Raw genomic sequence first — 56,190 nt, forward strand, 5'->3', positions numbered from 1 at the left:
CGTACCGTGGAGCCTGTGGAAGAGAAGTTCACCGGCTTCGTGTTCAAGATCCAGGCGAACATGGACCCGAAACACCGCGACCGTATCGCCTTCATGCGCATCTGCTCGGGCAAGTACGAGAAAGGCATGAAAATGCGCCACGTGCGCTTGAACAAAGACCTGCGTATCGGCGATGCGCTGACGTTCTTCTCCTCCGAGCGTGAGCAGCTGGAAGAAGCCTTTGCCGGTGACATCATCGGCCTGCACAACCACGGCACCATCCAGATCGGCGACACCTTCACCGAAGGCGAGGCGCTGGGCTTCACCGGTATTCCGCACTTCGCGCCGGAGCTGTTCCGCCGCGTACGCCTGAAAGACCCGCTGAAATCCAAGCAACTGCGTCAAGGCCTGCAGCAGCTGGCCGAAGAAGGTGCTACTCAGGTGTTCTTCCCTGAGCGCAGCAACGACATCATCCTGGGTGCGGTCGGCGTGCTGCAGTTCGACGTGGTCGCCAGCCGCCTGAAGGAAGAGTACAAGGTCGAGTGCGCCTACGAGCCTATCACCGTCTGGTCCGCGCGCTGGATCAGCTGCGATGACAAGAAGAAACTCGAGGAATTCCAGACCAAGGCCATGGAAAACCTGGCCATCGACGGCGGCGGTCACCTGACCTACCTGGCGCCGACCCGGGTCAACCTGGCGCTGATGGAAGAGCGCTGGCCGGATATCAAGTTCCGCGCTACCCGCGAGCACCACTGATCGCGAGAGCTTGCCCTTGACCCCTGTGGGAGCGGGTTTACCCGCGAATGCGTCGGTAGAGTCAACACCGCATTCGCGGGTAAACCCGCTCCCACAAGGACGTCGTAACGACTGAAATCAGTTCCCTGCTTTGATACTGGTCCAGATTCGCGTACGAATACGGTCGATCTTCGCCGGCATCGCCTCCAGCGCATACAGCTTGCCCATCACCTCGTCGCTCGGGTAAATCATCGTATTACCCTTCATCGCCGGGTCCACCAGCCCGTCTGCCTTGAGGTTGCCGTTTGCGTATTGCACATGGTTGCTGATGTTGGCCATCACTTCCGGCTGCAGCAGGTAGTTCATGTAGGCATATCTGGCCTTTTCATCCGGCGCATCGACGGGCATGGCGACCATGTCGAACCACATCGGCGCGCCCTCCTTGGGTATCGAATAGCCCACCTTCACGCCATTGTTCGCCTCGTCGGCGCGGTTCTTCGCCTGCAGCACATCCCCTGAGAACCCCACCACCACGCAGATATCGCCGTTGGCCAGGTCGCCCGTGTACTTGGACGAGTGGAAATAGCTGATGTACGGCCGCACCTTCATCAGCAACTCCTTGGCCTTCTCGTAGTCCTTGGGGTCTTGGCTGTGATGGGGCAAGCCCAGGTAGTGCAGGGCGATCGGCAGCAGTTCGGGGCCATTGTCCAGCACCGCGACCCCACAGCTTTTCAGCTTGCTCATGTACTCGGGCTTGAAGATCAGGTCCCAGGAATCCACGGGCGCGTTGTCGCCGAGTACCGCCTTGACCTTGTCGATGTTGTAGCCAATGCCGGTACTGCCCCACAGGTACGGGAAACCGTACTGGTTGCCCGGGTCGTTCACCTCCAGCGCCTTGAGCAGCACCGGGTTGAGGTTGTGCCAGTTGGGTAACTGCGACTTGTCCAGGCGCTTCAAGGCCTTGCCCTGGATCTGCCGGGCCATGAAGTGGTTGGAGGGGAACACCACGTCGTAGCCGGAATTGCCGGTCATCAGCTTGCCATCGAGGGTTTCATTGCTGTCGTACACGTCGTAGGTGGGCACGATGCCGCTGGCTTGCTGGAAGTTCTTCAACGTATCGGGGGCCACGTAGCTGGACCAGTTGTAGATCTTCACCGTTTCAGCGGCGCTGGCCACGCTGGCGGCCAGCATCAGAGGGGCGAGGAGGAAGGTGCGCATGTCGGGTTTACCTTGCTTTGTCTGTTGTTATCGAAGGCAGGCGATCAGCGGATCAGAAAACAAGCACGTAGGTCTTGCGCACGGTCTCCTGGATGTCCCAGGTGCCGGTGCTGTTGGCCGGTAGCATCAATGCGTCTCCGGCTTCTATGACCAGGGGCTCGCCACCGTCGGGGGTGAACGTGCAGCGGCCCTTGATGAAATGGCAGAACTCCTGTTGCACGATCTGCCGCCGCCAGCGCCCTGGGGTGCATTCCCAGATGCCGGTTTCGACGCCATCGCTGCGCTCCACGCAGGTGACTGACGTGACTGCCACGGGTTCGCCGAGCGGTACCGCGACCGGGTTGGAGCTGTCGAGCACAGCAAACTCTGTGTTCTTGAACTGGGTGATGCTCATGACCGGTGGATCCTGTACGAGTGATAAGGGAAGTCAGTGCATGAAGCCTTCCATGAAGTCCGCAAGCGATATGGCCAGGCGCCGCCTCCACGGCGCGCTGGCGGGGTTGGCGAGGGTCCGGTCCTCGTGGACGAAGCTCTGGATGATCGCGTTGTAGCCCAGCCAGCGGCAGGGCTCGGGAGGCCAGCTGGCCAGGCTCGATAGCGGGCGGTTGTCGAGCACCCAGGGTTGTGCTGTCAGTTCGTTTTGCTGGTTGAGGATCAGCGCCGCCAGGGTGCGCCCACCCAGGTTGGTAGCCCCCACGCCTTCGCCGCCGTAGCCGCCGGCAAGGGCGATGCCGCGCTGGCGGTCGCAGAGCATGTGTGGGCGGAAGCGTCGCGCCATGCCGAGGTTGCCGCCCCATGTATGAGTGATGCGTACCTGTTTGAGCTGCGGGAACAGTTCGCCGAACAGGTAGCGGCGCAGTTCGATTTCATGTTCGTCGAGGTTGAAGTTTTCGCGCAGGCGCCCACCGAAGCGGTAGCCACCGCGGGCACCGAAGACCAGGCGATTGTCGGCGGTACGCTGGCCATAGGTGACCTGGCGGCTGCTTTCACTGAAGGCTTGGCCCTGGCTCAGGCCAATCTGCTCCCAGGTAGCCTCCGGCAGCGGCTCGGTGGCCACCAGCAGGCTCTGTACCGGCAATTGGTGTTTGCCCAGTGGCGGCAGGCTGGCGGCGTAACCCTCCACGGCAGGCACCATCCACTGGCAGCGAATCTGTGCCAGCGGGGTGCGCACCTCGCTCGGCTGCCAGTCGATGGCCGGGGTGTTTTCGTAGATCGATACGCCCAGCGCCTCTACTGCCCGGGCAAGGCCGCGCACCAGCTTGGCTGGCTGGATGGTCGCCGTGTGCGGGCTGTAAATGGCTCCAAACGCATTGCTGACCCGCAGTTGGCTCCCCAACTGCTCGGGGCTCAGCCAGCGGTAGTCGTCCTCGGTCATGCCTTGGCGATACAAGTCGGCGAGGTAGGCGCGCAGGCTGCGTTCCTGCTCCGGGTAGCGCGCCGCGCAATACAGCACGCCGCCTTTGCGGTAGTCACAGTCGATGCCTTCGCTTTGCAACACGCGATGCACTTCATCAGGGATGCCGTGCAGCAGGTCGATGCTGGCGCGGCGCTGTTGCGGCGAGAGGGTGCCGAGCAGGCGGTCTTCGCCTAGCAGGTTGCCCATCAGCCAGCCCCCATTTCGGCCGGAGGCGCCGAAGCCGGCGATTTGGGCTTCGATCACCGCAATGTTCAGCTGGGGTGCCTGGCGCTTGAGGTAGTACGCGGTCCAAAGGCCGGTATAGCCGGCACCGATGATGCACACGTCAACGTCGAGGTTATTGCGCAGTGCCGGGCGCGCGCACAGCGGCTCGTCGAGCTGGTCCATCCACAGGCTGAGCGTGCGCAGGGGTTGCATCGGGTTCGGCTCCACATCCGTCAAGGTCTGTGGGCGATCGTAGTGGTGTCAGCGGGCAGCTGTCTTACGTGCGTGCACGCAGGGAAATTTGCTTCAGGTAGGCCTTGGGCGTGAGCCCGGTGTGCTCACGGAAGCACTTGTAGAACGCCGACAGCGAGTTGAAGCCGGCACTGAAGGCCAGCTCGTCGATCGTCGCCTCGACGCTGTCATCGCCGAGGCTGGCCATCAGGTGCTGCAGGCGTGCCTGGTTGACGTAGCGGTAGAAGCTTTGCCCCAGCACCTGGTTGAGCAGGTAGGAAATCTGGTTGCGGCTGTAGCCGCTGGCGTCGGCGACCTGTTGCAGGTCGAGCTCCGGGTCGAGGTAGGGGCGTTGACGCTGGAAGTAGTGCTCCAGGTCCTGGGCCATGGTCGACAACTGCCGAGGCGACAGGCCCAGGCGGCTGGTGGCGGGGCGCGGGCCGCTGTTGGCGTGGCCTGTGCCGTTCTGGCGGACCAATGTGGCGTATTCGTTGACCCGCCAGATCAGCCCGTCCCTGACGGTGATCGCCTCGCTGGACTGGAACGCAACCAGGCCGTCGCCGCCTTGGACCGTGACCTGATACTGGATGAATGCGGTGCAGCCATCGACGCGGATACGGTCGCTGTGGACGATGTCCTCGCCGGCTTCATGGGGCAGGCAGGCGCGTACGTAGTCGCGCAGTTCCTGGTGGCCGAGCACGCGGTTTTGAAAGAAGTCGTGGTACTGGATATCGGGGTGGTAGAGCGCCATGACACCGTCGAGGTCGCGGTGCTTCCAGCAGAGGTGGTAGCGCAGCACGATTTCGGCGGTAAGCGGCGTTTGCTCGGGGCCGTCGGGGAGGGTGGTGGCGATCATGGGAGGATAGTGCATTGCAGAACACCCAGGTGCAAGGGCGTGGATCCTGCATATTGCACGGTTTGCTCAGGCGGCTTGGAGGGTAAGCCTTTGATTTTTATGAATGTAGTTTTTTGATACAACTGGCATGGCGGCTGCACCTTTCTTGTCACCATCGAACAAGGAGAAAGGCCATGCGCTCGATACTGCTTTGGATGATTGGGGTGCCGATTCCGGTGATCATTCTGATCTGGTTCTTTATGCATTGAGTTTTTGGGGGCCGCGCTTTGCGGCCCTTTTGCTACAACTCTTCGCTACAAAAGGCATGTTCAAGGTAGGGAAGCGCGAACATAGTCGAATCCCCATATTTTGTAGGCTTGGAGAAAACCGCACCCACAGGTAACGTCGCGGAATGCCCTGAGCAAAGCCCTCAGTTATCTGGCCAGCAACTGATACTGGGTGAGGGTTTCCACCGCTTTGTTGTTCACCACCCGCTTGATGTCGGTCAGTGTGCCGTTGGGGGGGGGGCGAGTGAAGTGCAGGAAGTGGCCGAGGACGTTCTCGATGCGTTGCAGCGGCACTTCGGTGTTGGTGTCTGGCACTTCGCCGAAGTAGAGCAACAGATTGTCGAGGGTCTGCAGGATGTAGTGGTCGCCCTCGGTGTACGTGAAAGGCTCGCTATTTTTATAATGTTTTATTAAAAACAAAAGTAATTGGCAAGCTGCGTAATTGCTCAGTGCTGCTGCAAAAATTTTTCGACCAAGGCAAAACCAGAAACACTCATCAATATATGATTTTGGTACTCTTCAATGGCTAAAATTCTAACTGGACTTCCCTGCCGGTAAAGAGTGCCCGCCATATTAAACTCAAAATCTTTCAGCGCGGAATCAGAAACCACACTGTGCTGTAAAATAGGCCAGTCACCCGCCTTCAGTTTATCTACAGCCGTAAATATTACCGTAAAGCTTCCTCTGTGATCTTTGAACGCCAAATATCTAGCATCCTCAGGCACCTCCTCGCTACTGCTGATAGACACCACAGCGAAAGCAAATACCTTCTTAAATTTTTGTTCCTTGCTTTCTGCGCCAAGCCAAATTATTTGGCTGGTTGCAAATCTACCGTCTTCCATCGGAATAGAAAAATAGTCACCCGCTTGCATAGGTTTTACTCTTGTCATAAGCCTAGCGCCTTCATCTTGGTCAAAGCGTCAGATAGTACATAACGTCCCCACCTAGGGTTAGGTCCGGCCACGTCATAAATTGAAGCATTAGGATGGGAGGAGCTATACGACCTGATTCTATTCAATAAATTTGTAACCTCATTGGTCGACAGCGCACCTCCATTAAGATACATGATTTTTTGCTCTAAGAATTCGGCCTCAGCTTTGGTTCGATTGTTGTCAAAAATCACGTGCTGCTGCAAGTTAGACTTCCCTGGAGTCGCAGAATGCACACCTAAGCGGGCCGTCGCATCACGTCCCAGGAGTGTTCTGGGTTGCAGGGAGGGGAGGGGCTTTGCGCACGAAGTCTGTATTTTTTGAGTTTCAGAGGCGCCTGTCAGAAAAGTCGTAGTTGTTGGACTCATTGCACTCAGCTCAGTAACGCATCATTCCTTATCAGCGTTTCGATGAAGGGGACCGAAGCCTGGAGCAGTTCACACTACCCCGGCAGCCTCATCGGCTTTCTCGTCCCCTTCGCGTATCACCTCACAAGATTAGAGAAACTGCTCGGCATAGTGACAAGCCACCTGCCGCGTACTCACCTGCCTCAGCGCCGGCACCTCCTTGGCACACCGCTCGGTCGCATGCGGGCAGCGTTTGTGGAATGCACACCCATCCGGCGGGTTCAGCGGGTTGGGCAGCTCCCCGGCGATGCGAATCTTCGGCTTCAACGGGTCTGGATGAATCGCCGGTGTCGCCGACAGCAACGCCTGGGTATACGGGTGCAGCGGCTTCGCGTAGATGTCCTCCTTCGGCCCCATCTCCGCCGGCCGCCCCAGGTACATCACCAGTACCTGATCCGCCACATGCCGTACCACCGCCAGGTTGTGCGAGATGAACACGTAGGCGGTGTTGAACTCCTTCTGCAGATCCATGAACAGGTTCAGCACCTGCGCCTGAATCGACACGTCCAGCGCCGAGGTTGGCTCGTCCGCCACCAGCACCTTGGGTTGCAGCATCATCGCCCGTGCCAGGGCAATGCGCTGGCGCTGGCCGCCGGAAAACATGTGCGGGTAGCGCTGATAGTGCTCGGGGCGCAGGCCGACCTGCTCCATCATCTTCTGCACCTTGTCGCGGCGCTCGGCCTTGCTCAGAGAAGTGTTGATCAACAGCGGTTCGGCCAGTTGGTCGCCGATCTTCTGCCGTGGGTTGAGCGAGGCGTAGGGGCTCTGGAACACCATCTGCACATCGCGGCGCAGTTGTTTGCGCTCTGCCTTGCTGGCGCCCTTCACCTCGGTGCCGGCAATTTGCAGCGAGCCGGACGAAGGCTCTTCGATCAGGGTCAGGGCGCGGGCCAGGGTCGACTTGCCACAGCCGGACTCGCCGACCACGGCCAGGGTCTTGCCGGCCTCCAGTTCGAACGACACGCCATTGAGCGCGCGTACCAGCGCGTGGCCCTTGAACAGCCCGCGGGACACTTCGTAATGCCGGGTCAGCTCCCGTGCGGTAAGTACGACGGCCATCACGCCACCTCCTGATTCAGCGGGTAGAAGCAACGCACCAGGCTGTGGGCCTGTGGGTCGAGGGGCGGGCGCTGGCGCCGGCAATTGTCCTGTACATAGGGGCAGCGTGGTGACAGCAGGCAGCCGACCGGGCGGTCGTAGCGGCCGGGGACGATGCCAGGCAGTGTGGCCAGGCGTTCGGCGCCAATGCTGTGCTCGGGGATCGCGGCGAGCAGGGCTTCGCTGTAAGGGTGGGCGGGCACATCGAACAGTTCTGGCACCTGGCCGACTTCCACGGCTTGGCCGGCGTACATCACGCACACCCGCCTGGCGGTTTCGGCGACCACGGCGAGGTCGTGCGTGATCAGGATGAGCGCCATGTTGCGCTCCTTCTGCAGGTTGACCAGCAGTTCCATGATCTGAGCCTGGATGGTCACGTCGAGGGCCGTGGTCGGTTCGTCGGCGATCAGCAGCTTGGGCTCGCCGGCAATGGCCATGGCAATCGCCACACGTTGGCTCATGCCGCCTGACAGCTGGTGCGGGTAAGCGTCCAGGCGGCTTTCGGCGGCCGGAATCTCGACCTTCTTCAAGAGCTCCAGAGCACGCTGGCGGGCAGCCTTGCCCTTTAGGCCCAAGTGCTGGCGCAGCACTTCCTCGATCTGGAAGCCCACGGTGTAGCTGGGGTTGAGCGCGGTCATCGGGTCCTGGAAGACCATGGCGATGTCCTTGCCCACCACCTTGCGCCGCTGACGGCCGCTGAGCTTGAGCATATCGGTGCCGTCGAAGGTCAGTGAGTCGGCGGTGATGCGCCCGGGAGCGTCGATCAGGCCCATCAGGGCCATCATGGTGACCGACTTGCCCGAGCCGGACTCGCCGACGATGGCCAGGATCTCGCCAGCGTCGACTTTCAGGTCCAGGCCGTCCACCACCGGTACTGCATTGGCGTCGCCGAAGCGCACGTTCAGGTTGTTGATCTGCAACAGTGACATGGCGTTCTCCTCAGGCGGCGTTCTTGAGTTTCGGGTCCAGCGCGTCGCGCAGGCCGTCGCCCATCAGGTTGATTGCCAGCACACTAAGCAGAATGGTCAGGCCAGGCAGGCTCACTACCCACCAGGCGCGCTCGATGTAGTCTCGGGCCGAAGCCAGCATGGTGCCCCACTCGGGGGTTGGCGGCTGTACGCCGAGACCAAGGAAACCCAGTGCGGCGGCGTCGAGGATGGCTGAGGAGAAGCTGAGGGTGGCCTGCACGATCAGCGGGGCCATGCAGTTGGGCAGCACGGTGACGAACATCAGCCGTGGCAGGCCGGCACCGGCCAGGCGTGCGGCGGTGACGTAGTCGCGGTTGAGTTCACCCATCACCGCGGCGCGGGTCAGGCGCACATAAGAGGGCAGCGAGACGATGGCGATGGCGATCACGGTGTTGATCAGGCCAGGGCCGAGAATGGCGACGATGGCCACGGCCAGCAACAGCGACGGCAAGGCCAGCATCACGTCCATCAGGCGCATGATCGACGGGCCGAGCAACTGCGGGAAAAAGCCGGCCAGCAGCCCAAGGAGAATGCCCGGAATCAGTGACATCACGACTGAGGACAGGCCGATCAGCAGCGACAGCCGTGCGCCCTGAATCAGCCGCGAAAGCAGATCACGGCCCAGTTCGTCGGTGCCTAGGATGAACTGCCAGGTACCGCCTTCCAGCCACACCGGCGGGGTCAGCAGGAAGTCGCGGTACTGCTCGCTCGGGTCATGCGGGGCGACCCAAGGCGCGAACAGCGCGCAGAACACAACCAGGCACATGAAGGCCAGGCCCATTACCGCGCCCTTGTTGCGCGCGAAGGCTTGCCAGAATTCTTTGTACGGGGAGGGGTAAAGCAGGCTTTGGTCCACCGGGCTGGCCGGCGACACGGATTTTGGAATCGGGCTAGTCATGGCAAAGGCCTCAGCGCTGATGACGGATGCGTGGGTTGGCCAGGCCGTAGAGGATGTCCACGACGAAGTTGACCAGAATCACCAGGCAGGCGATCAACAGGATGCCGTTCTGGACCACGGGGTAGTCACGGGCACCGATGGCTTCGATCAGCCATTTGCCGATGCCCGGCCAGGAAAAGATGGTTTCGGTCAGCACTGCACCGGCCAGCAGCGTGCCGACCTGCAGGCCGAACACGGTCAGCACCGGGATCAGCGCATTGCGCAGGCCGTGCACGAACACCACGCGGGCCGGCGACAGGCCTTTGGCGCGGGCGGTGCGGATGTAGTCCTCACGCAGCACTTCGAGCATCGACGAGCGGGTCATGCGGGCGATCACTGCCAGCGGGATGGTACCGAGCACGATGGCCGGCAGGATCAGGTGCATCACTGCGTCCTTGAACGCGCCCTCTTCATCGCTGAGCAGGGTATCGATGAGCATGAAGCCGGTTTTCGGCTCGATGTCGTAGAGCAGGTTGATGCGCCCGGATACCGGGGTCCAGCCCAGGCTTACCGAGAAGAACATGATCAGGATCAGGCCCCACCAGAAAATCGGCATCGAGTAGCCGGCCAGTGATATGCCCATGACACCGTGGTCGAACAATGAACCGCGCTTGAGTGCAGCGATTACCCCGGCCAGCAGGCCGACGATGCCGGCGAACAGCAGGGCGGCGAAGGCCAGTTCAAGGGTGGCCGGGAACAGGGTGAGGAACTCGCGCCACACGCTTTCGCGGGTGCGCAGCGATTCGCCAAGGTCACCCTGGGCAAGTTTGCCGACGTAGTCCAGGTACTGGACCGGCAGTGGCTTGTTCAGGCCAAGGCGTTCCATGGCCTGGGCATGCATTTCGGGGTCGACCCTGCGCTCGCCCATCATCACTTCCACCGGGTCGCCGGGGATCAGGCGTATGAGCGCGAAGGTCAGCAAGGTGATGCCGAAAAAGGTCGGTATCAGCAGGCCAAGGCGCCGGGCAATAAAACTCAACATTGTCGGGGTTACCTCATCAGGCCGTGGGGCGATCAGCCCGGTACGGCAGAGCCGCCGGTCCCCGTGTGGGTTGCCGGCGGTCGTTGTTGTTCTACTTCACCTTGGTGGTGGCGAAGTTGTTGTTGGTCAGAGGGTTGATCACGTAGCCCTCCACGTTGTCACGCATGGCGGTGAACATCTTTGGATGAGCCATGCTGATCCAGGGTTGTTCGTCATCGTACACTTTCAATGCCTCGTTATAGAGCCTTGCACGCTCGTCGTTGTCGATCACTTCGCGGGCGCGGCTGATCAGTTCCTGGAACTTGGGGTTGCACCAGCGCGCATAGTTCTCGCCACTTTTCACGGCATCGCAACTGAGCAGCGGGCTGAGGAAGTTGTCCGGGTCGCCGTTGTCGCCGGCCCAGCCGGTGGACACCAGGTCGGCTTCGCCGTTCTTCGCCCGGCGCAACATCTCGGCCCATTCCATGACGCGGATATCCAGCTTGAGGCCGATCTGTTTGAGGTCGGCTTGCAGCATCTCGGCGGACAGGCGCGGGTTGGGGTTGGTCGGGCCGCCGCCGTTGCGGGTGAACAGGGTGATTACCGTGCCCTCGGGTACACCGGCCTGACTGAGCAGTGCGCGGGCTTTATCGAGGTCGCGCGGTGGGTTCTGGTTGTGGGTGTTGTAGCCGATCATGGTGGGGGGGTAAGGGTTTACACCTACCAGCGCGTTGCCTTTGCCAAACAGTTGGTCGACATGGGTCTGGCGGTCGAAGGCCATGTTGATGGCTTTACGCACGCGCACGTCGTTGAGGTATTTGTGCTGGGTATTCATGGCGATGTAGCCGGTGACCAAGGCCTCGATTTCTTCAACCTTGAGTTTCGGGTCTTGCTTGATCGACGGCACGTCATCGGGCTTGGGATAGAGCGCCACCTGGCACTCGTTGGCGCGCAGTTTTTGCAGGCGCACGTTGCTGTCGATGGCGATGGCGAACACCAGCGCATCGGCCGGCGGCTTGCCGCGGAAATAGTCCGGGTTGGGCTTGAAGCGGACCTGGGCGTCCTTGTTGTAACGCTGGAAAATGAAAGGGCCGGTGCCGATCGGCTTGCTGTTCAGCTCGGCGGTCTTGCCAGACTTGAGCAACTGGTCGCCGTATTCGGCGGAGTAGATCGAGGTAAAGCCCATGGCCATGTCGCGCAGGAACGGCGCTTCCGGTCGGCTGAGGGTAATCACCACGGTGTGCTCGTCAGCCTTGCTGACCGACTTGAGCAGTTCCTTGAACCCCATGCTCTCGAAGTACGGGTAGCCGACGCTGGTCTTGTCATGCCAGGGGTGGTTCGGGTCGAGCTGGCGATTGAGGCTCCACAGCACGTCATCGGCGTTGAAGTCACGAGTTGGCTTGAAGTAGTCGGTGGTGTGGAACTTAACCCCCTGACGCAGATGGAAGGTGTAGGTCAGGCCGTCGGCTGAAATGTCCCAGCGCTCGGCCAGGGCTGGCTGGATCTCGGTGGTGCCGGGTTTGAAGTCGACCAGGCGGTTGAACACTGTCTCGGCCGAGGCATCGGCGGTGACTGCGGTGGTGTACTGGACGATGTCGAACCCTTCCGGGCTGGCTTCTGTACACACCACCAGCGGTTTGGCCGCCAGTTGCGTGGCGCCGCCCAGAAGCAGCGCGACCAGGGCTAGGCGCAACGGCCGCGATTTCATGAAAGCTCTGTGCATGTGTTGAAAACTCCCTGCTTGCATTGGTTCCAGCGTAGCCGCCCCGGCCCGCAGCGAAACGGGCCAGGGCGCCGACGGTCAGAGAATGTTGAACGGAATGGTGGTGACCACGCGGAACTCATCCAGGCTGCCATCGCCCTGTGCCTTGCTGGCGCGATGGGTGGTGTAGGTGGCACGGATGCTGGTGTCTTTCAGCGGCCCGCTCTGCAGCGCATAGCTGGTGCCGATACCCCACTCATAGTGGGTTTCGCCATCCAGGCCATTCACGTCGTAGGCAGTGCCACGGTAGTGGGTGCCGTCGATACCCCAGCCGCGGGCGTTGTACAGGTTGAACTTCAGGCCAGGCACGCCATAGGGCGCCATGTTCAGCACGTAGGAAATCTGCAGCGATTTCTCGTTGGGGCCGTTGAAGTCCGACAGCAGCGAGTTGGCCAGGAAGATGCCGTTGGTTTCGTGCAGGTAGTCAAAGTACTCGTTGCCGTTGACCTGCTGCCAGGAGGCGCTGAGGGTGTGGGCCTGATGGGTCAGGCCCAGTGACAGGCTGTAGGTGTCGTTGTCGATCTTGCCCATTTTCTGGCTGCCGGCGTCGACGGTCTTGTAGTAGTTCAGGCCGGTGCTCAGGCTGAGCACTGCGCTGTCGCCGAGCACATGGTTGGCGCCGAAGTAGTACTGGTTCCAGAAGTCGTCGACCTTGGTGGCGTACAGGCTGGTACTCAGGCTCTTGAACGGCTGGTAGTTGATGCCGGCGGTGCTGGCACGGTCGGTTTCCACGCCGGTGGCACTGTACTCGCTGCGGAACTTGCTGAGGCTCTGCTCGGTACGTGGCGAGACGCGGTCGAAAGTACCCAGGTCGATGCTGAGGTTGTCGAATTCGGCGCTGTGCAGGAATGCGCCCTGGAAGCTCGAGGGCAGGGCGCGGTTGCCGATGTAGGCGATCATCGGCGTGTCCACCGACTGGCGGCCGAGGGTAAGGGTGGTGTTGGACACACGCGCCTTGATATTGCCCAGGCCCAGTTTGCTCCACTGGCCGATGGGGTCGCCATCGCTGTGGGTGAGGGTGCGGTTGTTGGGGCCGGCAATGGCTTCGCGGCTCTGCTGCAGGGCGATGGCGTTGTAGCCGGCGGCCTCGACGGCGAAGCCCACGGTGCCCTGGGTGAAGCCGGAACTGTAGTTGAGGATGGTGCCCTGTACCCAGTTTTCACGGCTGTGGGTGTCGTGGCGGGTGCCGTCGTTCTTGTAGTACTTCCACAGCGGCGCGCGTGCGGCGCGTTCGCGGGCATACCAGTTGCGGGTGCTGCCGGACAGGCTTTGGCCGTCGATGAAGCCGCTGGCTTGCGCTTGCTCGCTTGTGCTTTTGAGGGTGAGCGGGAGGTAGTCCTGGCTCTGCGGATCTGCCTGGGCCACAGTGGAAAAGGCACTGATGGATAACGCCAGTGCGGTCAAGGTGAATACTTTCAAGGTTAAAGCTCCCTTTCTTTTCTAGTTATGGCCGGCCTTGTGGGCCGGGTGATTGCTGCTGTGTTGCCAGGGGTGCCGCGGGATCACCGGGCAGAATCGGGGTGTTGTGTTGGCCGTACTGGCCTCTTCGCGGGCAAGCCCGCTCCCACAGGCAGGGCGCAGTGTCCGAACCTGTCGAGATCCTGTGGGAGCGGGCTTGCCCGCGAAGAGGCCGGTACTGGCTAACGCTTAATCAACACTCACACCGGAAAAATCATTGCGCCCAAACGGGCTGACCTTGAACTGGGAAACCTTGACGCTAAGCGGCTGGTTCACTGTGGAATGCGCCACCGGGGTAATCGGTACCTGCTGCTTGAGCCGCTGCTGGGCCTGCTGGTAGAGGGCGGTGCGCTGGGTACGGTCGGTCACCTGCTTGGCCTGCTTGACCAGGCTGTCGTACTGCGGGTCGCACCACTGCGAGTAGTTGTTGCTGCCGATGGCATCGCAGCTGTATAGGGTGCCCAGCCAGTTGTCCGGGTCGCCGTTGTCTCCGGTCCAGCCGATCAGGGCGACGTCGTGCTCACCGTTTTTCATGCGTTTGAGGTATTCGCCCCATTCGTAGCTGACGATGCGCACCTTGAACCCGAGTTTGCTCCAGTCGGCCTGGAGCATTTCGGCCATCAGCTTGGCATTGGGGTTGTACGGGCGCTGCACCGGCATGGCCCACAGGGTGATCTCGGTGCCAGGTTCGACACCCGCCTGCTGGAGTAGCTGTCTGGCCTTTTCTGGCGCGTACGGGGCGTCCTTGATGCTGTCGTCATAGGACCACTGGGTCGGTGGCATGGCATTGACCGCCAGTTGGCCGGCGTCCTGATACACCGCCTGGATGATGGCTTTCTTGTTAACCGCCATGTCCATTGCCTGGCGCACTTCCAGGCGGTCGAACGGCGGGTGCTGGGTGTTGTAGGCGATGTAGCCGAGGTTGAAGCCTGGTTGCTGAAGCACCTGCAGCGTGCTGTCGGCCTTGAGCGCCGGCAGGTCGGCCGGGCGCGGGTGCAGGGTGACCTGGCATTCGTTGCGGCGCAGCTTCTGGATGCGCACCGAGGGGTCGGTATTGATCGAAAACACCAGGTTGTCGATCTTCACTTCGTTCGCTGCCCAATAGTCCTTGTTGCCCTTGTAGCGGATCTGCGAATCCTTCTGATAGCGCTGGAACACGAACGGCCCGGTACCGATAGGCTGCTGATTGATGTCGCTGGGGCGTCCACTGGCCAGTAACTGCTCGGCGTATTCAGCAGAGAGGATGGAGGCGAAGCTCATGGCCAGGTTCTGGATGAACGCGGCATCGACCGTGTTCAGGGTGAACACCACGGTCATCGGGTCGATCTTCTCGACACGGGCGATGTTCTTGTCCAGGCCCATGCCGATGAAATAGGGGAACTCGGTAGGGTAGGCCTGACGGAACCGATGACCCTTGTCGAGCATGCGGTTGAAGGTGAACAGCACATCGTCGGCGTTAAACGCGCGGCTCGGGCTGAAGGCCTTGTTGCTGTGGAACTTGACCCCTTCACGCAGGTGGAAGGTGTAGCGCAGGCCGTCGTCGGACACCTCCCAGCGGGTCGCCAGGGCCGGCTGCACGGCGGTACCGCCACGTTCGAACTCGACCAGGCGGTTGTAGATGGGTTCGGCGGCGTCGTTGTCGGTGGCGCTGGTGTACTGAGCGGTGTCGAAGCCAGCTGGGCTGCCCTCGGAGCAGAACACCAGATTGTTAGCCAAAACGGCCGGGGATTGGCTGATCAGGCCCAGGGCCAGCAGGGTCGGAAGGCGCTTGGCGAAGCACATGGCAGTTCCTTTTTCATCTGTTTGCGCCGCCTTGGGGTGCGAATGGCGGCAACAGTTAGCCGACCCCGCAGCGGATAGCTGCAGGACGACATGAAAGGGTGGCAAGGAGGGGGCACCCGCCGCTCAGCGGGTGCCACGGTCAGCCTATTTGTCCACGCTTACGCCGTAGAAGGAATTCAGCGCAAACGGGCTGATCTTGAAGTCCTTCACCTTGGCGCTCATGGGTTGGTAGACAGTGGAGTGGGCGATCGGGGTGATCGGTACCTGCTCCTTGAGGATGTGCTGCGCCTTTTGGTACAGCTCGGTGCGCTTGGCCTGGTCGGACGTGGCCTTGGCCTGTTTGATCAGGTCGTCGTAGGGCTTGTAGCACCACTTGGAGAAGTTGTTGCCATCGACGGCATCGCAACCGTAGAGGGTACCCAGCCAGTTGTCCGGGTCACCATTGTCACCGCTCCAGCCAATCAGCATGGCACCCTGTTCGCCGCCTTTGGAGCGCTTGATGTACTCGCCCCATTCATAACTGACGATCTTCGCCTTGATACCGATCTTGGCCCAGTCGGACTGGAGCATTTCGGCCATCAGTTTGGCATTGGGGTTGTACGGGCGTTGCACGGGCATGGCCCACAGGGTGATTTCGGTGCCTTCCTTGATGCCGGCTTCCTTGAGCAGTTGCTTGGCTTTCTCGGGGTCGAAGGCGGCGTCCTTGATGCTGTCGTCATAGGACCACTGCGTGGGCGGCATGGCGTTGACCGCCAACTGGCCGGCGCCTTGGTACACCGACTCGATGATCTTTTTCTTGTCCACGGCCATGTCCAGCGCCTGTCGGACTTTCAGCTGGGCCATGGGGTTGGCCTCGTTGCTGCCCTTGATCTTGTCCATCACGTTGTAGGCGATGTAGCCGAGGTTGAAACCGGCCTGCTGCGGCATTTGCAGGTTCTTGTCGGCTTTTAGCGGCTCGATGTCGGCCGGGCGTGGGAACAGGGTGACCTGGCACTCGTTCTTTTTAAGCTTCTGCATGCGCACCGAGGCGTCGGTGGTGATGGCAAAGATCAGGTTGTCGATCTTCACGTCCTCGGGCTTCCAGTAGTCCTTGTTGCCCTTGAAGCGGATCTGCGCGTCCTTCTGGTACTTGCTGAACACGAACGGGCCGGTGCCGATCGGCTTCTGGTTGATGTCGGCGGCCTTGCCGTTCTTGAGCAGCTGGTCGGCGTATTCGGCGGACTGGATCGAGGCAAAGCTCATGGCCAGGTTCTGGATGAACGCGGCGTCAACCTCGTTGAGGGTGAACCTCACCGTGTGCTCGTCAAGTTTCTCCACCTTGGCAATGTTCTTGTCCATGCCCATGTCGGTGAAGTATGGAAACTCGGTGGGATACGCCTTGCGGAACGGGTTGTCCTTGTCGAGCATACGGTTGAAGGTGAACAGCACGTCGTCGGCGTTGAACGGGCGGCTGGGCTTGAAGTAGTCGGTGGTGTGGAACTTCACCCCTTCGCGCAGGTGGAAGGTATAGGTCTTGCCGTCGTCGGACACCTCCCATTTGGTCGCCAGGCCCGGGATGACCGCAGTGCCGCCTCGCTCGAACTGGGTCAGGCGGTTGAACACGGTCTCTGCCGAGGCGTCGAAGTCGGTCCCGGTGGTGTACTGCCCCGGATCGAAGCCGGCCGGGCTGCCTTCGGAGCAGAACACCAGGTTGGATGCGGCAACGGCCGACGGTGCGCCGCTGAGCAAGCCTGCACCCAGCAGGAACGGAATGACTGCGTGTTTGAGCATGGTGGCCTCATTGTTGTCATTTTTTGGATGAGGTGGCCTCGTGAGCCGACCTGCGGATACTTATGCAGGGGCTGTTCCCAATGCAACAGGTAGGAGGATAGTTGGCGCCAGAAAAGTGGAACGTCCGTACATGGATGTCGCATCGATATAACTTTTGGCGAAGTTAAACGTTTGCGTAGGCGCGATGATGGCGTTTTGCGCGATATTTCTGATGGGCAGGAATGTAGGAAGGCACCTATGTGGTGCGTAGGAAACTTCCGAAAATCGTGAAATTGATGCGGTCACCTGTAGGAGCGGGTTTACCCGCGGACACGGGCGAAGCCCGTGCCATCCACCGCAGTGTCTAGTTCGCGAGCCCACCCGCTCCCACAGATGATGCGTGGACGCCTTATGGCATCTGCACTTCGATCAGGCCATCGGCGTTCATGCTCACTTCACTGGTGCCCGCCTCGATATCCGGCGCGGGTGCTGCTTCATCAGCCCCCATGGCCTTCATCGCCATCGGCGCGCTACGCAAGTACGGGCGCGGGTAACCGCTGCTGTTGAGGTTCAGGCTGACCACTTTGTAGCCTTTGCCACCCAGCGCTTCAGTCGCCAGTTGCGCGCGAGCCTTGAAGGCATCGACCGCATCCTTGAGCAGTGCATCCTCGCTGGCCTTGCGCGTGGCCGGGGCGATGGAGAAGTCCATGCCGCCCATTTTCAGCTCTTGCAACAGATCGGCGGTAAGCTGGGACAAGGCCGGGAAGTTGGCGCTTTCCAGGCGCAGCTCGGCGCGTTCGCGCCAGCCGGTGATCTTCTGGCCCTTGCTGTCGTATACCGGGTAGCTGTTGCGGCTGCCCTGGCTGATCTTCACGTCCTTGACCTGGCGCGCCTGCTGCACGGCCTTGTTCATGGTTTCGGTGATCTGCTTGGCGAGCTTGCCCGGGTCGCTGTTCTGCGCTTCGCTGTACAGGGTCACGACCATCAGGTCGCGCGCCACTTCCTTGCTGACTTCGGCCCGCAGCGATACCTGGTTGAAACGCGGTTCATCGGCGGCCAGTGCCGGCAGGCTGGCGAGCAGGCCGCAAGACATGATCAGGGCGGCGCCGCGACGTGGGATTTGCATGTGATACTCCTTGGCATTGAAAGGCGTGGGGGCTGGACATCCATTCCACGCATGGCCCATCGGACCGGCAACAGTGTAGTGGGTTCAAAAGTGCCATCATGAACCTGTGACAAAGTGTGGCGCTTTGCCGCATCGCTGCAGCGAGGCGCCCGGCTTCGGTATACTCCAGCCGATTTTTCTGGAGCACTCATCAGGAGAGCTCATGCTCGCCGCCGTACAACCGTTGTCCGCTACCCGCCAGAACCTCTGGCGCCTCACCCTTATTCGGGTCCTGGTCCTGGCTGCCCAGGCCGGCTCGGTGGGCGTTGCCTACTGGACCGAACTGCTGCCGTTGCCCTGGCTTTCGCTGGCCGGCACCTTGGCCCTTTCTTCGCTGCTGTGTGCCTTCACGGCCCTGCGCCTGCGCCTGTCGCTGCCAGTCACCGAAATGGAATACGCCCTGCAGCTGGCCTGTGACCTGCTGATCCATAGCGCCTTGCTGTATTACTCCGGCGGCTCGACCAACCCTTTCGTGTCGTATTACCTGGTGCCGCTGGCGATCGCTGCGGTGACCTTGCCGTGGCTGTATTCGCTGATCCTGTCGGGTATTGCGCTGACGGCCTACAGTTTGCTGCTGGTGCAGTTCTACCCGCTCGAAGGGCTGCCAATGGCGCGGGACAAGATGCAGGTCTACGGCATGTGGCTGAGCATTGCCTTGGCTGCCGCAGTGATCACCTTCTTTGCCGCGCGCATGGCCGAAGAGCTGCGCCGCCAGGAACAGCTGCGTTCAGAGCGGCGTGAAGAGAGCCTGCGCGACGAGCAACTGCTGGCAGTGGCTACCCAGGCCGCCGGTGCCGCCCATGAGCTGGGTACGCCGCTGGCGACCATGAGCGTGCTGATCAACGAAATGCGCCAGGACCACACCGACCCGCTGTTGCAGGAGGACCTGCAGATCCTCCAGGACCAGGTAAAGCTGTGCAAAGAGACCTTGCAACAGTTGGTGCGCGCAGCCGAAGCCAACCGACGCCTGGCCATCGTGGAGCAGGATGTGACTGCCTGGCTGGACGAGGCGCTCAACCGCTGGCACCTGATGCGCCCGGAAGCCAGCTACCGCTTCCAGCGCCTGCGCGACGGCAAAGTGCCGCGCCTGTCTCCGCCGCCAGACCTGACCCAGGCGCTACTGAACCTGTTGAACAATGCCGCCGATGCCTGCCCTGATGATCTGGAGGTTCGCCTGGACTGGGACGCCCAGGACATCGTCATCAGTATCCACGACCACGGCCCTGGCGTACCGCCGGCCATTGCCGAAGCCATTGGCAAACCTTTTATTACCACCAAGGGCAAAGGCTTTGGCCTTGGCCTGTTCTTGAGCAAGGCCAGCGTGACCCGTGCGGGCGGCTCGGTGAAACTCTATAGTCATGAACAGGGTGGCACCCTGACCGAACTGCGCCTGCCCTATGGCAAGCGAGGAGATGAATGATGAGCGAAGAAAACCAGGTCGAAAGCGAAGAGCTGCCGCACCTGCTGCTGGTGGATGACGATGCCACCTTCACCCGGGTCATGGCCAGGGCCATGAGCCGTCGCGGTTTCCGTGTGAGCACTGCCAGCTCTGCCGAAGAGGGCTTGATTCTGGCCCAGCAGGACCTGCCGGACTACGCCACGCTGGACCTGAAAATGGATGGCGACTCCGGCCTGGTGCTGCTGCCCAAGCTGCTGGAGCTGGACCCGGAAATGCGCGTGGTGATCCTGACCGGTTACTCGAGCATTGCCACCGCAGTGGAGGCGGTCAAGCGCGGTGCCTGCAACTACCTGTGCAAGCCGGCTGACGCCGATGACGTGTTGGCAGCACTGCTGTCGGAGCACACCGACCTGGATACCCTGGTGCCGGAAAACCCGATGTCGGTCGATCGCCTGCAGTGGGAACACATCCAGCGCGTGCTGAACGAGCATGAAGGCAATATCTCGGCCACTGCGCGGGCGCTGGGCATGCACCGGCGGACGTTGCAGCGCAAGCTGCAGAAACGGCCGGTTCGGCGCTGATTCTCCATTGATGATGTTGGCCTGTTCGCGGGTAAATCCACTCCTGCAACTGTGAGAGCGGGCTTGCCCGCGAAGGGCTGCAAGGCAGCCCCAATCAGGGCGAGCACGATGAAGGTACTGTTGGTCATCCTTGCGATGGTTGCAGGTAGCGTCAAGGCTGAGGACTGGCCTGACCCACAGTGGCAGAGCGACCCTGCCGCCCTTGACTGGCAGGCCGTCGACGCTTATGCCTTTCCCGCACGCTCTCCCTCGGAGCGCAACGGCATCCGCACCGACGCTCTGCTGATCATCCGCGACGGTCGTATCCTCCACGAGCGCTACACAGCGCCCACCCGTGCCGACACCGCGCACCTGACCTGGTCGGTAAGCAAGAGTGTACTGGCCACGATAATGGGCGTGGCCCAGGGCGAAGGCCGCTTCCAGATGCAAGACCCGGTCAGCCGCTTCTATCCACCCATGCGCGCCCACCCCGGTGTGCGTATGGCCGACCTGCTGCACTGGGCCAGTGGCCTCGACTGGCAGGAAGACTATGAATATGCACCGCTGAAATCCTCGGTGGTGGCCATGCTGTATACCCGTGGCCGCGCAGACATGGCTGCCTATACGGCAGCGCGGGGTGCCGCTGCCAGCCCCGGTCAGCGATTCCTCTACTCCAGTGGCGACAGCAACCTGCTGGCCGCAGCGCTGCGCGGCATGCTCGATGCCGGACAGTACCCCGACTATCCCTGGGACGCACTGTTCACCCCGTTGGGTATCGGCAGTGCGGTATGGGAGCGTGACCGGGCAGGCACCTACGTAGGCTCTTCTTATCTGTACCTAAGTGCCCGCGATTTGGCCCGTATCGGCCTGTTGATGCAACGCGACGGGCGCTGGCAGGGCCGACAATTGCTGCCCAAAGCCTGGGTAGCCTTCAACCGTACCCCGTTTGCCCAGGCCCAAGCGCTGCCTGGCGAGGCCACCCCCGGTGGCCACTGGTGGCTCAACCAGCCGCTGGCTGGCGCCGAACGGCCTTGGCCCAGCGCACCCGCAGACACCTTCGCCGCCCTTGGCCACTGGGGGCAGGCGTTATATGTGCTGCCTGAACAAAAGCTGGTGATCGTGCGCTACGCCGATGACCGCGACAGCAGCTACCGACACGATGAACTGCTCAAGCGGGTGCTGGCGGCACTGGCCGGGGAGGGGGCATGAAGCGGCTATTGCTGCTGGTCCTGGCAGGGCTCCTGTATTGGGCCTGGCAAGAACGCCAGGCGCTGGCGGACTTCCCCGGCATACTGCCGGCCTACTCGGCCAAGGAATACTGTTCCTGCCGCTTTGTCATGGGCTTTGACGAGGCGTACTGCCGAGGGTATGTGAAGCAGTGGCTGCCATTGAGCCTGCTGGAGGAAAACAGCCAGCAGCGGCAAGTCACCGCTGAAGGCCTGGGGCGGCGCAGCCAGGCGGCCTGGCAAGGCGCGCGTGAGGGCTGCCGCTTGCTGCCATGAATGCAGGCGGGTAAGGTTGGCGGCCTGGTTTCACGAGATCTGTCATGTTCAAGCTGCCCCGCCTGCTGCCTGCCTTGTTGCTGGCTTTGTGCCTGCCCGCTCATGCCAATTGGCACCTGGATGGCGAATCTTCACGGCTGTCGTTTATTACCGGCAAGAATGGCAATACCGCCGAAGTGCATCGTTTTCTGGTGCTGCACGGCACGGTCGACCGCAAGGGTGTGGCCGGGTTGAGGATCGAGATGGACTCGGTAAGCAGCGGTATTCCGCTGCGTGACGAGCAAATGCGCGACAACCTGTTCGAGGTCGAGCGCTTCGCCGAGGCCACAGTGAAGACGCAGATCGACCTGCAGCCGATCAATGACCTGGCCGATGGTGCACAGATCGAGTTGCGCCTGCCGCTGACGGTCACCCTGCATGGCCAGTCGCACCGCTACAATGTTTTGTTGCTGGCCACCCGCCTGGATGCGCGGCGTTTCCAGGTGGTGACCCTTGAGCCCCTGGTGCTGCGCGCCGAAGATTTCGGCTTGATGCCGGGCCTGGAAAGCCTGCGCAAGTTTGCCAGGTTGAAGTCCATCAACCCGTCGGTGCCGGTTAGCGCGGTGCTGATCTTCACTGCGCGCTGACATGGCGGGTCCGGTCTTCCCCTGGCGGGATGGCAACCAGTTCGAACTGCTTATCGATGGCCCCGCATTCTTTCCGCGCATGCTCCTGGCGATCATGCGGGCCGAGTTCCAGGTTGACCTGGAACTGTACCTGGTCGAGGCCGGCGCCTGTGCCGAGGCGGTGGTGGACGCGCTGGAGCAGGCTGCCCGACGTGGCGTACGGGTGCGCTGCCTGTTTGATGACTACGGTGCATTGGCCTTCAACAGTGCGTTGCGTCAGCGCCTGCTGGACGCTGGCGTGTACTTGCGCTGGTATAACCGCCTGCGCTGGAAGCGTGGCCTGCGTAACCTGTACCGTGATCATCGCAAATTGCTACTGGTGGACGAACGTTGGGCCGTGGTGGGGGGGACGGGCGTTACCGACGAGTTCTGGAAGCCGGGTGAGGCGACCAGCGAATGGCACGAAGTGATGGTGCAGATGCAGGGGCCGGTGGTGAGCGACTGGCAGTTGCTGTTCGACCGTCAGTGGCACGCCAACACTCGCCGCACCGCCTGGCGCCCTGCTGAAGGCTTTGGCCTGCCGCGTCTGCCCAAGGTGCCTGCGCAGGGGCAGGGCATGGGCCGGGTCGCTTATGCCGACGCCCGCCAGCACCAGGACATCCTGCACGCGCTGGTACGGGCACTGAACAGCGGCAAGAAACGGGTATGGCTGGCCACGCCGTACTTCTTGCCGACCTGGAGCGTGCGCCGCTCGTTGCGTCGGGCTGCCAGCAAGGGCCTGGACGTGCGGCTGTTGTTGACCGGTCCGCGCACCGATCACCCCTCGGTACGCTACGCCGGGCATCGTTACTACCCGCGGCTGTTACGCGCGGGCGTACGGATTTTCGAGTACCAGCCGTGCTTCCTGCACCTGAAGATGGCTGTGGTGGACGACTGGGTCAGCGTCGGTTCGTGCAACTTCGACCACTGGAACTTGCGCTTCAACCTTGAAGCCAACATCGAGGCGCTGGACCCGCCGTTGACAGCGGCGGTGGTGGCCAGCTTCGAGCGCGACTTCGCCCTGAGCGAAGAAGTCGACCTCGCTCACTGGCATGCGCGCCCTTTGTGGCGCAGGGTCAAGCAACGGATCTGGGGCTGGCTGGATCGTTTGGTGGTCAACTTCCTCGACCGCCGTGACTGACAGCGGCTATCGTGCAGTGACTATTCACGGTTAACCGAAGGAGTGGGCAAGATGACGGCGAAGAAAATTCTCATGCTGGTGGGCGACTACGTCGAGGATTACGAAGCGATGGTGCCGTTCCAGGCCCTGAGCATGGTAGGCCACACGGTGCATGCGGTGTGCCCGGAAAAGCTGGCGGGGCAGACTGTGCGTACCGCGATTCATGACTTCGAGGGTGAACAGACCTACAGCGAAAAGCCCGGGCACAATTTTGCCCTGAATTATGACTTCGTGCGGGTGCGGCCCGAGAGTTATGACGCGCTGCTGATCCCGGGTGGTCGCGCGCCGGAATACCTGCGCCTGGATGAAAAGGTGTTGGAGCTGGTGCGGGCGTTCGACCAGGCCGGCAAGCCGATTGCGGCGGTATGCCATGGTGCCCAGTTGCTGGCGGCAGCTGGGGTGCTGGATGGGCGTGAATGCAGCGCTTACCCGGCATGTGCGCCAGAAGTGCGCCTGGCGGGTGGCACGTTCATCGACATCGCGGTGGACCAGGCGCATGTGGATGGCAACCTGGTGACCGCACCGGCATGGCCAGCGCACCCGGCTTGGCTGGCGGCGTTCCTTCAAGTACTGGGCACGCGTATTGTCTGACAGGCTTGGTTGAGTTCAGAGCGGGTTGCTTCAGGCAACCTGCTCAACCCAGTCATTGAGGTTGTAGTAGTTGGTCACCCTGGCAATCTTGCCACAGTGAATATAGAAGAACGCCCCCGCCGGCAGCACATAGGTCTGCCCGTTTGCCGCCGGCAACCCTTCGTCATCGACCAAGTATTCGCCATGTACGGTGAACTCCGCCGCCGCGCGGCTGCCATCGGCGTTCTGCATCACCACGATGTCGGCCAGGCGCTCGCGGTAGCAGCGGTTCATCTTTTCCATGAACGCGGCGAACCTGGCCTTGCCCATCTGACGCTCGCCCTGGTTGATGTCGTGGATCACGTCTTCGCTGAGCAGCGCCAGAAAGCCTGGCATGTCACCCGCGTTGAAGGCGGCGTAGTAAGCATTTACCAGTTCGGTTGCGGTCATGGAACAATTCCTGTCGTGTAGGGAAAAGGCGGGTCGCTAACTCGGATGATAGGGTTTCCCCTCAAGCCCGGCTTAGCCGAGCGCGTCATCCACATCGACAAAACGACCGCCAAACATGGAAATACGCCTGTTGCACGGTGCCGCTATCGCGCCTTACATCGATGACCTCGCTCGCCTGCGCCTTACTGTGTTCCGCGAGTTCCCCTACCTTTACGACGGCACCCCGGAGTACGAGGCCGACTACCTGGCCAACTATGCCCGCTCCGGGCGCAGCCTGGTTGTGCTGGCGCTGGACGACGGCAAAGTGGTCGGCGCTTCTACCGGCCTGCCGCTGGTGGACGTCGCGCCCGAATTCCAGCAGCCATTCCTGGCCCAGGGGCGCGACCCGGCCAGTGTGTACTACTTCGGTGAGTCGCTGGTGTTGCCGGCATACCGCGGTCAGGGCCTGGGGGTTCGCTTCTTCATCGAGCGCGAGTCCTACGCACACAAACTGGCCGAGTTCGATTATTGCGCGTTCTGCGCGGTCGAACGGCCTGGCGCACACCCGCGACGGCCAGCAGAGTACAAACCCTTGCACGGCTTCTGGCGCAACCGCGGCTTCCTGCACGACCCGTCGCTGCGCACCACCTACGCCTGGCGCGACCTGGACGAGCAGGAAAGCTCTGACAAGCTGATGTCATTCTGGCTCAAGGCACTGCCGATATGATCCGCCTGGCGGCCTGCCAGTACGCCATCGAGCTGCATGAGACGTGGGACGCCTACGCCGACCACCTGCAAGGCCTGTGCGCCGAAGCGGTGGAAGCGGGGGCACGCTTGCTGCTATTGCCGGAGTACGCCGGGCTGGTGCTGAGCGGCCAGCTGAATGCCGGGCAGCGGGAAGACCTGAAGGCTTCGATTGCCGGCATCCAGCCGCTGATCGAACCCTGGAAAGCGTTGTGCGAGAGCCTTGCCCGGCGCTGGGGGATCTACCTGCAACCGGGCAGTGTGCCGGTGCTGGACAACGATGGACGCTACCGCAACCGTGCCTGGCTGTTCGGCCCCCAAGGTGTGCTGGGTTATCAGGACAAACTGATGATGACCCGCTTCGAGCGCGAGCAGTGGGATATTGCTGCAGGCCAGGGGTTGCAGGTATTCGAAACCGAACTGGGGCGGCTTGGCATCCTGATCTGCTACGACAACGAGTTCCCGATGCTGGCCCGCCGCCTGGCCGAGTGCGGTGCCGACCTGATTCTGGCGCCGAGTTGTACCGATACCGAGGCCGGTTACCACCGGGTGCGTATTGGCGCCCAGGCGCGCGCTCTGGAGAACCAGATTGCCGTGTTGCAGAGCCCTACGGTGGGGGTGGCGCCGTGGTCACCGGCATTGGACGAGAATATCGGCCGGGCAGGCCTGTTCGTGCCGCCGGATCACGGGATGCCAGGGGATGGGGTGGTGGCGTTGAGTGAGCAGTTGAACCCGGACTGCAGCCAGTGGCTGGTGTGTGAGGTGGATTTGGAGGGAGTACGGCGGGTGAGGCAGGAAGGGCAGGTGTTTACCTGGCGGGACTGGCCGGAGCAGTTCGAGAGAGTCCTGTGATGACAGTGGCGGCCTCTTCGCGGGCAAGCCCGCTCCCACAGTCAAACGCGTAGCCTTCTGGCTTGCGCTGAACTTGTGGGAGCGGGCTTGCCCGCGAAGCAGCCGCCGCAGTTACATCAGGTTACTTCACTTCAACGGCCAGGCTTTCGGCAATCTTGCTCTGCCACAGGGCAGGGCCAGTGATGTGTACCGACTCGCCGTTGCTGTCCACGGCGACGGTCACCGGCATGTCCTTGACTTCGAACTCGTAGATCGCCTCCATGCCCAGCTCGGCGAAGGCCAGCACCTTCGACTTGCGGATGGCCTGGGCTACCAGGTATGCAGCGCCGCCAACGGCCATCAGGTACACAGCCTTGTTGTCCTTGATCGCTTCGATGGCGGTCGGGCCACGCTCGGACTTGCCGATCATGCCCAGCAGGCCAGTCTGCTCAAGGATCTGGCGGGTGAACTTGTCCATGCGGGTAGCAGTGGTCGGGCCGGCTGGGCCTACCACTTCGTCACCCACCGGATCGACCGGGCCTACGTAGTAGATGAAGCGGCCTTTCAGGTCTACCGGCAACTCTTCGCCACGGTTGAGCATTTCAACCATGCGCTTGTGCGCGGCATCGCGGCCAGTCAGCATCTTGCCGTTGAGCAGGATGGTTTCGCCCGGCTTCCAGCTGGCCACTTCTTCCGGGGTAATGTCGTCGAGGTTGACGCGACGGGCGCTCGGGCCGGCTTCCCAGACGATTTCCGGGTAGGCGTCCAGCGACGGCGCTTCCAGTTCTGCCGGGCCGGTGCCATCGAGCACGAAGTGGGCGTGGCGGGTAGCGGCGCAGTTGGGGATCATGCACACCGGCAAGGACGCCGCGTGGGTCGGGTAGTCCATGATCTTGACGTCGAGCACAGTGGTCAGGCCACCCAGGCCTTGAGCGCCGATGCCCAGCTGGTTGACCTTGTCGAACAGCTCCAGGCGGATTTCTTCCAGGCGGTTCTGTGGGCCACGGGCTTTCAGTTCGTGAATGTCGATGGACTCCATCAACACTTCCTTGGCCATGACCGCGGCCTTCTCGGCGGTACCGCCGATGCCGATGCCGAGCATGCCAGGCGGGCACCAGCCAGCGCCCATGGTCGGCACGGTCTTCAGTACCCAGTCGACGATCGAGTCGGACGGATTGAGCATGGCCATCTTCGACTTGTTTTCCGAGCCGCCGCCCTTGGCTGCAACATCCACTTCGACCTTGTCGCCAGGGACGATGGAGTAGTGGATCACTGCCGGGGTGTTGTCCTTGGTGTTCTTGCGGGCACCGGCTGGGTCGGCCAGGATCGAAGCGCGCAGGACGTTCTCAGGCAGGTTGTAGGCGCGACGCACACCTTCGTTGATCATGTCGTCGACGCTCATGGTGGCGCCGTCCCAGCGCACGTCCATGCCCACGCGGATGAACACGGTGACGATACCGGTGTCCTGGCAGATTGGACGATGGCCGGTGGCGCACATGCGCGAGTTGATCAGGATCTGGGCGATGGAGTCGCGTGCAGCAGGCGACTCCTCACGCAGATAGGCCTCGTGCATGGCCTGGATGAAATCGACGGGGTGGTAGTACGAGATGAATTGCAGGGCGTCGGCGACGCTCTGAATCAGGTCGTCTTGCTTGATCACGGTCATGCAGCGCGCTCCTCTTAAAGACGGGAACATTCAAAAAGACGCTCGACATAGCCGACCAGCACGTCGAAACGCCTTGCAAGGCGCCGGCAGGTCAGGCCGACGGAAAAAGGCGCGGCAGTATAGCGCGCATCCGTGCCCGGCACACCTGCGGCCGGTCTGGACCATGGTCGGCAGCGTGCCGGCATCTATTTTGCTGGTGTGCTCTGCTTGGCTTACAGTGAGCCTTGGATAGCAGGAGATGTACCGAACATGCCCGAAATTTGCGTGGGCGAGCGCCGCTGGGTGGTGCCCATTGGCAGCAACCTGCTCGATGCCCTCAACGAGGCGGGGCTGAATGTGCCCTACAGTTGCCGCGCCGGCAGTTGCCACGCTTGTCTGGTGCACTGCCTGGATGGGCAACCGGCGGACGCTTTGCCCGAGGCATTGGCGTTGGAGAAACACGCTCAGGGCTGGCGCCTGGCATGCCAGTGCCGGGTGGTCGAGGACCTGCGTGTGGCGCTATACGACCCCCGGCAGGGTGGCGTACCGGCGCAGGTCTGCGCTTTGGACTGGTTTGGCGATGTATTGCGCCTGCGGGTGCGGCCCGCGCGGGCGGTGCGTTACCAGGCGGGGCAGCATGTGGTGCTGTGGCTGGAGGCGGTTGCTCGGCCTTATTCCCTGGCCAGCCTGCCGGGTGAGGATGATGTTCTCGAGTTTCATATCGATTGCCAGCGACCTGGTGCCTTTTGCGACAGGGCGCGTGGGCTGCAGGTGGGCGATCAGATGCATTTGGGTGAGTTCAGAGGCGGAGCCCTTCATTACGACCCTGATTGGCAGGAGCGGCCGCTGTGGTTGCTGGCCGCGGGAACCGGGCTGGCGCCGCTCTGGGGTATCTTGCGCGAAGCGTTGCGCCTGGGGCATCGGGGCGAAATCCGCGTGCTGCATGTAGCGCGGGATCCGGCGGGGCACTATCTGGCGGAGCCGCTGCTGAAGCTGCCAGGGGTGAGTGTCGAGTTGGTGCTGGTGGAACAGATGGATGAAGCGTTGGCCGGGATGCGGCTGTTGTCGCGGCAGACGGTGGTGCTGCTGTGTGGGGCGCCTGGGAGTGTCGAGCGGTTTGCCCGGCGGATGTTCATCGCAGGCGTGCCGCGGGGGCAGGTGTTTGCTGATGTGTTCGTCGAGCATGCCTGAGGGCAGCCTTGTGATGCGAAGGGACCGCAAAGCGGCCCCTCCCTCTTTCATGCGGCGCTGTGCTCGGCGACGGGCACCTCGGCCTGCGCCCGCCGATAGAGAACCAGGTAATACGACCCCAGTCCGATCAACCAGCAGAACACTGCTGTCCACACATTGTGCGACAGGAAGTGCGCCCCCTGCATCATCCTGCCCACCGACAGTATCGACCCTGCTACCAGGGCTACTAAAAACGCCACCCGCGCCAGGCGCGGCTTGCGATCACGCAGCATGAAGAACAAGGCGAACAGGCAGAACCCGGTCGCGGCATGCCCGCCCGGCCAGCACAGCCCAGGCTTGTTGGTAGGCGGCCGTGGTTCCAGCAGCTTGCTGTACGTTTCGGTGCCGCCAAACTGGGTCAGGCTCCAAGGGCACTGCACCTGGGTGACTTTTTTCAGCGGCGTGACAAACGCTGTCGACAAGCCCAGCGCCAGCACCAGGCAGCCTAGTTCACGGCGCCAGCCAAACAGGCGCTTCCAGAAAAGGCTCGCGGCAAAGGTCAGCAGCGATATCACCCCCAACAGGATCACCACTTGCTTGACCCGGTCATGCAGGATGTTTTCCAACACGTAACTGTGGCGGCCAATGAACTGCCCGGCAGCGGGGTCGAAGAACAGGTTGGCGACATCCATGTCGACTGAAGTCAGTTCCAGCAGGATCAGGGCCAGCGCAGTCGCCAGGGGAATCCCCAGGTACAGCCAGTAGTTGATCGGGCGAGGGCGGGTGCGTTGCTGCATGACGGCTCCAGGGCGCGAAAAAGATCGGGTATTTTCGGCCGCCCGCTATCCTGTGTCCGTGAAGGATCAGTGAAAAAACTGTCAAGTGGGGTGAATTTTCCCAAGGGCTGGCACCGTGCAGGCATAGGCCTTAAGCTGCGCCTGCCGCGCACCACAGCGAGAAGCGCCGCACAGGAGAAACCGATGCGCATTCTTTTGGTTGAAGACAACCGCGATATCCTGGCCAACCTGGCCGATTACCTGGGCATGAAAGGCTACACCGTCGACTGTGCCCAGGATGGCCTGTCCGGGCTGCATCTGGCCGCCACCGAGCACTACGACCTGATCGTCCTCGACATCATGCTGCCAGGCATTGATGGTTACACCTTGTGCAAGCGCCTGCGCGAAGATGCCCGCCGTGACACGCCGGTGATCATGCTCACTGCCCGTGACCAACTGGACGATCGCCTACAGGGCTTCCGCTCTGGGGCTGACGACTACCTGCTCAAGCCATTTGCCCTGTCGGAGCTGGCGGCGCGCATCGAAGCGGTGCTGCGCCGTGCCCAGGGCGGTGGGCGGCGCACCCTGCAGGTGGCTGACCTCAGCTACGACCTCGATACCCTCGAGGTAACCCGCCAGGGTCGCCTGCTGAAGCTCAACCCGGTCGGCCTCAAGCTGCTGGCGGTACTGATGCAGAAAAGCCCGCACGTACTGCGCCGCGAGGTGCTGGAAGAAGCCTTGTGGGGCGATGACTGCCCTGATAGCGACAGCCTGCGCAGCCATGTGCATCAGTTGCGCCAGGTGATCGACAAACCGTTTGAAAAACCGTTGCTGCATACCGTCCATGGCGTCGGCTATCGCCTCGCCGAGGGCCGCGATGGAGTTTAAGCAAAGCCTTGCCCAGCGCATCATCATCGCCTTTGCCCTGATGAGCGCGCTGGTGGCCGGGGCCTTCGCATTCGGTATCGTCGCCACGGTGCACCTGGTCGAGGAACGACTGATTTCTTCGGTACTGGGCGGTGATCTGCAGCGCCTGCTGCGTATGGACAGCGTCAGTGACTGGAGTCATCGGCCTCGCCCGGACCAGCTGTTCTACTTCAGTGGTGGGCGTGACGACTTCGAGCTGCCCAAGGACCTGCGTCACCTCGACCGCGGTTTCCACGAAGTGTTCCGAGACCAGCTGTCGTACCACGCCATGGTCGAGATCGTCGATGGTCGCCGCTATGTACTGCTGCAGGACCAGAGCGACTTCGAGGAGCGTGAGCGCATACTGTTTGCCGTGGTTGTGGTGGGCTTCGTGCTCAGCCTGGTGCTGGCGGTCATCCTTGGCTGGTTGGTTGCACGTCGGGTAATGGCACCGGTCATCCGCCTGGCGCGTCAGGTGCGCCACCGCGATCAGTTACTGGGCCTGGCCCCACCGCTGGCGCCGGATTATGCGGCAGACGAAGTCGGCCAGCTTGCAGTGGCTTTCGACGATACCCTGGGCCGCTTGCGTGATGCGCTGACCCGCGAGCGGCTGTTCACCAGCGACGTCAGCCACGAACTACGCACGCCGTTGATGGTGTTGGCTACCTCTTGCGAGCTTCTGATGGAAAACCCTGGCCTCGATGCCCGCGCGCGCAGCCAGGTGGAGCGGGTTGCGCGGGCTACCGAAGAAATGCGCGAGCTGGTCAAGACCTTCCTCATGTTGGCCCGGGCGCAGCGTGATGAGGGCGCGGTGGCGTCACGGGCGACCCTGCGCGAAGTGGCCGACGAACTTATCGGGGTGTGGCGCGACACCATCGAACAGAAAGGCCTCACCCTGTATTTCGATGGCCGCGTGAGTGCTAGCCCTGTGCTGTACAACGCCACCTTCCTGCAGTCGGTGATGGGCAACCTGCTGCGTAATGCTGCGCACTACACCGACAGTGGGTATATCCGCCTGAGCCTGGAAGCCAACGGTTTCAGCGTAGAAGACAGCGGCGTGGGTATCCCCGAAGAGCAGCGCGAGGCCATGTTCAGGCCGTTCGTGCGCGGCGATGAACGGCGTGGCGAGGGCCTGGGGCTGGGGCTTTCGCTGGTACAGCGGATCTGTGACGACCAGGGCTGGCGTGTCACCCTGACATCCACCTTGCCACATGGCTGCCGCTTCCAGGTGGACCTGAGCAACACCGCAACCAAAGGTGACCCGGACGCCTTGGTCGGGTAATTTCTTGTATCAGGTCAACTGGTACTCAACGTTTTTTTCACACTGGCATGACCTGATTCCAACGCTTGCATACCTAATGTGGGCGCAATGGAGTCAGGAGATGCCCAATGCGTAGCCCCATCAAGCTTGAATTTTCCGAGAAGTACGACAAAGACCATGCGCGCGAGTACTTTCTCAAGCACCAGGCCGGCCTGGCGCGACGCCTTTCCCACAAGCGAGATGAGCAGTTGGCGCGCCGCGCCTTGGCATTGGCTGGCGAGCCCGGCCTGGTATTGGACCTGCCATGCGGTGCGGGCCGTTTCTGGCCGCTGTTGGCGGAAAAGCCCAATCGGGTAATCATCGGTGCCGACAACTCCGAGGCCATGATCGAGACTGCCTGTGCGGCGCAACCGCCAGAGGTGGTCGCACGGGTACGGCCGTTGCAGACTTCGGCCTTTGCCATCGACCTGCCGGATAACGCCGTCGACAGCATCTTCTGCATGCGCCTGTTCCACCACATTGGCGAGGCGGCGCACAGAAAGACCATACTTTCGGAATTTCAGCGGGTTAGCCGTGATAGTGTGATCCTGTCCCTGTGGGTGGATGGCAACTTCAAGGCCTGGCGCCGGAAAAAGCTGGAGCTGCGCCGTAGCGCCAAAGCCGAACAGGATAATTACCAGAACCGTTTCGTGTTACCTGCCGAAACGGTCGAAGAAGAATTCAGGGCTGCCGGCTTCAGAATCCAGGAACGCCTCGACTTCCTGCCGTTCTATGCCATGTGGCGAGTCTACGTATTGCGTAAGGGGTAGTGTTTGATGGCTGTAGCCCATAAAGGGGAATCGCGGTTCGATTTTTACTGGCGTCAGCAAGGCGAGTGGGTCGAGGAGCCTAACCAGCGCCGCGGCGGTGAAAGTGGCGTGCAACGCCTCAACGATGCCAATGGCAAGCTGTTGTATGCCAAGCGCCAGGTTGGGCATATCTACCGCAGCCTGTTGCACCCTTTTGGTCGGCCGACGGTATTGCGTGAACTCGATGCGCTGAACAGTTTCGAGCAGTTGGGCGTGCGTGTACCGCGTATCGTCTTCTGTGGTGCGGAGCGCGATGCCGAGCACCAGTGGCGCGCGCTGCTGGTCAGCGAAGCGCTGGACGGTTTTGTCGAACTCGACACCTGGCATGCCGAAGGTGCCCGCGAGCGTTACCCGCAGGTGGTGCATGAGCGCATGCTCAAGGACCTGGCGGAAAACCTGGCGCGGATGCACCTGGGGCACTGGCAACACGGCTGCCTGTATGGCAAGCACGTATTCATCAAGGTGATCGGCGAGGGCGACCAGGCTCGCGTCGAAGTGGCGCTGCTGGACCTGGAAAAGTGCAGGCGGCGTATCAGTTGCCAGCGTGCGGCCGGCAATGACTTGCGTCAGCTACGCCGCCATTCGTCGCTCAATGACGCAGAATGGCGGACACTGCTCTACTTTTACAAGATGGCGTTTGGCAGCGCTGTCAAAGGGTTAGAGTAATGAAACTAGAAATTGCTCGAGCTTTGTTCCTGGTAGCTGGCCTGGCGGTGACCACCGTGGCGGTGGCTGCCTGGGAAGAGCCGAGACCGACGGTGTTCAGCAAGGCAGAAATGGCAGACCAATGCGCGTTGCCGCGGGATGCAAAACCGCAGCAGGCCCGGACCGAGCCGGACCATGACCTTTTGCTGTTCCTGTTTGGCTTGCGTCAAGGGTTGCGTCCATTCGGTTGAACCCTGCGTTAGCTGGAAAAACCAGAGGCCTCGCGATTGCGGGGCCTCTGGCTTTTTGCGCCTGCGTTGCCGGCCTCTTCGCGGGCAAGCCCGCGCCCACAGTTTGGCTCAAGCGATTGCAGGTTCCTTGGCGCTCGCCTTGTGCGCCAGCAGGGTGTAGATACATGGCAACACAAACAAGGTAAACAGCGTGCCAATCGACATCCCGGTGGCAATCACCATACCGATGTCAAAACGGCTGACCGCTCCCGCCCCGGTTGCCAGAATCAGCGGCACCATGCCGAACACCATGGCCGCCGTGGTCATCAGCACCGGTCGCAGGCGAATGGCCGCTGCTTCCTCGATCGCTTCGCGCACGCTCAGGCCCCGCTCCTGACGTAGCTGATTGGCGAACTCTACGATCAGGATACCGTGCTTGCTGATCAGTCCGATCAAAGTCACCAGCCCGACCTGGGTGTAGATGTTCATGCTCGACACACCCAGGAACAGCGGCAAAAGCGCGCCACAGACCGACAACGGCACTGTCACCAGAATCACCAACGGGTCGCGGAAGCTTTCGAACTGGGCAGCCAGTACAAGGAAAATGATCGCCAGCGCCAGGCCGAAGGTGACCCACAATGCGCTACCTTCCTGAACGTACTGCCGGGCCGCGCCGGCGTAGTCGAAGGCAAAGCCTTCCGGGGCCTCTTCGCGAGCTATGTCCTGCACGGTCTTCAGCGCCTCGCCCAGGCTGACCATGGGTACACCCTGGATGATCGCAGCGTTCAGTTGCTGGAACTGGTTGAGCTGACGTGGGCGAGCACGGTCGGTGAGGGTGATCAGGGTCGACAGCGGCAGCAATTGGCCCTGGTCGTTCTTCACGTAGTAATTGTTCAGCCAGCCGGGGTTGTCGCGGTACGGCCGTTCAACCTGGGCGATCACCTTGTAACTGCGGCCCTCAAGGGTGAAACGGTTGATTTCCGCCTCGCCCAGCAGGGTCGCCAGGGTGCTGCCGATGGTGTCCATCGACACCCCCATCTGTGCCGCCTTTGCCCGGTCGATGTCCACCACCACTTCGGGCTTGTCGAAGGCAAGATCGATATCGAGGAAGGCGAACTTGCCCGATTCCTGAGCGCGCTTCTTGATGCGTTGGGCCACTTCCAACAGTGCCGGGTAGTCGCCAGCGGTATTGATCACAAACTGGAACGGCAAGCCCTCGCCAGTGCCGGGCAACGACGGCAGGTTGAAGCCGAAGATCTGCAACCCGCTGATTTCCTCGAGTTTGGCCTGCACCAGCGGCAGTAGCTCCATCTGTGTGCGTTCACGTTCGTTCCAAGGCTTGAGCAAAAAGCCACCGATACCGGTCTGCACGCCATTGAAACCGTTGATCTGAAACGACGAATAGTATTCGGGGAAGGTCTTGAACAGCGGTGTGAACTCGTCGGTGTAGGCATTGAGATAGTCGAGGTTGGTCGGCTGGGGCGAGCTGCTCATCATGAAGATCACCCCTTGGTCCTCGTTGGGCGCCAGTTCGTTCTGAGTGAATTTGAGCAGCACCGGGATCAGGCACAGGACGATCACGGCAAACACCAGCACCACCGGCCGACTATCGAGGGTGGCGTGCAGCAAGCGCTGGTAGCGCCCCTTCAGGCGTTCGAACAGCTGGTCGAGGCGGTGGGCCAGGCCGCTCGGGTTCTGCTCCCGGCGCAGCAGCAAGGCGCACATCATTGGCGACAGGGTAAGGGCAACGATACCGGAAATGATCACCGCCCCGGCCAGCGTCAGGGCAAACTCCTTGAACAGCGCGCCAGTGAGCCCGGTCAGGAAGCCGATCGGTGCATACACCGCGGCAAGGGTGATGGTCATTGACACCACTGGCATGGCGATTTCGCGCGCGCCTTGCAGGGCCGCGTCGAACGGCGACTTGCCTTCTTCCATGTGCCGGTGGATGTTTTCCACCACCACAATGGCATCGTCCACCACCAGGCCGATGGCCAGCACCATGGCTAGCAGGGTCAGCAGGTTGAGCGAGTAGCCCATCATCTGCATGAAAAACAGTACACCGATCATCGACAACGGTATGGTCACCACCGGAATCAGCACCGAGCGCAGGGCACCGAGAAACAGGAACACCACCACGATGACGATCAGCACCGCTTCGCCCAAGGTCTTGATCACTTCGTCGATCGAAGCCTGGATGAACCGCGTGGCGTCGTAGGCAATCGACACTTTCAGTGCCGAGGGCAGCTGGCTTTCCAGCTCTGGCATGATGCGCCGCACTTCCTTGATGACATCCAGCGGGTTGGCGGCCGGGGTGGCCTTGATGCCGATATAGACCGACGGGGTGCCGTCGAACGAGCTGACCGTGTCGTAGTTTTCTGCGCCCATCTCGACCCGCGCCACGTCGCCCAGCAGCACGCGGCTGTCACCGCTGGTCTTGAGCGGCAGGGCGGCGAACGCCTCGGCCGACTTCAGCTCGGTACTGGCGTTGACGCTGGTGACCACGTATTCGCCTTTGACCTCGCCTGCGGCGGAAAGGAAGTTGTAGCGGCGTACGGCATTGGTCACGTCGGTAGCCGAAAGGCCGAAACCGGCCAGTTTCACCGGGTCCAGCCACAAACGCATGGCAAACACCTGGTTGCCGAGGATCTCCGCCTCGGCCATGCCCGGCAAGGTGGCCAGCTTGGGCTGGATAACCCGTGACAGGTAGTCGGTGATCTGCGGGTTACTCATTTCCTTGCTGTAGAAGCTGACGTACATCAGCGCCGAGGCGTCGGCAGCTTCCTTGCTCAGTACCGGGTCTTCGGAGTCCTGGGGTAACTTGTTGCGCACCTCATTGGCCTTGGCCAGCAGCTCGGTGAACAGTCGGTCGCTGTCGGCGCCAATGCGCGCGTAAATGGAAATGATCGAGAAGTTCTGCCGGCTCACCGAGGTCATGTAGTCGATGCCTTCGGCACTGGCCAGGCTCTGCTGCAATGGTTGGGTGATGTAGCCCTGGATGGTTTCGGCGTTGGCCCCGGGGTAGGCAGTGGTGACCGTGATCAGGGCGTTTTCCATTTGCGGGTACTGGCGGATCTGCAGCTTGTTCCAGGCCTGGAAGCCGAGCAGCAGAATCAGCAGGCTGACCACGCTGGCCAGCACCGGGCGGCGGATGAACGGGTCGGTGAACGCCATGCCAGCCTCCTGTCAGTCCTTGGCCGCTGCGCCCGGTTCGGGCTTGAGAGCGTTGTCCTGGCCAATGCGTATCGCGGCACCGGGGGTGAGTTTCAGCTGCCCTGCGGTGACCACCTGTTCCCCGGCCTGCAGGCCTTTGCTGACCACAACCACACCGTCTCGGCGCTCGCCAGTCTGTACTGTGCGCTGTTCGGCGATCAGCAGGGGTTGGCCCTTGTCGTCGTTTTCCTGCTTGCCGTTCTTGTCCTTTTTCGGTGAGACGACATACACCGAGTTGCCATACAGGGTGTAGGTAATGGCGCTTTCCGGCGCCACCACTTGCGGCTGCGGGTTGGGCAGCAGGATCAACAGGCTGGCGAACATGCCTGGCAGCAGTTTGCCGTCGGGGTTGGCCATGGTGGCGCGTACCAGCAGGTTGCGCGTGGTTTCCTCGACCTTGGGGTTGATGGCGCTGAGGTTGGCGGGGAAGCGCTGGCCCGGATAGGCGGCCACTTGCACCAGCACCTGCTGGCCCAGGCTCAGGTGTGGCAGGGCCTGTTCCGGCACGTTGAAGTCTACGTACAGGCTGGACGTGTCTTGCAGGGTGGCGATCACCGTGCCGGCGGCCAGGTACTGGCCGATGTCTACCTGGCGGATGCCGATGGTGCCGCTGAAAGGTGCATTGAGTCTCTTCTTGATCTTCTGCGCCCTGAGCTGCTCGACCACTGCCTGGTTGCGCCGGTACTGGGAGGAAAGGCGGTCAAATTCGCCGCGGGAGATGGCCGAATCGCCGACCAGCTGGCTGCCACGGCCGAAATCGACCTTGGCCAGGCCCAGGTCGGCCTGGGCGGTGCCGAGCAGGGCTGTTTCCTGATCGTCGTTGAGCTGCAATAGCAGTTGCCCGGCCTTGACCTGCTGGCCTGAGTCGAAGTGCAGGGATTTGACGATGCCTTCCACCTCCAGGCTCAGATCCACGCCCTGCAGCGCTTTGAGGCTGCCGACCGCGGGGAGGCGCTCTTGCCACTGGCGCTGTTCGGCCATGGCAGCCGCCACGGTGATGGGCGGTCTGGGGGCAGTGAACATCTGGATCTGCTGGTAGATCGAGAAGGCTTTGTAACCCCCCAGGGCCAGCAGAATCAGCAGAACAACGGCCAACATGATGAGCATGCGGCGGCGCAGCATAGGTCCGGTTCCTTGGATGCAGTTGTTATTCGTTTCTACACGACAACGGGCGATCCTGCCCACGTGTGGATGGGGGAAGTATTGACTGTTTTTCGGGAGGAGGGGTGTGAAATGCCTGTGCCGGCCTTTTCGCGGCTAAAACCGCTCCCACAGGGACCGTGTAGAACCCTGTGGAATCGGCTTTAGCCGCGAAAGAGGCAGTGAATGCAACAGAAAAATCAGACGAGATGCAGGTGGTTGTCCCAGAAACCGGACGGCAGGTTCATCGGTTGCCCGACCAGTTCGGCCTTGCGGCAATCGTAGAACCGGCAACGGCCCTGCCCGGAGGTGACGACAAAGCCGTCCTTCACTGCGCCAACGCCTGCGCAGTCGGGCATCGGGGCATCCAGCCGCACCGCGCCGCTGTCCAGGTCCCAGACGAACAGGCGATTGGCCCGCGGCGCCGTCAGCGCTACCAGCCGCAGCTCGCTGTGGATGGCAACGCTTGCGGTGTATTGGGCCATGGCTTGCAGTTGCCGCTCCGGCACCGGAAAGGCCTTGAATGGCTCGCCCGGGCGCTTGATCGCCAGCAGCTCGGCAGTTTCATCGGCATCGCCCATGAACTGCTGGCAGGCGGCGATGGTGCCATCGCTGGCCACTGCCAGGTGTCGCACGCTGTTCATCTGCTGGGCCAGGGTTTCCTTGCTCAGCAGGGTGCCGTCACGCTGCATCAGCACCAGGCTAGGTTGCATGGCATCGAGGTTCATCTCGACACGGCTTTCGGCTTCGGTACGGATACCGCCATTGGCCACGACCAGCGTTTCGCCGTCGGGCAGCCAGGCAACCTCGTGCGGGCCGATACCGTGGGTCGGTATCTCGCCAGTGTGCACCAGGCGCTCGCCTTCGAAACGGTACACGCCAAGCACGCCCCGCCCCGGGTCGGTGGTGTCGTTTTCGGTGGCATACAGCCATTCGCCGTCTTTGTGTACCACGGCATGGCCATAGAAGTGCCGGTTAGGCTGCGAGGCTACCGTTTGCAGCAGGCGGCCGTCACGCAGGTCGATCAGGTAGCTTTCGGTACCAGGGCGGCGGGCGACGAACAGGGCGATTGGCTGCTCGGGGTGGTGGATGATGGCATGGCAACGCTGAGCGACCTGGGTGCTGAACACCTGTGTGCCGTCCAGGCGAAAACCTACGGCAAAGTGCTGGCCGTTGCCGTTGTCACGCGCCGAGAGCAGCAAGGGTTCGCTGCCTTTGTTGCGGAACAGGCTCCAGCCGCCCAAGGTGAGGGCACTGAGCAATACGCTACCGAGTTTGAGTGCCTGGCGTCGCAGCATGATCAGTCACCGTCGTTGGCATTGAAGCCCAGCTGGATGTTCAGTGCCTTGGCCAGATCGCTTTCGTGCAGGCGATGGACGACGTTGAGGCTGTCGTAGATCTGGTTGAGGGTTTGCTGACCGGCGTCGTCGGCCAGCAGCTCACCCAGCGTTTTCTGGTTATCGGCCAGCAACTTGAGCGAGGTAGCGTAGGCGGCGTCGATCTTGTCCGCCAGCGCTTTCTGACCGCTGGGCAACAGGCCGCGCAGGCCCTGGTTGTCTACCCCGACCCAGACGGCTTCGGCGGCCTTGAGGCTGGCCTGCAGGCTGTTCATCGAATTGTGGCTGCGCCAGGCCTCGGCCTGCAACGGCTGCGGGATGCCCTTGCTCTGACGGCCCATCGGTGCGCCGAGCTTCTTCTTCAGGGTGTCCAGAGCGGTAACCTGGGCGCGCAGCAGATCGGCGATCGCCTCGTGGGAGTCTGCGTAGCGCTGGTTGGGGAACTTGGTCATCTGCGAGAGCATGCCGTCGGTGCTGTTCCAGCCTTTGAGGATTTCCTCTGCCAAGGCCTTCTGGTGCGCGCCGATGGCCACCAGCAGCGGGCAGTAGCGGGCCTTCTGCTCGGCAGTGGCGATGTCCGGCTTGCTGTCGAACAGGATGTACTCATAGGCCGACAGGCCACGTACCACTACGCTGGACTTGCCCAAAGCTTCAGCATCAACTGGCTTGTCGCCGTTGACCAGTTGCTCGACCTGACGGCCGACCAGGTTTTTCTTGTCGGGCCAGAACTGTACCTGCCAGGCGCGGTTGCCTTCGGCCAACGGGCCGACCAGCAGCGGCTGAAGCTCGGCCCAGGCTTTTTGTGCGTTGAGGAAGTCGGCGCGGGCTTTGTCCAGGCTTTCCTTGCCTTCGCAGTAGGCCAGGGCGCTGGCAGCCAACGTACGGTCGGCTTCGACCCAGCGGCTGTAGGTAGGCAGGATCACCTGGTTGGCGATAGCGGCGGAGGTCACTGCTTGCGGGTCTTGTGGCGAGCAGGCACCGAGGGCGAGTGCGGCGAGGCTTGTGAACAACAGTTTGGGTCGGAACATGCCCGGCTCCTTTGCGCGTTTAAAGTGAGTTCAGGAACGCCAGCAACGCGGCGCGCTGCTCGGCATTGAAAGTGAGTACGAAGTTGCGTGCCGCCTCGGCTTCGCCACCGTGCCACAGCACGGCTTCAAGCAGGTTGCGGGCGCGGCCGTCATGCAGGAACTGGCTGTGGCCACTGACCGTTTCGCTCAGGCCGATGCCCCACAGCGGCGCGGTGCGCCAGTCCTGGCCGTTGGCGGCAAATTCGGTGCGCTCGTCGGCCAGCCCCGGGCCCATATCATGCAGCAGCAGGTCGCTGTAGGGGCGGATGACCTGGTCGGCCAACTCTGGTTCGGCGGCGTCGGCGGCGGTGGTGAACTGCGGTGTGTGGCAACCTTGGCAACCTGCCTGGTAGAACAGATTCTTGCCCGCCAGTACCTGTGGCGAGCCGACGTCGCGGCGGGCCGGCACAGCCAGGTTGCGGGTGTAGAACGTGACCAGGCGCAGGATGTTGTCGCTGACTTCTTTCTCGCCATCGGCCCCGTCGCCGTTAGGTGCGGACAGGCAGGCGGTTTGGGCCGGGGTGCAATCGTCCTTGGGCTGCAGGGTGCTGGTCAGACCCATGTCGCCGGCAAAGGCGTGCACGTTCTGCTGGTTGACGTTGGGCTGCCCGGCTTTCCAGCCGAAGCGGCCGATCACCGTTTTACCCTGGGCATCGTCCCATACACGGTTGGCCCGCCCGCGGATGCCATCGCGGTTGCGGTCGTCCGGGTCTTCGTTGGCCAGCAGGTCGGCTTCGGGGATAGCTTCAAGCAGGCCCAGGCCGATCATCGGTGGTGCCACCCGCGCCGAAAAGCGCGTGTCGGGGTGCATCACACCATAGCCGAGCTGGGTAATTTGCAGGGCTGGCTTGCGCAACTCGACCTGGTGGCCGTCCTTGAATGACACGGTTTCGCTGGAGTAGCTGACCCGCACCTTGCCTTCCGGCGCCACGCCGGGGACGGCCATGTCCTGCAACTGGGTGCCATAGACTGGCTCTGGCACCACGCCGAGGCGCTCGATCACTTTGGCCAGGTAGGGTTGGTCGGGGATCGACAAGCGCACCAGCATACCCACCGCGTTGCTGTCACCCGGCTCTGGTGGGTGGCCACGGCCATCGCGCACGTGGCAGTTCTGACAGGCGTTGGTATTGAACAGCGGGCCCAGGCCATCACGCGCGGTGGTAGTGGACGGGGCAATCACCCAGGGGTTGCGAAAGAAGCTGTTGCCAACGGCGAAGTCCAGGCGCTGCTCTGGCGAGAGGTTGGCCGAGGGCAGGGAATAGGCATTGCGATCGCTGCGCTGCACGGTCGCCTTGCCACCCGATAACGCTTCGCCGGGCTCGGCGTGGGTGAAACGCGGGGCGTCGTCACAGGCGGCCAGGGCACAGGCCAGCAGCAGGGGAGGGAGTCGGGACAGCGACAAGGACATCGAAAATCCTGGGCGTGAGCGAAAAACCGGCGTGCAGCTTAGCAGGCCCAGGATCATTGAATAAGAGCAATTTGCGTTTGCTTGATGAAATTGCCGTGAGCGCAGTTGGTCAGGCCATATAGAGCATGAAGTTTCGGTTGACCAGGTTGACGATCAGGTTTTTGTTGCCGCCACCGCGATTATCGCCGGTGACTTCGATGACTTGTTCGCTGGTGTATTCCATGGAAGAGGCAGTAATGCACTTGACTGCGTCCTCGTGCGCAGGTTGCCAGTAGTCCTGGAATATCCAGATGCTGGTGTCGGCAGACGGGCCGAGGATCAGGCGCAAGGCCTTGTGGTTCTCAGTCGATCTGCCGATCCATGGGATGGCCAGCGAGCCATTCCAGACGTGCTGGGCGCCGACTGCCAGGCTGTTGCTGCGGTTTTCACCGTCGATCAGGGTCAAGGTATAAGGGGTGTTATTGGCGATGGAGCGCAAGTAGGTGACGTTGGCCATGTGGTGTTTCCTCTTAATGTTCAGTTTTCGGGCGGGGTAAGGGGCTAGTCGGGGCGCGATAGACATAGGCCGCGAGCAAGGTGATTTCGTTGAACGGGGGGTCGAGCTCGGCGGGATGAAAGCGACCGAGCAGTTGCAGCCCTTGGTCACTGGCGACCGCTTCGAACATCCGGCGGTCGGTTTCGTTGGGGTCGTACAGGTAGATCTTGCCGGGGCGGGCAACTACCCGGCACATTTCCTCGGCCACGTGGTGGGTAATCGGAGCGCCCATCAGCGTCACGTGAGGGACTGCATGGTCGTCGAGGGGAAAGTCCGGAGCATCGTATTCGTATACGACGATGAGGTTGGGAATGTGCCCGCCTGCGAACGGCCCGTTGGAGATGAGCTGGCCGGCCTTGTTCAGGTTGTACGCATCGTTGAATCCGGTAATGAGGTCCCCCCCATTCATGCGTTGGACGATTCGGCCTTCGCCCCAGACATCAAGAATCTGCAGCACTGTGCCTCCTGTTAGCTTTGATCGAAGGCCTACAGGATGAGCATTTGCGCGTACGCCAGGCAGCAGGAAGCGTTTTACCCGGCAGCGAATGAAAACGCCCGGCACAAGGCCGGGCGTTTGCGTTGAAGCGCTACAGCAGGATCAGAACTCGTGATCCGCAGTGTCCGGGTTCAGGTTGGCAATACCCAGCTTGCCCGCGGCCTGCTCAATCGCCCCGGTCTGCTTGACCAGTGCGGCGATTGCGTCACGCACGACCTGGTTACCTGCAGCATTGTCGGCGGCGATCAGCTGGTCGTAGTGCTCGCCTTTGAGGGCATGGTCGACGATTACCTGAAGCTTGGCCTCGGTGGCTTCCAGGTCGGCCTTGAGGGTTGCATCGGCGGCTGGGTCAACCTTGGCGACCAGCGACGAAAGGCTAGGGCCGGTCAGCTTGGTGCCGTCCGGGCGGGTGTACTCGCCCAGGTAGACGTTGCGGATGCCCTTGGCGTCGTAGAAGTGCGAGTAGTGGGTGTTGTCGCTGAAGCAGTCCTGCTCGTCTTCCGGCGAGTTGGCTTCCAGCGAAACTTTCATGCGCTCACCCGCCAGTTCGCCCAGCGACAGGCTGCCCATGCCGAACAGCATCTTGCGCAGGCCGTCGTTGACAGGCTCGGCTTCCAGCTTGGCGCGGTAGTTGTCGGCGACGTTCGGTGCCCAGTTGCCGACCATCTCTTCGAGGTCGGTGACCAGCAGGTCGGTAACCGCTTTCAGGTAGGCACGGCGGCGGTCATTGTGGCCGCCAGTAGCGCCCTGGCCTTCCAGGTAGTCGGATGCCGGACGGTTGCCAGCGCCTGGGCCGGTACCGTTCAGGTCCTGGCCCCAGAGCAGGAACTCGATGGCGTGATAGCCCGTGGCAACGTTGGCTTCGGAGCCAGCCAGCTCGTTCAGGCCAGCCAGTTTTTCGGGGGTGATGTCCTTGACGTCGACCTTCTCTTCACCCACCTGGATCTCGGTGTTGGCAATGATGTTGGCGCTGGCCGCCGGGTTGCCCAAGGCGTGCTCGTAGCTCTTGTCGACATAGTCGATCAGGCCTTCGTCCAGGGGCCAGGCGTTCACCTGGCCTTCCCAGTCGTCGATGATGGTGTTGCCAAAGCGGAAGGCTTCGCTCTGCAGGTACGGTACGCGTGCGGCGAACCAGGCTTGCTTGGCGGCCTTCAGGGTTTCGTCGTTGGGCTTGGCCAGGAACGCGTCGACTGCGGTCTGCAGCGTCTTGGCAGTGCTCAGCGAGTCGCTGTACACGGCGTAGACCATGTCGGTGTAATGCTTGACCACGGCTTTGCCGGCTGCTTCGTCGACAGCGCCTGGCGCAGCAGCGGCGGTGGCAGCAGCAGGTGCCTGGGCTTGCGCCGCGGCGGCTTTTTCGTCCTTGCCTTCACCGCAACCGGCGAGGGCGATGGCAATGGCCAGCAGACTGGCGGAGGCCAGAGGCATTCGAATCATTATTGGTTTTCCTGCATCGTGTGGTTGGACCAAGGGGTGGACCGTGCGCCGTGGCACGCGAAACTACAACATCATGCGAAAGATTTGCATTTGCTGTAAAGGGGCGGGCGCGCAATTCGTGTAAATCCGGGTCACGGCCTGTAACCGGGCAGGTGGCCTCAGGAAACCGAAACCCGGCTGCGTTGCGCTTGTTTGAGGAAGTGAGTTAGTTCACGGGCCGAAAGCGGCTTGCTGTAGTGGTAGCCCTGGCCCTCGTGGCAACCCTGGGCAACGATGTAGGTTTCCTGTTCGGCGGTTTCCACGCCCTCGGCGATCACCTGCATCCCCAGGCTCTTGCCCAGCTGGATGATGGCGCGAACGATTGTGGCGTCGTCATCGTCGTCGAGCAGGTCCTGAACGAAGCTCTTGTCGATCTTGATCTTGTCCAGCGGCAGCGACTTCAGATAGCTGAGGGACGAGTAGCCAGTGCCGAAGTCGTCGATGGCAATCAGCGCCCCGGAGCGGCGCAGGCTCAACAGGTGCTGGGCGGCGGTACTGATGTCTTCCATCAGGCCGGTTTCAGTGACTTCCAGTTCCAGGCTGCGCGGTGGTAGGCGATAGGCTTGCAGCAGGTTGTTGACCACCCGTGGCAGCTCGCTGTGGTGCAGTTGCACGGTTGACAGGTTGACCGCCATGCGCAGGTCGCTGAAGCCCTGGTCGTGCCATTCGCGCAGTTGTCGGCAGGCCTGATCAAGTACCCATTCGCCGATGCTGATGATGCTGCCATTCTGCTCGGCCAAGGGGATGAACTGGTCGGGTGGCACCATGCCCAGTTCCGGGTGCTGCCAGCGCAGCAGGGCCTCTACGCCAACCACCCGGTGGTCGCGGTAGCTGATCTGTGGCTGGTACACCAGGTACAACTGGTTGCGCGGCAGGGCTTCACGCAGGTCCTTTTCCAGTTCGCGACGGCGACGCATCTCGCTGTCGACGCTGGCGATATAGAACTGGTAGCGGTTGCGCGAACGGACTTTGGCCAGGGTCATGGTCTGTTCGGCTTTTTGCAGCAGTTTTTCGGTGCTGTCGCCGTCTTCGGGGAACAGGGTGATGCCGATGGTCGCGCGCAGGCGGATTTGCTCGTGGTCGAGGTCGAACGCCACTTCCAGGTCGTCGAGGATGCTCTGCGCCAGTTCGGCAGCCTCGTAGGGCTGCTCGATATTGGCCTGTACCAGGGCGAACTGGTCACCGCCCAGCCGCGCCAGGGCGCCCAGGCGGCCACTGTGGGCGCGTAGCCGGTCGGCCAGGGCCAGCAGCAACTGGTCACCGACCTGGTAGCTGAATTGTTCGTTGATGCCCTTGAAGTCGTCCAGGCCTAAGCACAGCACTGCCACGCGGTGCTGCAGGCGGCCGCCGTCGATGAGGATCTTGTCCAGTTGCTGCTGCAGTTGCTGGCGGTTGGGCAGGCCGGTGAGGAAATCATACTGGGCCATGCGTTGCAGGCTGTTTTCCGCTTCGTGGCGCAGATGGGTGTTGCGTTCGATCGAGGCCAGCAACTGGTTGGCGGTGTTCACCCACAGGCCCAGTTCGTTTTTCTCGTGGCCCTTGAGCAGCGGTATCTGGTGCTGGCTGGGGCGGTCAGGGTTGATCTGGGTGAGATGCTCGATGATCTTCGACAGCGGTTTGGTCAGCAGCCAGTGGTAGACCAGGTACAGCACCAGGCCCATGGCCATGGCCCGCAGTACGCCGGAAATGAAGATGATCACCGCGTTGATCAGGAAATCTTTACCGTAGGACGAGGTGTCGAGGGTAATGCTGAGGTCGCCGTAGTATTCGCTGTAAGGGCCACGACCGACCAGTTGCGTGGTGTAGGTGCGTTCCTGGCCGAGGATGAGGTCGGTGAACCAGCGCATGGACATGTCCTGCAGCGGGCGGGACTTTTCTGCCAGCATGGTTTCGTTGGGATGGCCAATGGAGGCCATGCGCACTGACTCGTCCTGGAACAGGCCTTCGATGACCTGCATGCCCATTTCACGGTCGAGGCTGTACACCGCCTGGGTCGAAGGGTCGCGGAACATGTCGAGGATGCGCTGGGCATCATTGTTCACGGCTTGGCGGGTCTTGTAGGTGTCGTAGATGATTTGCGCACAGCTGAGCACGACGCCGACCGCCAGCGCCGACAGCAGCACGACCCTGAGCAACTTGACCGACAAGCTGTTCCGCAATTCCAGCTTCAATGGGGTTTCCTTAATCCATGCGCATGGCATCATTTTGCCATCAACGATGACGATACACTACCGGCCGACCATTAGCAGTGTATCGGTTGCCTGACCCCGCAACTTGAATGCGCTGTATCAATCTTCCAGAGGTTTGATGTTAGCGTGGTATGCGGGCTGAGCAAGCAAAACCGTGGCAGCCTCTTTGCGGGCAATACAGGCACAAAAAAACCCGGCACATGGCCGGGTTTCTTGATCAAGGCTGAATGGCTCAGGCCTTGAAGGTCTTGCCTTCGAACTGCTCGGCAACGAAGGCCCAGTTGACCAGGTTCCAGAACGCCTCGACGTACTTCGGACGCAGGTTGCGGTAGTCGATGTAGTAGGCGTGTTCCCAGACGTCGCAGGTCAGCAGCGGGGTGTCGCCGCTGGTCAGTGGGCAGCCGGCGCCGATGGTGCTGGCCAGGGCCAGGGAACCGTCAGCTTTCTTCACCAGCCAGCCCCAGCCGGAACCGAAGGTGCCGACCGAAGTCTTGGTGAACTCTTCCTTGAACTTGTCGAAGGAACCGAAAGCGGCGTTGATGGCGTCAGCCAGTGCACCGGTCGGCTGGCCGCCGCCGTTTGGCGACAGGCAGTTCCAGTAGAAGGTGTGGTTCCAGACTTGAGCGGCGTTGTTGAAGATGCCGCCCGAAGAGCTCTTGACGATCTCTTCCAGGGTCTTGCCTTCGAATTCGGTGCCTGGGACCAGGTTGTTCAGGTTCACGACATAGGTGTTGTGGTGCTTGTCGTGGTGATACTCCAGGGTTTCCTTGGAGATGTGCGGCTGCAGGGCATCGTGGGCGTACGGCAGCGGCGGCAATTCAAAAGCCATGGTGGATCTCCTGATTCAGGTCTGTTTGCGGTTTGCGCAAGGCCGATCACGGGCGGCCCGATAAGCGTCGGCGAGTCTGTACTCTTTGCGACGCAAGCGCTGGATCATAGCACCGGGCCCGGCGCATAACCACGCAACAAACATAGGGAATAGAGGTTCCGGAGGGGTTGGGCTGAGCCGACCGGCGGCTCGCCCTTGCGCTGGTGTCAAATGTGAGACCGAGTGCCGCTCGATCTTGCAGTCGATGAATATGGCGCGCCAAACCCCGAGGTCAGTTGAAGATCAGTTGCGCAGCCACTGCAAACATCATCACTGCCACCATCAGGTCGAGCATCCGCCAGGTCGCCGGCCGCGCCAGCCACGGTGCCAGCCAGGCCGCGCCAATGGCCAGGGTCGAGAACCACAGCAGCGAAGCGCTGGCCGCACCGGCCACGTAGGCGCCAGGGGCGGACTGTTGGGCGCCCAGCGAGCCGATCAGCAACACCGTGTCGAGGTACACGTGCGGGTTCAGCAGGGTCACCGCCAGGGCGCTGAGCAGCACGGCGCGACGGGAACGGACGCCCTGGCCCTGCTGGTGCTGCAGGCTCTGCTTGGAGCAGGCGCTGCGCAGCGCCTTGGCGCCGTACCAGATCAGGAACACCGCGCCGCCCCAGCGGGCAATTGCCAGCAAGGTCGGGTTGTGCGCCAGCACGGTGGCCAGGCCGAACACCCCGGCGGCTACGAGGATGGCATCACAGACGATGCACAGCGCTGCCACCGGCAGATGATGCTCACGGCGCAGGCTCTGGGCGAGGACGAAGGCGTTCTGGGCGCCGATGGCCATGATCAGGCCGAAGGCCACCAGCATGCCATTGAGATAGCTTTGCCACATGGCAGGGCTCTCCAAAAAGGGTCACGGAAGATGCTGGCCATTGTGATGTTCGGCGCTGTATAAGAAAAACAAATAAAGCTGATCACCCATTAGGAAAATCGATGTTAGACTACAAGCTGCTGGCTGCCCTTGCGGCAGTGATCGAACAAGGCGGTTTCGAGCGTGCAGCGCAGGTATTGGGCTTGTCGCAGTCGGCCATTTCCCAGCGCATCAAGTTGCTTGAGGCGCGGGTCGGCCAGCCGGTCCTGGTACGTGCCACGCCGCCCGGCACGACCGAAGTCGGCCGCCAGCTACTCAACCATGTGCAGCAGGTGCGCCTGCTCGAGCGCGACCTGCAGCGCCAGGTACCGGCGCTGGACGAAGAAGGCATGCCGGAGCGCCTGCGCATCGCCCTCAACGCCGATAGCCTGGCCACCTGGTGGGCTGGCGCGGTGGGCAACTTCTGCGCACAACAGAACGTGCTGACCGAGCTGGTGGTAGAGGACCAGGAAGTGGGGCTTAAACGCATGCGTGCCGGCGAGGTGGCAGCCTGCCTGTGTGGGAGTGAGCGACCGGTAGCCGGAGCACGCAGTTTGCCACTGGGGGCCATGCGCTACCGGGCGCTGGCCAGTCCCGTGTTCATGGCGCGGCACTTCCCCCAAGGTTTTGTCGCCAGCCGCCTGGCCCGTACCCCGGCGATCGTGTACGGCCCGGACGATTTCCTGCAGCACCGCTACCTGGCATCGCTGGGCATGGAGGGTGGTTTTCTGCACCACCTGTGCCCTTCATCCGAAGGCTTCCTGCGTATGACAGAGGCAGGATTGGGGTGGGGCCTGGTGCCCGAACTGCAGGCCCGGGAGCAATTGGCCAGTGGGCAATTGGTGGAAATCTGTCGCGATACCCCCATCGATGTGCCGCTGTACTGGCATCATTGGCGCAATGGCGGGCAATTGCTTGCGCAACTGACTGACCACTTGCGGCACACCGCACAGCACTGGCTGGTGCCCTTGTAGTCATGGCTAGCGTCAGTTGCATCTGAAATCTGGCAAGACGGAGTGTTACATGCGAATTCTGGTCACCGGCGCGAGTGGCTTCATTGGCGGGCGCTTTGCGCGTTTCGCTCTGGAGCAAGGCCTGGACGTGCGTGTCAGCGGCCGCCGTGCCGAAGGGGTCGAGCACCTGGTCAAGCGTGGCGCACAGTTCATCCCGGGCGATCTGGGGGACGCCGAGTTGGCCCGGCGTTTGTGTCAGGGTGTCGAAGCCGTGGTGCACTGCGCTGGCGCGGTGGGTAACTGGGGACGCTATCAGGAGTTCTACCAGGGCAACGTGGTGGTTACCGAAAACGTGGTCGAGGGCTGCCTGAAAGAGCATGTACGGCGCCTGGTGCACCTGTCTTCGCCGTCGATCTATTTCAATGGCCGTTCGCGTCTGGACATCCGTGAAGACCAGGTGCCGCGTCGCTTTCACGATCACTATGGGCAAACCAAGTACCTGGCCGAGCAGAAAGTGTTCGGTGCCCAGGAGTTCGGTCTGGAAGTGCTGGCGCTGCGCCCGCGCTTCGTCACCGGCGCTGGCGATGCCAGTATCTTTCCGCGGCTGATGCAAATGCAGCGCAAAGGGCGTGTGGCGATCATCGGCAACGGCCTGAACAAGGTCGATTTCACCAGTGTGCACAACCTCAACGAGGCGCTGCTAAGTGCATTGTTCGCTGATGATCGGGCGCTGGGCCAGGCTTACAACATAAGCAACGGTCAGCCACTGCCGCTGTGGGACGTGGTCAACTACGTGATGCGCCAGATGCAGCTTCCCCAGGTGACCCGCTACCGTTCCTATGGCCTTGCCTATAGCCTGGCCGCCCTGAACGAGGCGGCCTGCATGTTATGGCCAGGGCGCCCGCAACCGACCTTGTCGCGCCTGGGGATGCAGGTGATGAGCCGTGATTTCACCCTGGATATCAGCCGTGCCCGGCAGTATCTGGACTACCAGCCCAAGGTCAGCCTGTGGACGGCGGTGGATGAGTTCTGCAGCTGGTGGAAGCATTTGCCGCCCGGCTGACAATGGTCATCAATGCGCCGCGCTGGCGGTTTATACTCGTGCCTCTATGTGACTTCGGCGGTTGAATGTATCCATGCGTAACCATGTTCACGATGACTTTGATGACGTGCCAACTTTGCGGGCGGGAACGGTTGATGATGACGAACTGATGCCGGCGCATGTGATGCGCAGCCGCCAGAAAGCCGCCCGCGGGGCCAGCACGGCGCCGTTGTGGGCGTTGATCGGAGCCTCCTTCATCGCGTTGGCGGGCCTGGGCTGGTGGAGTTTCCAGCAGATCTCGCTGATGGAGCAGCAACTGGTGGCCACCCAGGAAAGCTTTGCCCGCATCAGTGAGGAGGCGGCTGGCCGCCTTCAGGCGATCAGTGGCAAGGTGGCGGCCACCGAGTCAGGCGCCACTACCAGCACTGAGGCATTGAAGCTACAGCTGCGCCAGTTGCAGAAGGGTGTTGCCGGTCAGACCGGCGACCTGGGCAAGCGTCTGGAGCAGGTGCTGGCCGATACGCGAGAACAGCAGAAGGCCGTGACCGAGCTGCAAAGCCAGTTGCAGGCGCAGTTGAAGCTGGTGAATGGCGAGCTGGCGGCGTTGCGTTCGGGTCAGGTCGATGGTGGCAAGCTGGATGCCCAGTTAAAGAGCCTGAACGAGCAGGTTGCCGCGCTGAAGGCTGCACAGGTTGATGGCGGCAAGCTGGACGGCCAGCTCAAGAGTTTGGGTGGCGAGGTGGCAGCACTGAAGAAGCAGGGCAACCCGAGTGCGGCTATCCAGAGCCTGGAGCAGGACATGGTCGTGCTCAAGAGCCAGATCGACAACCGCCCGGCTGCGGCGTCCTCCAGTGGTGCTTCGGTGAAGGAGTTCGATGCCTTCCGGGCGCAGATGACGCGTAACCTGAACACGCTGCAAAGCCAGATTCAGAACCTGCAGCAACAGATCAACGCTCGTCCGTGACATCAGCTGAGCCTTATTCGCAGGCACGCCCGCTCTCACAGGATCAAGAACAGCTTTCAAGCTTTTCGCCGTACCGGTGGGAGCGGGCGTGCCTGCGAACGGCTCTCGATCACAACCGCGGATAATCGATGTAACCCACCGGCCCCTTGCCATAGAAAGTTTCGGGATGTGCCTCGTTCAACGGCGCATCGGCTGCCAGCCGTGCCGGCAGGTCGGGGTTGGCGATGAACGGCACACCAAACGCCACGGCATCTGCTTTGCCACTGGCCAGGGCGGCATTGGCACTGGCCTTGTCGAAACGCTCGTTGACAATGTACGGGCCACCGAATGCCTCTTTGATCAGCGGCCCGATGCTGTCATCGGCTTCCCGCTCCCGCGAGCAGATAAAGGCGATGCCGCGCTTGCCCAGCTCTCGGGCCACATAGGTGAAGGTCTCGGCGCGGTCGGCGTCGCCCATGTCATGGGCGTCGGCACGCGGTGCCAGGTGCACACCTACGCGCTGCGCGCCCCACACTTCAATGGCCGCATCGGTCACCTCCAGCAGCAGGCGCGCGCGGTTCTCCAGCGAGCCGCCGTAACGGTCGGTGCGCTGGTTGGTGCTGCTTTGCAGGAACTGGTCGAGCAGGTAACCGTTGGCGCCATGGATCTCCACACCATCAAAACCGGCAGCCTTGGCATTTTCGGCACCGCTGCGGTAGGCCTCGACGATGTCGCTGATTTCTTCGGTTTCCAGTGCTCGTGGGGTGGGGTAGTCACTCAGTGGGCGCACCAGGCTCACATGGCCCTTGGGTTGGATCGCGCTGGGGGCTACAGGCAGTTCGCCATTCAGATAGCTGGGGTGGGAGATTCGGCCCACGTGCCACAGCTGCAGGAAGATACGTCCGCCTGCGGCATGTACGGCCTTTGTCACATTGTTCCAGCCACGGACCTGTTCATCGTTCCAGATGCCGGGGGTATCTGGGTAGCCGACGCCCATGGGGCTGACCGAAGTGGCCTCGCTGAGGATCAGCCCGGCGCTGGCACGCTGTACGTAGTATTCGGCCATCAGCGCATTGGGCACGCGGCCTTCATCGGCGCGGCAGCGGGTGAGCGGGGCCATGATGATACGGTTGGGCAGTTGCAGGTCGCCCAGTTTGATTGGATCGAAAAGCGTGGTCATAGCGGTTACCTGCCTTGTCAAAGTGCTTGGCGCAGTTGTTCGAGGAACGCCTGGATGGTGGCTTCGTCGCGTTTGAAAAAGTGCCATTGGCCAATCTTCTGGCTGCTGATAAGCCCGGCGCGCTGCAACGTGGCCAGGTGGGCAGAGACCGTCGACTGCGACAGGCCGCAGCGCTGGTCGATTTGCCCGGCACACACACCGTTTTCGGTGCTGTGGTACTGGTCTGGGAACTGGGTTGCCGGGTCTTTCAGCCAGCTGAGAATTTCTCGCCTGACCGGGTGGGCCAGTGCTTTTATGATTTCGTCGAGATCGAGTGGCATGGTTTGAGGCTCGCTGTAGCGGTATATCGCGATAGGACGAAATATAATTCGCTGAATTCCGATATACAAATACGAAGGCGTTCTGAGCTGAGTACGAATCGATATATCGCGTTATAACGATATGCTGGGCGGCGGTGCTAGACTGCGCTCATGAACTACCTCGCACACTTGCACCTGGGCGGTCCGGCGCCGCAACAACTGCTTGGCAGCCTTTATGGCGACTTTGTCAAAGGCTCGTTGGAAGGGCGCTTTCCGCCTGCGCTGGAGGCGGCCATCCGGCTGCACCGGCATATCGACAGTTACACCGACCAGCACCCGTTGGTGCTAGCGGCTCTGGCACGTTTTCCGCGCGAGCGGCGGCGCTTTGCCGGCATCGTTCTGGACGTGTTTTTCGACCATTGCCTGGCACGGCATTGGAGCCACTACGCCGAACAGCCGCTGGAGCAGTTCACTGGCGCGTTTTATCGGGTACTGCTGGCAGAGCCCGAGCTGCCTGGGCGGTTGGCGCGGATTGCGCCTTTCATGGCAGCGGATGACTGGCTAGGGGCGTATGGCGATTTTGCCACCTTGGAGCAGGTGTTCAACGGCATTGCCCGGCGCTTGTCACGGCCTGAGGGGATGGCCGGGGTGATGGTGGAACTGGAGCGACTGTATGAGCCGCTGCTGGCGGATTTTCGCGAGTTCTACCCGCAGCTGCAGGCGTTTGCGGCGGTAGGGCGGAGGTCTGACAGTTAGAGGTGTGTGGGTGATACTGGCCCCTTCGCGGGTAAACCCGGTCCTACGGGCAATGCGCTCGGTGTAGGAGCGGGTTCACCCGCGAAAGAGCCAGAACAGGCAGTACACGCATTCAGGCAGCCCGCGCCTGTCGACGTGGCGCCATCTCCACGTCTTCAACCCCAAACAGCGCCAGGTGAATCGCCTGTTGCGCCTGCAATGCCAGCACCGCACGTTCCTTGCCCACGCTACCGATAGGCTGCAGCAGGTGGATGCATACCTCGCCCCGCGGCAGGGCAAACAGGCGTATCAGGTGCGACACCAGGTCGTCTTCCCCAATGAACGGCGCTGCCGGGTCGATCTGGTCATCACGCAGGTACTGGATAGCGACTGGCTGCACTGCCACGCCACGGTCGATGGCACCTGCCAGCAGGCGGCCATGAAAGGTGCGCAACGTGCGGCCGCTGGTAGTGGTGCCTTCGGGGAATATCAGCAGCGGGCGGGCCAGACCCAGTTGCCCGGCGATCTGTTCGCGCAGGCGCTGGCTGTCGCCACCACCACGGCGAATGAACAGCGTGCCGGCCTTTTCCGCCAACCAGCCGGCCACCGGCCAATGGCGAACTTCGGCCTTGGACAGGAAAGACAGCGGCGTGAGCATGCCAAGCAGGGGTATGTCGGTCCAGGAAACATGGTTGCTGACCCACAGCATCGGCCGCTGTGGAAGTTCGCCAACTACCTTCACGTCGAAGGGTAGGGCGGCGACCAGGCGCTTCATGAACAGGCAGGTCCAGCGCTGGCGCCGTTCGATCGGCGCCTTGAAGCCCAAGCGTTCTCCCAAGGCGATGATGCTGGCCATCAGCATGCCCTGCGTCAGCACCAGCAGCAGTCGGATGAGGCGGGCCAGTACCCGCAACTTCGGCATCAGACCGCCGCCTTGAAGTGGCGGGCGTAGCGTGGGCACAGCTCGTCGCGTTTTAGCAGGATGAACACGTCAGCCACCTGGAAATCCTCGTCCCAGCATGGCTCGCCGCAAATCTTCGCGCCCAGGCGCATGTAAGCCTTGAGCAGCGGTGGCATTTCGGCAATGACGTTGTTGGGCAGGGCCAGTTTCGGCAGCGGGTTCTTCGGCTCGGCTCGCAGGTGTTCGGTGCACAGGTAGCGCTCACGCAGGCGCTGCATCACTGCATGGGCCTGTACGCCGCCGTCCTGCATGGGGATGCTGGCGCAGCCCATCAGATAGCTGTAGCGGCCCTCGTTGAGCACCTCGGCCAGTTCACCCCAGAGCACGGCGATGGTGCCGCCGTTGCGGTAGTCGGGGGCCACGCAGGTCCGGCCCAGCTCGAGGATCGGGCCTTGCAGCTGCAACAGGCCGTGCAGGCTGAACTCTTCTTCGCTGTAGAAGCGGCCCAGGCTGCTGGCGGCCTGATGATCGAGCAGGCGGGTGGTGGCAACCAGTTCGCCGGTGCTCAGGTCGCGTACACCAATGTGGCGGCAGTGCACGTCGTAGTCGTCCATGTCCAGGCCTTGCTCGGCACCTTTGAGCTTGGCCTTGAATTCTGCGCTGAATACTCTGTAGCGCAAGGCTTGGGCTTCTTGCAGCGCCGCGGCGCCAACCAGGCGTTCGGCTTGCAGACGGCGTTCAGTGCTGTAGTCGCCAGCGGTAGCGATCCGAGTCATTACGAGTCTCCATAAGCCAGCCAAGAAGGGTTGCGGCCGGTCGGCTTTGTTGTGCAAAGTCAGCCTAGGTAGACCCAGTGTCACCCCTGTGAATCTTTGGTGATGCTTGCGTGACACACCCTGAGCCTTAACTGAAAGCCCTCCAGCAAGGAGCTGTGCCATGGCCTGGTTGCAACGACTCAACGATCCGCTTCGCCTCGCGCCGACAGGCACCCTGGGCGAAACCTACGCCGCGCTGCTTGAGCGCCTCGGCCCGGTTGCCCCGTTCGAACTGGCGGTACTGGGCGGGCGTGCAATGGCCACCCCGGGCCTGGCCTTCCTGGTGGGTTACCAGGCTGCCCTTCGCGTGCTGTGGCCCAGTGCGCCGCACAGCCTTGGCGCCTTGTGTGCCACCGAGCGGCGCAGCGTGCGGCCGGCAGACATGCACACACGGCTGGATGCTCTGCGGCTGTCGGGTTGCAAAGACTTCGTTACTGCTGGCCTGGAGGCGGAGTGGTTGCTGGTGGCTGCGCGTAGCGAAGCGGCTGGCGCTGCGCCGCAACTGAGCCTGGCGGTGGTTTACCCCGGGGAGCCGGGGGTTACACTGGAGCCATTGCCAACTCTGCCGCTGATGCCGGAAGTCGGCCATGGCCGATTGCTGCTGGAGCAGGCATCGTGCGAGTTGCTGGCCGGTGACGGTTGGGATGCCTATGTGAAGCCGTTCCGTTCGCTGGAGGATTTGTATGTGCTCACGGCGCTGACCGCTTGGTTATATGGCGTGGGACAAGAGTGCGCCTGGCCGCAGGGGTTGCGCCTGCAGTTGCTTGGGCTGTTGGCCGGCTGTGCCGAGGGTAGCCGCCAGTGTGCCGATAGCATGGGTTGTCACTTGTTGCTGGGCGGGTTGTTTGCGCAGTTCCAGGCGTTGCGGGGGGAGATAGATGCGGCGTTGGCGACAGGGCCGGTACATTGGGCGCAAATCTGGCAGCGTGACCAGGGGGTGATGGCGCTGGCGGCGTCGGCGCGGGAGAAGCGGCTGAACAAGGCTTGGGTTGCTGCGGGCTTGTCATGAATGGCTGACAGGTATGTATGAGCCGATGAGTTGCGGCGTGGTACCTGTGGAAGCGGGTTTACGTGCAAAGAGGCCGGTGAAGGCATCGGAAAACCTGAAAGGCATTTCCTTTTATCGCGCTTGATCCCCGCAAATCCCGGCCGTTGACGTATCATTGGCCGCCTGACGGCAACCCCTCCAGGATCGCTTGCGCATGCTCGCCCTTCTTATCCAGACCCTGAACATCACGGCGCCGGTATTCGCCATGCTGTTCATGGGCGTCCTGCTCAAAC

General features: G+C 62.0%; 54 protein-coding genes and 1 pseudogene (2 of these 55 running past the window's edge). 22 read left to right on the plus strand and 33 right to left on the minus strand.

What is annotated here, in order from left to right:
- A protein-coding gene (locus tag GST84_04785) for a peptide chain release factor 3 (GenBank protein XGB11708.1) crosses the window boundary here: on the plus strand, positions 1-735 show its end. The gene continues 849 nt to the left of window position 1, outside the view; the window shows 735 of its 1,584 coding nt (coding positions 850-1,584); its start codon lies beyond the left edge, outside the window; the stop codon is at positions 733-735.
- Positions 736-852: 117 nt separating this feature from the next.
- Here the strand turns inward: GST84_04785 and GST84_04790 are convergent, their stop codons facing one another.
- The 15 genes and pseudogenes from GST84_04790 to GST84_04860 all read right to left on the minus strand — a co-directional run bounded on the left by GST84_04790 (position 853) and on the right by GST84_04860 (position 18,083).
- Positions 853-1,932, minus strand: a complete 1,080-nt coding sequence (locus tag GST84_04790; protein XGB11709.1) for an extracellular solute-binding protein — start codon at positions 1,930-1,932, stop codon at positions 853-855.
- 52 nt (positions 1,933-1,984) lie between these two features.
- Positions 1,985-2,326 carry a DUF861 domain-containing protein gene (locus GST84_04795; GenBank protein XGB11710.1) on the minus strand — a complete coding sequence of 114 codons (342 nt, stop codon included), beginning with the start codon at positions 2,324-2,326 and terminating at the stop codon, positions 1,985-1,987.
- A 33-nt stretch (positions 2,327-2,359) separates the two neighbouring features.
- Positions 2,360-3,766: an FAD-dependent oxidoreductase gene (locus GST84_04800; GenBank protein XGB11711.1), complete on the minus strand. Its 1,407-nt coding sequence runs from the start codon at positions 3,764-3,766 to the stop codon at positions 2,360-2,362.
- Between the two features lie 64 nt (positions 3,767-3,830).
- Positions 3,831-4,640, minus strand: coding sequence for a helix-turn-helix domain-containing protein (locus tag GST84_04805; protein XGB15707.1), 810 nt, complete (start codon positions 4,638-4,640; stop codon positions 3,831-3,833).
- A gap of 428 nt (positions 4,641-5,068) precedes the next feature.
- A pseudogene (locus GST84_04810) lies at positions 5,069-5,326 on the minus strand (hypothetical protein).
- A gap of 26 nt (positions 5,327-5,352) precedes the next feature.
- Positions 5,353-5,796 carry a hypothetical protein gene (locus tag GST84_04815; GenBank protein XGB11712.1) on the minus strand — a complete coding sequence of 148 codons (444 nt, stop codon included), beginning with the start codon at positions 5,794-5,796 and terminating at the stop codon, positions 5,353-5,355.
- Positions 5,797-6,332: 536 nt separating this feature from the next.
- Positions 6,333-7,301 carry a dipeptide ABC transporter ATP-binding protein gene (locus GST84_04820; protein ID XGB11713.1) on the minus strand — a complete coding sequence of 323 codons (969 nt, stop codon included), beginning with the start codon at positions 7,299-7,301 and terminating at the stop codon, positions 6,333-6,335.
- Positions 7,301-8,269, minus strand: coding sequence for an ATP-binding cassette domain-containing protein (locus GST84_04825; protein XGB11714.1), 969 nt, complete (start codon positions 8,267-8,269; stop codon positions 7,301-7,303). The genes GST84_04820 and GST84_04825 overlap by 1 nt, the downstream gene beginning before the upstream one ends.
- 10 nt (positions 8,270-8,279) lie before the next feature.
- Positions 8,280-9,206 carry an ABC transporter permease subunit gene (locus GST84_04830; GenBank protein ID XGB11715.1) on the minus strand — a complete coding sequence of 309 codons (927 nt, stop codon included), beginning with the start codon at positions 9,204-9,206 and terminating at the stop codon, positions 8,280-8,282.
- Positions 9,207-9,216: 10 nt separating this feature from the next.
- The gene (locus tag GST84_04835) at positions 9,217-10,227 is read right to left on the minus strand and encodes an ABC transporter permease subunit (GenBank protein XGB11716.1); all 1,011 of its coding nucleotides are present in this window, start codon (positions 10,225-10,227) and stop codon (positions 9,217-9,219) included.
- A gap of 91 nt (positions 10,228-10,318) precedes the next feature.
- The gene (locus GST84_04840; GenBank protein XGB15708.1) at positions 10,319-11,914 is read right to left on the minus strand and encodes an ABC transporter substrate-binding protein; all 1,596 of its coding nucleotides are present in this window, start codon (positions 11,912-11,914) and stop codon (positions 10,319-10,321) included.
- 93 nt (positions 11,915-12,007) lie between these two features.
- Complete coding sequence (locus GST84_04845) at positions 12,008-13,387, minus strand: outer membrane porin, OprD family (GenBank protein XGB11717.1); 1,380 nt, start codon at positions 13,385-13,387, stop codon at positions 12,008-12,010.
- A 228-nt stretch (positions 13,388-13,615) separates the two neighbouring features.
- On the minus strand, positions 13,616-15,208 hold the full coding sequence (locus tag GST84_04850) for an ABC transporter substrate-binding protein (GenBank protein ID XGB11718.1): 1,593 nt from the start codon (positions 15,206-15,208) through the stop codon (positions 13,616-13,618).
- Between the two features lie 144 nt (positions 15,209-15,352).
- Positions 15,353-16,978 (minus strand): ABC transporter substrate-binding protein, encoded by a 1,626-nt coding sequence (locus tag GST84_04855; GenBank protein ID XGB11719.1) that lies wholly within the window; start codon positions 16,976-16,978, stop codon positions 15,353-15,355.
- Between the two features lie 388 nt (positions 16,979-17,366).
- Entirely contained in the window at positions 17,367-18,083 is a 717-nt protein-coding gene (locus tag GST84_04860; protein ID XGB11720.1) for a DUF541 domain-containing protein, read from the minus strand.
- Positions 18,084-18,285: 202 nt separating this feature from the next.
- On the opposite strand from GST84_04860, the gene GST84_04865 reads away from it, so the two are divergent.
- From GST84_04865 to GST84_04895, 7 genes are all read left to right on the plus strand, one after another.
- Positions 18,286-19,542: a sensor histidine kinase gene (locus GST84_04865; protein XGB11721.1), complete on the plus strand. Its 1,257-nt coding sequence runs from the start codon at positions 18,286-18,288 to the stop codon at positions 19,540-19,542.
- A complete protein-coding gene (locus tag GST84_04870) occupies positions 19,542-20,102 on the plus strand; it encodes a response regulator (GenBank protein XGB11722.1) in 561 nt (186 codons plus the stop codon). The genes GST84_04865 and GST84_04870 overlap by 1 nt, the downstream gene beginning before the upstream one ends.
- Positions 20,103-20,210: 108 nt before the next feature.
- On the plus strand, positions 20,211-21,290 hold the full coding sequence (locus GST84_04875; GenBank protein XGB11723.1) for a serine hydrolase: 1,080 nt from the start codon (positions 20,211-20,213) through the stop codon (positions 21,288-21,290).
- Positions 21,287-21,583 (plus strand): amidase, encoded by a 297-nt coding sequence (locus tag GST84_04880; protein XGB11724.1) that lies wholly within the window; start codon positions 21,287-21,289, stop codon positions 21,581-21,583. Before GST84_04875 ends, GST84_04880 begins: the two co-directional genes overlap by 4 nt.
- 44 nt (positions 21,584-21,627) lie before the next feature.
- Entirely contained in the window at positions 21,628-22,209 is a 582-nt protein-coding gene (locus tag GST84_04885) for a YceI family protein (GenBank protein ID XGB11725.1), read from the plus strand.
- 1 nt (position 22,210) lies between these two features.
- Entirely contained in the window at positions 22,211-23,368 is a 1,158-nt protein-coding gene (locus GST84_04890; protein ID XGB11726.1) for a phosphatidylserine/phosphatidylglycerophosphate/cardiolipin synthase family protein, read from the plus strand.
- A gap of 51 nt (positions 23,369-23,419) precedes the next feature.
- On the plus strand, positions 23,420-23,998 hold the full coding sequence (locus GST84_04895) for a DJ-1/PfpI/YhbO family deglycase/protease (GenBank protein ID XGB11727.1): 579 nt from the start codon (positions 23,420-23,422) through the stop codon (positions 23,996-23,998).
- Between the two features lie 30 nt (positions 23,999-24,028).
- Here GST84_04895 and GST84_04900 read toward each other — a convergent pair whose 3' ends face one another.
- Positions 24,029-24,427 carry a DUF4440 domain-containing protein gene (locus tag GST84_04900; protein XGB11728.1) on the minus strand — a complete coding sequence of 133 codons (399 nt, stop codon included), beginning with the start codon at positions 24,425-24,427 and terminating at the stop codon, positions 24,029-24,031.
- 115 nt (positions 24,428-24,542) lie between these two features.
- On the opposite strand from GST84_04900, the gene GST84_04905 reads away from it, so the two are divergent.
- Together GST84_04905 and GST84_04910 are read left to right on the plus strand one after the other, a co-directional pair.
- Complete coding sequence (locus GST84_04905; GenBank protein ID XGB11729.1) at positions 24,543-25,133, plus strand: GNAT family N-acetyltransferase; 591 nt, start codon at positions 24,543-24,545, stop codon at positions 25,131-25,133.
- Positions 25,130-26,002, plus strand: a complete 873-nt coding sequence (locus GST84_04910) for an amidohydrolase (GenBank protein ID XGB11730.1) — start codon at positions 25,130-25,132, stop codon at positions 26,000-26,002. Before GST84_04905 ends, GST84_04910 begins: the two co-directional genes overlap by 4 nt.
- A gap of 121 nt (positions 26,003-26,123) precedes the next feature.
- Here GST84_04910 and GST84_04915 read toward each other — a convergent pair whose 3' ends face one another.
- Positions 26,124-27,647 carry a fumarate hydratase gene (locus GST84_04915; protein XGB11731.1) on the minus strand — a complete coding sequence of 508 codons (1,524 nt, stop codon included), beginning with the start codon at positions 27,645-27,647 and terminating at the stop codon, positions 26,124-26,126.
- Positions 27,648-27,896: 249 nt separating this feature from the next.
- Here GST84_04915 and GST84_04920 point away from each other — a divergent pair, with 249 nt between their 5' ends.
- Positions 27,897-28,817, plus strand: coding sequence for an iron-sulfur-binding ferredoxin reductase (locus GST84_04920; GenBank protein ID XGB11732.1), 921 nt, complete (start codon positions 27,897-27,899; stop codon positions 28,815-28,817).
- A 47-nt stretch (positions 28,818-28,864) separates the two neighbouring features.
- On the opposite strand, the gene GST84_04925 is transcribed toward GST84_04920, so the two are convergent.
- On the minus strand, positions 28,865-29,593 hold the full coding sequence (locus tag GST84_04925) for a phosphatase PAP2 family protein (protein ID XGB11733.1): 729 nt from the start codon (positions 29,591-29,593) through the stop codon (positions 28,865-28,867).
- Between the two features lie 183 nt (positions 29,594-29,776).
- Between GST84_04925 and GST84_04930 the strand changes: the two genes are divergently transcribed.
- The 5 genes from GST84_04930 to GST84_04950 all read left to right on the plus strand — a co-directional run bounded on the left by GST84_04930 (position 29,777) and on the right by GST84_04950 (position 33,483).
- Positions 29,777-30,460, plus strand: coding sequence for a response regulator (locus GST84_04930; GenBank protein ID XGB11734.1), 684 nt, complete (start codon positions 29,777-29,779; stop codon positions 30,458-30,460).
- Positions 30,450-31,760: a HAMP domain-containing protein gene (locus GST84_04935; GenBank protein XGB11735.1), complete on the plus strand. Its 1,311-nt coding sequence runs from the start codon at positions 30,450-30,452 to the stop codon at positions 31,758-31,760. Before GST84_04930 ends, GST84_04935 begins: the two co-directional genes overlap by 11 nt.
- A 107-nt stretch (positions 31,761-31,867) precedes the next feature.
- Positions 31,868-32,548: a methyltransferase domain-containing protein gene (locus tag GST84_04940; protein XGB11736.1), complete on the plus strand. Its 681-nt coding sequence runs from the start codon at positions 31,868-31,870 to the stop codon at positions 32,546-32,548.
- 6 nt (positions 32,549-32,554) lie between these two features.
- On the plus strand, positions 32,555-33,253 hold the full coding sequence (locus tag GST84_04945; protein ID XGB11737.1) for an InaA protein: 699 nt from the start codon (positions 32,555-32,557) through the stop codon (positions 33,251-33,253).
- The gene (locus GST84_04950) at positions 33,253-33,483 is read left to right on the plus strand and encodes a hypothetical protein (GenBank protein XGB11738.1); all 231 of its coding nucleotides are present in this window, start codon (positions 33,253-33,255) and stop codon (positions 33,481-33,483) included. The genes GST84_04945 and GST84_04950 overlap by 1 nt, the downstream gene beginning before the upstream one ends.
- Before the next feature lie 108 nt (positions 33,484-33,591).
- Here GST84_04950 and GST84_04955 read toward each other — a convergent pair whose 3' ends face one another.
- The 11 genes from GST84_04955 to GST84_05005 form a co-directional block, all read right to left on the minus strand.
- A complete protein-coding gene (locus tag GST84_04955; protein ID XGB11739.1) occupies positions 33,592-36,636 on the minus strand; it encodes a multidrug efflux RND transporter permease subunit in 3,045 nt (1,014 codons plus the stop codon).
- Positions 36,637-36,648: 12 nt separating this feature from the next.
- On the minus strand, positions 36,649-37,797 hold the full coding sequence (locus tag GST84_04960; GenBank protein XGB11740.1) for an efflux RND transporter periplasmic adaptor subunit: 1,149 nt from the start codon (positions 37,795-37,797) through the stop codon (positions 36,649-36,651).
- Between the two features lie 218 nt (positions 37,798-38,015).
- On the minus strand, positions 38,016-39,113 hold the full coding sequence (locus GST84_04965) for a DUF1513 domain-containing protein (GenBank protein ID XGB11741.1): 1,098 nt from the start codon (positions 39,111-39,113) through the stop codon (positions 38,016-38,018).
- Between the two features lie 2 nt (positions 39,114-39,115).
- Positions 39,116-40,180, minus strand: coding sequence for an imelysin (locus GST84_04970; GenBank protein XGB11742.1), 1,065 nt, complete (start codon positions 40,178-40,180; stop codon positions 39,116-39,118).
- A 19-nt stretch (positions 40,181-40,199) separates the two neighbouring features.
- Entirely contained in the window at positions 40,200-41,627 is a 1,428-nt protein-coding gene (locus tag GST84_04975) for a c-type cytochrome (protein ID XGB11743.1), read from the minus strand.
- 109 nt (positions 41,628-41,736) lie between these two features.
- Positions 41,737-42,123, minus strand: coding sequence for a hypothetical protein (locus GST84_04980; protein XGB11744.1), 387 nt, complete (start codon positions 42,121-42,123; stop codon positions 41,737-41,739).
- A 13-nt stretch (positions 42,124-42,136) separates the two neighbouring features.
- Positions 42,137-42,619 carry a hypothetical protein gene (locus tag GST84_04985; GenBank protein ID XGB11745.1) on the minus strand — a complete coding sequence of 161 codons (483 nt, stop codon included), beginning with the start codon at positions 42,617-42,619 and terminating at the stop codon, positions 42,137-42,139.
- Positions 42,620-42,760: 141 nt separating this feature from the next.
- Positions 42,761-44,095, minus strand: a complete 1,335-nt coding sequence (locus GST84_04990) for a peptidase (GenBank protein XGB11746.1) — start codon at positions 44,093-44,095, stop codon at positions 42,761-42,763.
- 158 nt (positions 44,096-44,253) lie between these two features.
- Complete coding sequence (locus GST84_04995) at positions 44,254-46,305, minus strand: EAL domain-containing protein (protein XGB11747.1); 2,052 nt, start codon at positions 46,303-46,305, stop codon at positions 44,254-44,256.
- Positions 46,306-46,555: 250 nt separating this feature from the next.
- Positions 46,556-47,152, minus strand: coding sequence for a superoxide dismutase [Fe] (locus GST84_05000; GenBank protein XGB11748.1), 597 nt, complete (start codon positions 47,150-47,152; stop codon positions 46,556-46,558).
- 271 nt (positions 47,153-47,423) lie between these two features.
- Positions 47,424-48,023, minus strand: a complete 600-nt coding sequence (locus GST84_05005) for a LysE family transporter (protein ID XGB11749.1) — start codon at positions 48,021-48,023, stop codon at positions 47,424-47,426.
- 101 nt (positions 48,024-48,124) lie between these two features.
- Here GST84_05005 and GST84_05010 point away from each other — a divergent pair, with 101 nt between their 5' ends.
- The 3 genes from GST84_05010 (at position 48,125) to GST84_05020 (ending at position 51,000) form a co-directional block, all read left to right on the plus strand.
- Positions 48,125-49,015 (plus strand): ArgP/LysG family DNA-binding transcriptional regulator, encoded by an 891-nt coding sequence (locus GST84_05010; GenBank protein ID XGB11750.1) that lies wholly within the window; start codon positions 48,125-48,127, stop codon positions 49,013-49,015.
- Positions 49,016-49,064: 49 nt separating this feature from the next.
- Positions 49,065-50,057, plus strand: a complete 993-nt coding sequence (locus GST84_05015; protein ID XGB11751.1) for an NAD-dependent epimerase/dehydratase family protein — start codon at positions 49,065-49,067, stop codon at positions 50,055-50,057.
- Positions 50,058-50,130: 73 nt separating this feature from the next.
- The gene (locus GST84_05020) at positions 50,131-51,000 is read left to right on the plus strand and encodes an ATPase (protein XGB11752.1); all 870 of its coding nucleotides are present in this window, start codon (positions 50,131-50,133) and stop codon (positions 50,998-51,000) included.
- A gap of 109 nt (positions 51,001-51,109) precedes the next feature.
- Here the strand turns inward: GST84_05020 and GST84_05025 are convergent, their stop codons facing one another.
- Positions 51,110-52,159: an alkene reductase gene (locus GST84_05025; protein XGB11753.1), complete on the minus strand. Its 1,050-nt coding sequence runs from the start codon at positions 52,157-52,159 to the stop codon at positions 51,110-51,112.
- A gap of 17 nt (positions 52,160-52,176) precedes the next feature.
- Positions 52,177-52,479 (minus strand): helix-turn-helix domain-containing protein, encoded by a 303-nt coding sequence (locus GST84_05030; protein XGB11754.1) that lies wholly within the window; start codon positions 52,477-52,479, stop codon positions 52,177-52,179.
- A gap of 150 nt (positions 52,480-52,629) precedes the next feature.
- Between GST84_05030 and GST84_05035 the strand changes: the two genes are divergently transcribed.
- Positions 52,630-53,214, plus strand: coding sequence for a DUF479 domain-containing protein (locus GST84_05035; protein XGB11755.1), 585 nt, complete (start codon positions 52,630-52,632; stop codon positions 53,212-53,214).
- 112 nt (positions 53,215-53,326) lie between these two features.
- Here GST84_05035 and GST84_05040 read toward each other — a convergent pair whose 3' ends face one another.
- On the minus strand, positions 53,327-54,115 hold the full coding sequence (locus tag GST84_05040; GenBank protein XGB11756.1) for a 1-acyl-sn-glycerol-3-phosphate acyltransferase: 789 nt from the start codon (positions 54,113-54,115) through the stop codon (positions 53,327-53,329).
- On the minus strand, positions 54,115-54,870 hold the full coding sequence (locus GST84_05045) for a GNAT family N-acetyltransferase (GenBank protein ID XGB11757.1): 756 nt from the start codon (positions 54,868-54,870) through the stop codon (positions 54,115-54,117). The genes GST84_05040 and GST84_05045 overlap by 1 nt, the downstream gene beginning before the upstream one ends.
- A 160-nt stretch (positions 54,871-55,030) precedes the next feature.
- On the opposite strand from GST84_05045, the gene GST84_05050 reads away from it, so the two are divergent.
- Positions 55,031-55,918 carry an acyl-CoA dehydrogenase gene (locus GST84_05050; GenBank protein XGB11758.1) on the plus strand — a complete coding sequence of 296 codons (888 nt, stop codon included), beginning with the start codon at positions 55,031-55,033 and terminating at the stop codon, positions 55,916-55,918.
- A 193-nt stretch (positions 55,919-56,111) separates the two neighbouring features.
- On the plus strand, positions 56,112-56,190 hold the 5' end (the start) of the coding sequence (locus GST84_05055) for an AEC family transporter (GenBank protein ID XGB11759.1). Its footprint extends 863 nt past the window's final position; 79 of the gene's 942 nt are visible here — the first part of the coding sequence; the start codon lies at positions 56,112-56,114; its stop codon lies beyond the right edge, outside the window.

This window comes from Pseudomonas putida (assembly GCA_041879295.1).
Classification (GTDB): Bacteria; Pseudomonadota; Gammaproteobacteria; order Pseudomonadales; family Pseudomonadaceae; genus Aquipseudomonas; species Aquipseudomonas putida_Y.

Excerpts from the sequence above, each read along its gene's own strand:
- GST84_04790 (XGB11709.1), bottom strand. The coding sequence starts at position 1,932 with ATGCGCACCTTCCTCCTCGCCCCTCTGATGCTGGCCGCCAGCGTGGCC.
- GST84_04795 (XGB11710.1), bottom strand. The coding sequence starts at position 2,326 with ATGAGCATCACCCAGTTCAAGAACACAGAGTTTGCTGTGCTCGACAGC.
- GST84_04800 (XGB11711.1), bottom strand. The coding sequence starts at position 3,766 with ATGCAACCCCTGCGCACGCTCAGCCTGTGGATGGACCAGCTCGACGAG.
- GST84_04805 (XGB15707.1), bottom strand. The coding sequence starts at position 4,640 with ATGATCGCCACCACCCTCCCCGACGGCCCCGAGCAAACGCCGCTTACC.
- GST84_04815 (XGB11712.1), bottom strand. The coding sequence starts at position 5,796 with ATGACAAGAGTAAAACCTATGCAAGCGGGTGACTATTTTTCTATTCCG.
- GST84_04820 (XGB11713.1), bottom strand. The coding sequence starts at position 7,301 with ATGGCCGTCGTACTTACCGCACGGGAGCTGACCCGGCATTACGAAGTG.
- GST84_04825 (XGB11714.1), bottom strand. The coding sequence starts at position 8,269 with ATGTCACTGTTGCAGATCAACAACCTGAACGTGCGCTTCGGCGACGCC.
- GST84_04830 (XGB11715.1), bottom strand. The coding sequence starts at position 9,206 with ATGACTAGCCCGATTCCAAAATCCGTGTCGCCGGCCAGCCCGGTGGAC.
- GST84_04835 (XGB11716.1), bottom strand. The coding sequence starts at position 10,227 with ATGTTGAGTTTTATTGCCCGGCGCCTTGGCCTGCTGATACCGACCTTT.
- GST84_04840 (XGB15708.1), bottom strand. The coding sequence starts at position 11,914 with ATGAAATCGCGGCCGTTGCGCCTAGCCCTGGTCGCGCTGCTTCTGGGC.
- GST84_04850 (XGB11718.1), bottom strand. The coding sequence starts at position 15,208 with ATGTGCTTCGCCAAGCGCCTTCCGACCCTGCTGGCCCTGGGCCTGATC.
- GST84_04855 (XGB11719.1), bottom strand. The coding sequence starts at position 16,978 with ATGCTCAAACACGCAGTCATTCCGTTCCTGCTGGGTGCAGGCTTGCTC.
- GST84_04860 (XGB11720.1), bottom strand. The coding sequence starts at position 18,083 with ATGCAAATCCCACGTCGCGGCGCCGCCCTGATCATGTCTTGCGGCCTG.
- GST84_04865 (XGB11721.1), top strand. The coding sequence starts at position 18,286 with ATGCTCGCCGCCGTACAACCGTTGTCCGCTACCCGCCAGAACCTCTGG.
- GST84_04870 (XGB11722.1), top strand. The coding sequence starts at position 19,542 with ATGAGCGAAGAAAACCAGGTCGAAAGCGAAGAGCTGCCGCACCTGCTG.
- GST84_04875 (XGB11723.1), top strand. The coding sequence starts at position 20,211 with ATGAAGGTACTGTTGGTCATCCTTGCGATGGTTGCAGGTAGCGTCAAG.
- GST84_04880 (XGB11724.1), top strand. The coding sequence starts at position 21,287 with ATGAAGCGGCTATTGCTGCTGGTCCTGGCAGGGCTCCTGTATTGGGCC.
- GST84_04885 (XGB11725.1), top strand. The coding sequence starts at position 21,628 with ATGTTCAAGCTGCCCCGCCTGCTGCCTGCCTTGTTGCTGGCTTTGTGC.
- GST84_04890 (XGB11726.1), top strand. The coding sequence starts at position 22,211 with ATGGCGGGTCCGGTCTTCCCCTGGCGGGATGGCAACCAGTTCGAACTG.
- GST84_04895 (XGB11727.1), top strand. The coding sequence starts at position 23,420 with ATGACGGCGAAGAAAATTCTCATGCTGGTGGGCGACTACGTCGAGGAT.
- GST84_04900 (XGB11728.1), bottom strand. The coding sequence starts at position 24,427 with ATGACCGCAACCGAACTGGTAAATGCTTACTACGCCGCCTTCAACGCG.
- GST84_04905 (XGB11729.1), top strand. The coding sequence starts at position 24,543 with ATGGAAATACGCCTGTTGCACGGTGCCGCTATCGCGCCTTACATCGAT.
- GST84_04910 (XGB11730.1), top strand. The coding sequence starts at position 25,130 with ATGATCCGCCTGGCGGCCTGCCAGTACGCCATCGAGCTGCATGAGACG.
- GST84_04915 (XGB11731.1), bottom strand. The coding sequence starts at position 27,647 with ATGACCGTGATCAAGCAAGACGACCTGATTCAGAGCGTCGCCGACGCC.
- GST84_04920 (XGB11732.1), top strand. The coding sequence starts at position 27,897 with ATGCCCGAAATTTGCGTGGGCGAGCGCCGCTGGGTGGTGCCCATTGGC.
- GST84_04925 (XGB11733.1), bottom strand. The coding sequence starts at position 29,593 with ATGCAGCAACGCACCCGCCCTCGCCCGATCAACTACTGGCTGTACCTG.
- GST84_04930 (XGB11734.1), top strand. The coding sequence starts at position 29,777 with ATGCGCATTCTTTTGGTTGAAGACAACCGCGATATCCTGGCCAACCTG.
- GST84_04935 (XGB11735.1), top strand. The coding sequence starts at position 30,450 with ATGGAGTTTAAGCAAAGCCTTGCCCAGCGCATCATCATCGCCTTTGCC.
- GST84_04940 (XGB11736.1), top strand. The coding sequence starts at position 31,868 with ATGCGTAGCCCCATCAAGCTTGAATTTTCCGAGAAGTACGACAAAGAC.
- GST84_04945 (XGB11737.1), top strand. The coding sequence starts at position 32,555 with ATGGCTGTAGCCCATAAAGGGGAATCGCGGTTCGATTTTTACTGGCGT.
- GST84_04950 (XGB11738.1), top strand. The coding sequence starts at position 33,253 with ATGAAACTAGAAATTGCTCGAGCTTTGTTCCTGGTAGCTGGCCTGGCG.
- GST84_04955 (XGB11739.1), bottom strand. The coding sequence starts at position 36,636 with ATGGCGTTCACCGACCCGTTCATCCGCCGCCCGGTGCTGGCCAGCGTG.
- GST84_04960 (XGB11740.1), bottom strand. The coding sequence starts at position 37,797 with ATGCTGCGCCGCCGCATGCTCATCATGTTGGCCGTTGTTCTGCTGATT.
- GST84_04965 (XGB11741.1), bottom strand. The coding sequence starts at position 39,113 with ATGCTGCGACGCCAGGCACTCAAACTCGGTAGCGTATTGCTCAGTGCC.
- GST84_04970 (XGB11742.1), bottom strand. The coding sequence starts at position 40,180 with ATGTTCCGACCCAAACTGTTGTTCACAAGCCTCGCCGCACTCGCCCTC.
- GST84_04975 (XGB11743.1), bottom strand. The coding sequence starts at position 41,627 with ATGTCCTTGTCGCTGTCCCGACTCCCTCCCCTGCTGCTGGCCTGTGCC.
- GST84_04980 (XGB11744.1), bottom strand. The coding sequence starts at position 42,123 with ATGGCCAACGTCACCTACTTGCGCTCCATCGCCAATAACACCCCTTAT.
- GST84_04990 (XGB11746.1), bottom strand. The coding sequence starts at position 44,095 with ATGATTCGAATGCCTCTGGCCTCCGCCAGTCTGCTGGCCATTGCCATC.
- GST84_05000 (XGB11748.1), bottom strand. The coding sequence starts at position 47,152 with ATGGCTTTTGAATTGCCGCCGCTGCCGTACGCCCACGATGCCCTGCAG.
- GST84_05005 (XGB11749.1), bottom strand. The coding sequence starts at position 48,023 with ATGTGGCAAAGCTATCTCAATGGCATGCTGGTGGCCTTCGGCCTGATC.
- GST84_05010 (XGB11750.1), top strand. The coding sequence starts at position 48,125 with ATGTTAGACTACAAGCTGCTGGCTGCCCTTGCGGCAGTGATCGAACAA.
- GST84_05015 (XGB11751.1), top strand. The coding sequence starts at position 49,065 with ATGCGAATTCTGGTCACCGGCGCGAGTGGCTTCATTGGCGGGCGCTTT.
- GST84_05020 (XGB11752.1), top strand. The coding sequence starts at position 50,131 with ATGCGTAACCATGTTCACGATGACTTTGATGACGTGCCAACTTTGCGG.
- GST84_05025 (XGB11753.1), bottom strand. The coding sequence starts at position 52,159 with ATGACCACGCTTTTCGATCCAATCAAACTGGGCGACCTGCAACTGCCC.
- GST84_05030 (XGB11754.1), bottom strand. The coding sequence starts at position 52,479 with ATGCCACTCGATCTCGACGAAATCATAAAAGCACTGGCCCACCCGGTC.
- GST84_05035 (XGB11755.1), top strand. The coding sequence starts at position 52,630 with ATGAACTACCTCGCACACTTGCACCTGGGCGGTCCGGCGCCGCAACAA.
- GST84_05040 (XGB11756.1), bottom strand. The coding sequence starts at position 54,115 with ATGCCGAAGTTGCGGGTACTGGCCCGCCTCATCCGACTGCTGCTGGTG.
- GST84_05045 (XGB11757.1), bottom strand. The coding sequence starts at position 54,870 with ATGACTCGGATCGCTACCGCTGGCGACTACAGCACTGAACGCCGTCTG.
- GST84_05050 (XGB11758.1), top strand. The coding sequence starts at position 55,031 with ATGGCCTGGTTGCAACGACTCAACGATCCGCTTCGCCTCGCGCCGACA.